The organism is Hyphomonas sp. BRH_c22 (assembly GCF_000961795.1).
Taxonomy (GTDB): domain Bacteria; phylum Pseudomonadota; class Alphaproteobacteria; order Caulobacterales; family Hyphomonadaceae; genus Hyphomonas.
The window spans coordinates 1-51,514 of the sequence record NZ_LADU01000086.1 but is presented as its reverse complement, the minus strand read 5'-3'; the positions used below and the strand labels follow the sequence as shown (position 1 = coordinate 51,514).

Here is a 51,514-nt window from a genome sequence, read left to right as displayed (position 1 = left end):
TGTTTAGGTTTCCACGACGCCCGCCTTGCACAGCCGGTTGCACCACGCATGATGGCGGGCGTCGTGGAAGGCTCAATGCCTGACGCGCGGACGGTGTGGACTGCTATGGGGATTTAAAGACTGCGCTTGCTTCTCGTCTTCAGAGCGCGAGTGCGTTCGATCGTCGGGATCGATGTCGAACAAGGCGGATGTCGCGTGTCTGGCCCTGTTTTGGCGGGCCAGGTTGGGCGATGTTGCCAGGATGGGTTCGGCCAGAGCGCAGTTGACCGTCGCCGCCAATGGTGGCGAACGCAAGCTGGCAAAGATGAGCGCGTGAGGCGGCGTTCATGAGGTGTCGATCCTTTCTGGCGGTGATCGTCGTCGCAGGCGGGACGCCGGGGTGATCAGTTCGATCAGGATCATCCGTCCACCACAACAGGCACACTTTTCCGGTTCGGGTGTTTGAGGTGCAGGCTCCGGCGTTGGCCCGGATTCCGGGTCCTGCGAGGGCAGCATGCGCTCTGCGAGCAGGTCCCTGATGCGATCAATGGCGTCTCGGCGCTGTGTGTTGGCGAGGAACCCGACATGGCGGATGCGATGGAAGCCATCCGGCAGGACGTGTTGCAGGAACCGCCGGGTAAACTCGGTGGCGTCAAGCGTCATGACCCCATATCTCGCCTCGTCCTGCTTGCGATAATCCTTGACCCGGAACGTCACACGCTGGCCGTCATAGGCGGTGATCCGGCTGTTCGAGATGGCGATCCTGTGGGTGTATCGGGCCAGGTATGAGAGCACCTGGTCCGGGCCTGCAAAGGGACGCTTGGCATAGACGACCCAGTCGCAGCGGCGCTGGCTCTTCAGGAGTGCTGCGAACGCTTCCCTGTCGGCCAGATGGACGAGATCGCCGTGGAAGCCCAGCCTGCCGGCGGCATGGAGGCTGGCGAGCCGCTCGCACATTAGCCGACGGAACAGGCGCGACAACACCCGGACGGGCAGGAAGAAGCCCCGGCGGCAGTCGATCCAGCGCTTGTCATCCGGCGCGAGCCCTCCGCCGGGCACGACGCCATGGATATGCGGATGGTGGGTCATCGCCGAGCCCCATGTGTGCAGGACCAGGGTTGCGCCGAGCTTTGCGCCGAGGTGCTTCGGGTCGGCGCCGATCGTCATCAGCGTCTCGGACACGGCCTTGAACAGGGCGTCGTAGACGGGCTTCTTGTTCTGGAAGGCCACTCTTGCCAGCGGCGCGGGCAGCGTGAACACGACATGGTAATAGGCCACAGGAAGCAGGTCCCGCCTGCGAGCCTCCAGCCAGTCATGGGACGACGCCGCCTGGCACCTCGGACAATGCCGGTTGCGGCAGGAGTTGTATGCAACGTCCATGGCCGCGCAGTCTTCGCAACGGGTCACATGGCCGCCCAGTGCGGCGGTGCGGCATGAGAGGATGGCACTCACCGCCTTGTGCTGGTCGCGGGAAAGACCCTCACGCAAGGCGGGGCCAAGGCCGCGGAGGATGTCCGCGACCTCGACGGCCGGTCGGGGCATGTCGGATCAGTCCGTCGGTTCGATGACGGGCAGGCTGTCGAACGGGCTTGCGACGTCCTGGAGCAACTTCGGCGAGACATGGGTATAGATAGAAGTTGTCTCGAGCTTGGCGTGCCCCAGCATCACCTGGATGACGCGGATATCGACACCGGCCTCCAGAAGGTGCGTGGCAAAGGAGTGCCTGAGCGTGTGCAGGGTGATGCGTCCATCCTTGCGGATCTCGGCGGCGTCGACGGCGTGCTGGAACTGGCGCGAGAGCTGGCGTGTACTGATCGGGCACATCACGCCGCTCCGGCTCGGAAACAGCCAGACCTGCGGCCGGGCGACCTGCCACCATCTGCGCAGGACATCGATCAGATGAGGCGACAGCTTGGCCTTGCGATCCTTGCGGCCCTTGCCCTGTTCGATCCGCAAGGTCATCGACTTGTTGTCGATGTCGGAGACTTTGAGGTTGGCTGTCTCCGACGCCCGCAGGCCCGCGCCATAAGTGATGCTGAGCGCCGTCCTGTACTTGAGACCCGGCGCCGCCGCGATGATGCGGGCCACCTCCTCGCGGGTCAGCACAACCGGCAGCCTGCGTTGCTCGCGCAGGACCGGCACACGCTCGACATCGCTGCTGCAGCCGAGCGTGAAGCGCAGGAAGAAGCGCAGCGCCGTGGCATGGGCGTTGATCGTTCCCACACCGAGCCCCTGCGACTGCAAGTGAAGCAGGAAAGACCGGGCGTGGTCCACGGTGATATCTCCGGGCCTGACGTTCATGTGCGTGCAACAGGCGCGCACGGCGCGGACATAGGTCTTCTGGCTTGCGGGAGACAGGCCCCGCAGGGTCATGTCCTCGATCATGCGCTGGCGAAGAGGATGAATGGGTTGAGTGTCGTTGCTCATGGCTGAAGCCTCCGTAAGGGCGCTCCCAGACCATCCGGGTGCTACCCGCAGGCATCAGACGGTTATGTTCATCCCCGACGCAGCAACGCTCAACTCGCGCGCGAGCGCGTTAGTGCTTTGGCCGTTTGTCGCCCTTCGCACCACTATTTTCAAACGACCGCATTGAAGAAAACCGGTCACTGCCAGAGTCAGAGTTTCTGTCCTCCCACCGAGCCATCTTAGCGCTGATTCAGGACTGAAAATTCAAGGTTTCAAGTCTGTCGTTTGGGATCAGGCACCGCCAAGCAAGTATCAAGCGAGCAACGACAAGGCCAAAAACACCGCGAGCCCAACAGCAGATGTGATCAAGACTTTTCGGCGATAGGATTGAGCCAGAAGACCGACAGCCAGCCCGCCCAGCACGACACCCAACAACGCCAAGGCAACAAGCATCTGATATAGCTTGAAAAGCTTCGGGCCATGGCCCTTGTGAAGCTCCATCATGGCGTATTGGAGGCTTGGTTTGTTGACCTTGGCTTGAAGGCCCTGACCAGACTGCGAAAACTCAATATGTGTTCTGGACGTTGGGCGTGTTTCCGCCTGTTGACCCTTCGCTTTTACGTACTCGAATTTATGATCGACGCCAGCCGATTCCAGTAGCGCTCTTATATCCGACTCCAGTGTCTCGCTTTGAAAATTCAAAGCTGAACCTGCCGGGAGCATGAGTTGTTCACTTTGAACACTGCCTTTGTTTCCCAGCAGATAGAGCCCGCCCGATAGGGCGACAAGTAGAAAAGCGGGCGCCATGAATGCAGCAAAATACATATGGACGAGGACGAGTGTTCTTCTGACTTTTGGATTGATCACGTCGATACCTTTTTCAATTCGGAGCGACTGTTTCGCCCGCCACCGGGATGGATACGGTTTCGCCAAATTTTTCGGCCACAACATCTTCTAAGACATTGTCCAAGGAACCAAATCGGATTGTATGTCTTTGCCCTGTCATCTGAAGTCAGGACGAAAAAGCCCGTAGCAGCGACTGCCAGACGAAGATTGATAGGCAATCCAGCGCACAAGCAGAGTGCCTAATCCGCGTCCTTTGACAATACCTTAGAACCGATCGAGGTTCATTACCTTGGCCCAGGCAGAGACGAAGTCGTTCACGAACAACTCATTCGCATCATCCGAGGCATAGGCTTCGGAAACCGCCCGAAGTTCCGAATTCGATCCAAAGACCAGATCAACCGGAGTGGCAGTCCATTTCAGCTTGCCGCTGGCCCGGTCGTAGCCTTCATAAAGACCGTCGGTCTTCGCGGACTTCTCCCACTTCGTGGACATGTCGAGCAGGTTGACGAAGAAGTCGTTGCTTAGCGTGCCCGGACGACTGGTGAAGACACCATTTGGCGAGTGCCCGGTATTTGCATCGAGTGCGCGCATGCCACCAACCAGCACCGTCATCTCCGGAACTGTCAGCTCCAGCATACTGGCCTTGTCTACCAGCATCTGCGCTGGTGCGAGGTCGCTATCCATGCCGTAATAGTTACGGAATCCGTCAGCATGGGGCCGCAGGTACTCAAAAGATTTGACATCGGTCTGCGACTGCGCCGCATCCACGCGGCCTGGGGTAAATGGCACAGTCACGTTGTGACCAGCCTTCTTCGCTGCCTGTTCGATGGCCGCATTGCCGCCCAGCACGATAAGATCCGCTATCGATACCTTCTTATTGCCGGTGGCTGAGCGGTTGAATTTCTTCTGAACACCTTCGAGCTTGCTGAGTACCTTCGTCAGTTCGGCCGGGTCATTGACGGCCCAACCCTTGGCCGGTTCCAGCCGGACGCGGGCGCCATTGGCACCGCCGCGCATGTCAGTCCCGCGGAAGGTCGATGCGGAGGCCCATGCCGCCTTGATCAGTTCCGGGCCGGTCAGGCCAGTCGCAAGAATACTCGCCTTGAGCTGGCTCACGTCTGATGCATCAATCACCGCGTAATCCGCAGTGGGAAGCGGGTCTTGCCATGAGAAGGCTTCCTTCGGTACTTCGTTGCCGAGGTAAAGGGCACTTGGCCCCATATCGCGATGGGTGAGCTTGAACCAGGCACGCGCAAAGGCGGCGGCGAACTCATCAGGATTGTCGCGGAAGCGCTCGGAGATCGCGCGGAAACCGGGATCTTCTTTCAGCGCTATGTCGGTGGTGAACATGATCGGCGCGTGCCGCTTGCCCTCGACATGGGCGTCAGGGACCAGACTGGCGGCAAAGGGGGTGGAGGGAATCCACTGTGTCGCGCCCGCCGGGCTTTTCGTCTTGACCCATTCGAATCCGAACAAATTGTCAAAGAATTGCGTTGTGAAGGCGATCGGGTTGGCCGACCATGCGCCCTCCAGACCGCTGGAGACGGTGTCCTCGGCATTGCCCTTGCCGCACTTGTTTTCCCAGCCAAGCCCCTGTTGTTCCAAGCCTGCGCTCGTGGGATCGGGGCCGACGCATTCGTCCGGCTTGTGGGCTCCGTGCGCCTTGCCAAACGTGTGGCCGCCAGCGATCAGCGCGATAGTCTCTTCATCGTTCATCGCCATGTTGCCGAAAGCGATGCGAATGGCTTTTGCGGCCGCAAGCGGATCGGGATTGCCGCCCGGCCCTTCCGGATTGACATAAATCAGGCCCATCTGGGTCGCCGCGAGCGGACCAATGAGATTCCCATCCTTGTCGAAGCGGTCAGCGGCGAGGAACTTCGTTTCCGGCCCCCAAAACACCAGGTCCGGTTCCCAGGTGTCAACACGGCCACCGGCAAAACCTATGGTTTCAAAGCCCATGTTCTCCAGCGCGACATTACCCGTAAGAACCATCAGGTCCCCCCAGGACAGCTTACGTCCGTATTTCTGCTTGATCGGCCAGACGAGACGGCGCGCCTTGTCGAGACTGACATTGTCGGGCCAAGAGTTGAGCGGTTCGAAACGCTGTTCGCCTCCGCCAGCTCCGCCGCGTCCGTCACCGACGCGGTAGGTGCCCGCACTGTGCCAGGCCATGCGGATGAAAAACGGGCCGTAATTGCCGTAATCGGCCGGCCACCAGGGCTGTGATGTGGTTAGGACGCTTTCGATATCTTTCTTGACGGTGTCGAGGTCGAGCGTGGCAAACTCGGCAGCATAGTCGAAGTTAGCGCCATAGGGATTGGCCCCTGCGTCGTCCTGGCGCAGCGCACTCAGGTCCAGCCGGTTCGGCCACCAGTCCTGATTGGACATGACCTTTTCTCCAGCCTGCACTTCTTCGGCCTGGGCCGGACTTGCCAGCAAGACCGGAGTGGCGGGAACCATGGTCGCGGCGATTATGGCGAAAAGTGATACCGAAGTTTTGCGCATTTCATCCTCCTGATTGGCTTGTAGGGATCGCTCAGAGCACGAACGGTTCGCTCAGTTGACAGGATCGTAGCGCCTTCCAGACGACGCCAACAATATGTATTTCCCCCTAACAAATATAGGAAATGGAGATCGTTTAGTGAGGTTAGGCGAAGGCGAACCATTCTCCGTCGTTCGCAAGGCGCAGGATCCGATGTAATCCTCCAGAGAATTCTGCGACCTGCATTTTCGAACCTCGTCACTCGCCAACGTCTCGAGCTTGCACGTAAGTACTCATTCGCCCAGCGGCGACCGATGACTGCTTTCGGCGATCCAGGTCCTTTCACCGAGAACGATAATCACCGGCACCGCATCCTGAGTGCATTGTTCAAGGCGATAGAGCTTCAAGGCGGTCGGGTCGAAGAAGGAGTCAAAGGACAGCTCCTCATTTGCGAAGACCGCGATCAACTGGAAATCTCGCTTCGGGAAAAGAAAAAGCGCGTGCGGGTTCCGCTGACCGATCAGCAGCGCTCGTGGAGACCATACTCTGACGAGACGCACAAATGGGACATGCAGCCGACGGGGTTCTTGATATTCGAGATTAAGAGCTACGTGAGTTCCCCTGTTCAAAAGAACTGGGTCGAGAATCAATCGGCACGCATGGAACAAGAATTGGAACACGTCGTCCCAATCCTGTTTGCCGCGCTCCAGCTCATGCGCGAAAGCAGATTACTCAGATAAGAAGAGAGTAGACGCTACCAGCAGAGGCAGCTCAAAGCTGCCGTCGCACGTCAACGGTCGGCTGACGAACAAAAGCGGTGGCATTCCCTCGCTCAGATCGCCCACGACTGGAAGGACCGGCAGCTTGTCCTGGAGTTTCTTCGTTCTCAAATGAACGAGCCAAACGGCATCACTGCTTTGACCGGAGAGATGACCGAGTGTGACTGGATCGATTGGGTTCAAACCCGGCTTGGGCAGGCCCTGACCAGCACCTTAACCGATCAATTCAGCCATGCGCTCCGCCCTGAGTCGCCCTGAACCTAAAAAGGCTAAGCGCGATCGCATTCAATTTTCATCACGCTGCGAGAAAGGCGTTGACGTTGGATCACCTGCTTCGTAGATACGCGCCTTCCTACCCCGTGCCCAGATGGCGGAATTGGTAGACGCGCTACGTTCAGGTCGTAGTGATCGCAAGGTCGTGGAGGTTCGAGTCCTCTTCTGGGCACCAACAAAATATCAATAATAACAATAAGTTATATCCCGCGTCTCGCGCTTCTGACCGCTCACTTCACCGAGCGTCAGTCGACGTGACCGGCCTGAACGGTATTGTTGCCGTGACGGCGCAGCTCACTGAGGTTGCCTGCCTTGTTGAGCGGGATGCAATACTGGACTGTGCTCATCGCGAAATGCTTCACTGTGCGACAAGTACTTCGCCACAGGATGGGATGGAACCGCGATAAGCGGTGATCCATCCTGTAGGGAGAGCCCAAGTCCTAGAGAGAAGGACTTATGGAGCCTTACGGAGCCGACCCGCAATCCGCAGGGCATTCTCCTCGACAAGGCCGGCAGTCTCCTCGACATAGCCGCGACTGCTGCCAGGAAGGGCCGCGATGGCCTGGCTCACAGCAACACGGTTGGCCAAGAGTGCGTCAACGAGTTCCTGGACCCGTTTGCGGACATCGGCCGGGCGGTAGTTGACCGCCTTGGCAATGGCGTCCCAGTGGCGCGCCTCGACATCGCCGGGTTTGCGCTTCCTGCCTGCAATGTTCTGCGCGAAATACTGAACGACACGGGGCCAGGCAAGAACGGTAGAAACATCGTAAAGGGGGGCGAGGCGAAGGCCGCCGCCCACCGGCAGGAGTAGCGAATAGTTTTTCGCGTGGGCATCGGTGTTCGCAACGAGGATATTGAAGATGAGCTGGTCGAGCAGGGAGAGCGCATCGGTCGGCGGCAGGTCGCGCCCCGTCCCAAGCAGGGTGACCAGATCAGGTCCGGCAAGCGTACCGCGTTCATACTTTCGCCCCGGCGGGACACCATTTGCCTGCGCGAAGTCTTCCTGATGGATCCGTTGCAGCGCGCCCGTCCGGCTGACGCGCCGGTCATAGCGGAGCACGTAAATGATGTTGCGAGTGCCTGCGGGAAGGACTGTTACCTGGGCAGCAGCAATGCCGATCGCCTGCGCCAGGCTCAGGCAATATGACTCATTCCCGACAATGCCGGGCAGGATCGGATTGTCAGGCTTCACAATCACGGTCGATGGCGCGCCGTGCCGCGGGACCGCGAGAACGTCGCCGTCCTGCGGCAGCCGCAGGACCGGGACGCCGTTCGCATCAAGGACCGCGAGGGCCGACTTCTTCTGTCCACCCGCAAGGGATAGGCGAACGCCTTCCTCGCCAACAAGGAAGGGGCGCTGCTGCAGGTCCTCGAAATGGCGCTCCAGCGCAACCTCTGGATCTGCACGTCCGCACATAGCGGAGAAGGGTTAGCATTCGCCTGACACCACCTTCAGTGGCCAACACGCTCTCCTTGCGCCAGCGGGAGCAGACCTGTTCGGTCACGCCAACCGGCCGGGCCGACGAAGCAGCTGTCTCTCCACGCGCGAGACTAACCTCCACCTCCCGCAGTTTCGTAATAACCTCTTCAGGCCTGGCTCTCCTGCCCATGTCTCGGCTCCATCGCTGAAGCCGGGACCTGCTCAGATACCGGACCCCCTGTCGGGACGCAGGCCAACGCTGCAGCAATGCGTTGGCAGAGACGATCAGTGGTCTGTACAAGTCTGAAATCGTCCATCGGAAGGCGCCATGGAAGTCGATGGACACCGTCGCATATGCGACCCTCATCTGGGTCGATTGGTTCCACAGTCGCAGACTGCCGGGGCCCATCGGGCACATCCCGCCGGCTGAAGCCGAGGCCAACGCCTATGCAACGCTCTGGGAAATCGCTATCGCTGCATGAACCCAACCAAGCTGCCTCCGGGGTTGCCGGGGCGGTTCAGTGCCTAGGAACGTCTCTCGATGGACATAGATCTGAGCATACGTCTGGATGTCGACAACGAGGGCCGGTTTGGCCCCGGAAAGGCGGCACTGCTCGACGCCATAAAGACGTCCGGCTCGATTGCGGCCGGTGCCCGCGCGCTTGGTATGTCCTATCCGCGTGCTTTCAAGCTCGTCGAAAGCATGAACGTATTGTTTCGGGCGCCCCTGGTGGCGTCCAGCCATGGTGGCAAGGATGGCGGCGGCGCCGTTCTTACCGCACGGGGGCGAAGAGTGCTCGAACTGTACAACGCTCTGTGCGAACAGGCTGCCGAGTCAACCAGCACCTACCGCAGCGAGATCGCATCCCTGATCGTGTCCGCGAGGGACTAGTATCGATATAAATCGCCATTTATAATGGTGGCATGAGTCTGGTCTCACCTCTTGCAACATATGAGCACCCCCAGGACGCGCTCCGCGCAGCGCTGGACTTCATCGACGCCGGAGAGGAAGTCGCGCTCGCTATCGTTACAGCTACGCATGGCGGCGGTGTTCGGGCGCCGGGCGCAATGATGGCCATCTCGAAGTCGGGCGGTTCTGCAGGCTATGTTTCGGGCGGCTGCATCGATGCAGATGTCCGCCTCAATGCCATCCGCAGCCTGCAAACGGGCCACGTCCAGCGCCTGCGATACGGATCAGGATCACCTTTTGTCGACATCCGGCTTCCCTGCGGAGGCGCAATCGAGGTACTGATCGTGCCCGTGACGAACGCGCAAACAGTTTCCATGGCGCTCGCATCGCTGGAAGCACGAAGGCCCGTATCATTCGCCGTGCAGCCTTCAGGCGAGATTGCGCTCTCCGAAGATCCGGATATCTGTGCTGCTTTTCGAATTAGATACCGGCCGAAACTATCGCTGCGCATTGCCGGTCGAGGGTCTGACTGCCTGGCACTCGCCCGCCTTGCCGGCGCAAGCGGGTTCAATATCCGGCTGCAGCTACCCGATCAGGACGATTTCAATGCAGCACGTTCGGCGGCCATCGCAAAGGTCGAGCGCCTGACCACACCATCAAGTCTTCCGGCAGTCGACGACGACCCAGAGACAGCCTTCGTTCTGATGTTTCACGACGCGCACTGGGAAACGGCCTTGTTGCGCCAGGCGCTTGGTGGACCGGCATTCTATATCGGCGCCGTGGGCAGCGTCAGGACGCACGCTGCCAGGTGCGGCCTGATGACGGCAGCCGGCGTACCGGTCGCCGACATCGCGCGAATTCGCGGACCAATCGGTCTTGTGCCGTCCATGCGCGACGCTTCGATGCTGGCAATTTCAGTTCTCGCCGAAATTGTCGACGCCTTTCACAACGTGGAGTCGGCCCATGTTTGACCAGGCGTCCATCCTGCTGCTCGCAAGCGGCATCTCATCCCGCTTCGGTGTGGAGGACAAACTCTTGGCAGACCTTAATGGCCGCCCGGTTTTAGGCTATCCGGCCAGTGTGCTCGGGGCCGAACCAGGAGTCGGTCGCTTTGCTGTTGTCGGCGCCCGCCAGGAGGCTCGCAAGGCCTGGCTGGAAGCACACGGCTTTCATGTTGTAACAAACCCCGTCCCGGAAAATGGCCAGGGGCGGTCCCTGGCAATCGGCATTGCGCACATTCGCGACACGACCAGTTCTGACAAGGTATTGATCCTTCTCGGCGACATGCCGTTTGTGACGGACGCGCACGTCACCCGCCTGGCAGCGACTCTGGCGCGAGACGCAAGCGCAGTCATGTCAGAAGCAAACGGCGTCCTGTCGCCTCCGGCCATGTTCCGCCGCTCAGCTTTTGATCGCCTCGCCTCACTTGAGGGCGACCGGGGTGCGCGCAGCGTATTTGATCAATTGCCTGAAACAAGGGTCGTGGCCACCGATGCAGGCATGCTGACCGACATTGACGACAGAAACGATCTTGAGCGAGCAGAGGAGCGAATGCATGGCTGATGGCGAATTCCTGCCCGGCAAGAGTCCGCTGGTCGATCGCTACGGTCGGCAGATCACCTATCTGCGCCTCTCGGTCACCGATCGCTGTGACTTACGTTGTACCTATTGCATGTCTGAAAGAATGTCGTTCCTTCCAAGAGCTGAACTGCTGACACTGGAGGAACTTGACCGGGTCGCAACTGCATTCGTCAGCCGCGGTGTACGCAAGATCCGGATCACCGGTGGAGAACCGCTCGTGCGCAAGGACATCGGCTCCTTGTTTCACAGCCTGGGGCGCCTTGTTGGGCAGGGACTTGACGAGCTGACCCTGACGACGAACGGGACACTGCTGGCTGAACACGTGGATGGGCTATTGCAAGCAGGCGTGCGGCGCGTGAACGTATCTCTCGACGCGCTGGACCCGGAAAAGTTTTCGCAGATCACCCGACGCGGCGACGTCTCGAAGGTGCTGAATGGCATTGAGGCGGCACTGTCTGCGGGCTTGAACGTAAAGATCAATACGGTTGCGCTGAAACACCAGAATGCTTCCGATATAGCAGGCATGGTCGAATGGGCGCACGCCAAAGGGATGGACATGACGCTTATCGAAGTCATGCCGCTGGGCGACACAGGCGAAGACCGCATGGACCAGTACATTCCGCTACCAATGGTCCGGGATGTCCTCGAGACACGTTGGACCCTGTCCGACGAGACAGACGCCCAGCCCGGCGCCGGTCCCTCGCGATATACGCGCGTTCGCGAAACCGGCGGCCGATTGGGTTTCATTACGCCGCTCACAAACAATTTTTGCGCAGGCTGCAACCGGGTTCGGGTCACATGCACGGGACGAATCTACATGTGCCTGGGGCAGGATGATCATATCGATTTGCGCGCGGCCCTGCGCGAGGCGCCTGACCCGGATCTTGCGCTCGACGCTGCGCTCAACCGGGCCATGTTCGCGAAACCGGAAAAGCACGATTTCGAGATCAAAAGGCGCGGGGACGTCCCCAGACTGCCCCGCCACATGTCGACTACGGGAGGCTGAAATTTGGCCAGGCTGCGTTATTTCGGGCGCCTCATGGACCTGCTCGGCGCGAGTTCGGAAACCCTCGCCCTGCCCGCTGGCGTGACGGATACCCGCGCCCTGCGACGATGGCTGGACAATGACCGCCATCTTGGAGGGGCTCTGTTGGAGAAGTCGGTGCGCATGGTCGTAAATGACGAAATCGTCAACGACCCATGGGCAATATCGGACGCGGACGAAATCGCATTCCTTCCACCCGTCGGCGGGGGCTGAGCGGTCAAGTGATTTCCCTGATCGACCATCCCTTTGACGCCGCAGACGCGTTGCGCGATTTCGAAACGCGCGCCGCGGGGGCTGGAGCAATTGCCAGCTTCACGGGGCTCGTGCGCGGAACCGGAAAGATGGGAATTGTGAAGACGTTGCATCTGCAAGCCTTTGACCCGTTGACCGAACGCGGCATAATCGCTGCAATAGGCGAAGCGAAGATGCGATGGCCGCTATCGGATCAGACTGTCATCCACAGGACTGGCGACCTGGTGCCCGGAGAACCGATCGTGTTCGTGGCTACAGCATCTGCGCACCGTCGCGCAGCACTCGAAGCCGTCGACTACCTCATGGATTACCTGAAGACAGAGGCCGTCTTCTGGAAAAAGGAAACTACCGCCACTGGCGCGCACTGGATCGAGCCGCGACCGGAAGACTACACTGACCGGAACCGCTGGTCGAAGACGGGAGAGTAAACCTTGCACGGCATAAATGAAAAACTTGAATTTTTTCCTGTGCGCATAGCCGTACTGATCGTCAGCGATACACGAACGACCGAAACCGACACGTCCGGTGCAGTGCTTGTACAGCGCATAGAGGCGGCCGGACATGTCGTGGTGGAGAGGCTCATCGTGCCAGATGATGTGACGGCCATCCGGAATATTGTCTCAACCTGGATCGCTGACCCGGATGTCGACGTGGTCATTTCCAGCGGCGGCACCGGCCTGACCGGAAGGGATGTGACGCCGGAAGCCGTCACACCCCTATTCGAGAAGACGATCGACGGGTTTTCCGTGATCTTTCACCAGGTCAGCTTCCAGAGTGTCGGCCTCTCGACTCTCCAGTCGCGCGCCGTCGCGGGACTGGCCGGCGGCACATTCATTTTCTGCCTTCCAGGCTCGAATGGTGCCGTGAAGGATGGCTGGGACAAGGTCATCTCCTACCAGCTGGACAGCCGCCACAAGCCCTGCAACCTTGTCGAACTCATGCCGCGCCTACAGGAGCGATGAGCACGATGAACGATCTCACGCATATCGGGCCGGATGGTCGCGCCCGCATGGTGGATATCGGCTCCAAGGCCGAGACAGACCGAACCGCCGTGGCGACGGGACGGGTGCGTATGGCGCCCGCCACTTTGCAGCGCGCACTGAGCCGGGACACCCGAAAGGGTGACCCTGTCACCGTTGCAGAACTCGCAGGTATCATGGGCGCCAAGCGCACTTCGGATCTTGTCCCCCTGTGCCACCCCCTGCCCCTTACAAGCGTGACAGTCGCAATCGAACAGGATCGCGACGCCAGCGCCCTGCGCGTGACCGCGACGGCCAAGACGACCGGCAAGACCGGCGTCGAAATGGAGGCACTGACAGCCGTGTCCGTCGCCTGCCTCACGCTCTACGACATGCTGAAAGCCATCGACAGATCAATGGTGATTGAAGGGATCGAGCTGATCTCGAAGTCTGGCGGAACGTCTGGCACCTACAAGAAGCCGGCGTCATGAGCGGGCTGATCAGCGTGGATGAAGCACTGGTTCTGCTCGCGCAAAATGCCCTTGCTCACTCCTCTGAAACTGTCTCGCTAGAGGCCGCGCTTGGCACCCGGCTCGCTGCACCCGTGATCGCGCGTGTTTCGCGGCCACAGGTCGCTGTGTCGGCCATGGATGGTTATGCGGTCCGGCTTGCTGATGTTGCCGCCGCTGGCGCAAGACTGCGCGTCATAGGGGAGGCGCCAGCTGGTCATCCTTTCGCCGGAAGCATCCGCGAGGGCGAGGCGGTGCGCATGTTCACCGGGTCTGTCATTCCGGGCGGCGCTGACCATGTCGTGATCCAGGAAGAAACAGACACGGATGGCGCCACAATTGTCTGTCTCAACACTTATGCCGCACCTGAACATGTCCGCCACGCCGGGATCGACTTTGCCGAGGGTGACACGTTGCTCGAGGAAGGTGCATTGATCACGCCAGCGGGATTGTCAGTCGCGGCAGCGGCCAATCACGGCAGCCTTTCGGTCTGGAAGCGACTACGCATTGGCATCCTGGCAAATGGCGACGAGCTGCGCCAGCCCGGCTCCGCGCTGGACGTCGGGCAGATCGTCAATTCCAATCCGGCGGGATTGAGCGCACTGGTCCGGGAATGGGGCGGCGAGCCTGTCGACCTTGGTATTGCGGGCGATTCACTGAGCTCCATTCATTCAAAAATTGAAGGTGCGCGAGACATAGACATTTTCCTGCCGGTCGGAGGTGCGTCAGTAGGAGACCATGACCTGATGCGGCCCGCCTTTGCAGGCGCCGGCTTTATGCCAGTGTTCGAAAGGGTTGCGGTCAAACCGGGTAAACCGACCTGGTTTTCCAGGCGCGGTCAGCAACGCGTTGTCGGCCTGCCGGGCAATCCCGCGTCCGCCTTCGTATGTGCCCACCTGTTCCTGAAACCGCTTCTCGCGGGCCGAACTGGTCATGCATTCATCAAGGCGCGGTCCGTCAGTGCGCTGCCTGCTCCCGGGCGTAGGGAGACGTTCCTGCGCGCTTCAATCCACGCTGGCCCAGGCGGTGTCCTCGAAGCGGAAGCAGCGCCCGATCAGGACAGCTCGCTCATCTCCCCGTTTCTGAAGGCGAATGGGTTGATCAGACGGCTTTCCGGCTCCCCGGCGGTCGCAGTCGGTGACATCGTGGACGTATTGATGATCGGACATGTCAGGCCGGGCAAATAGCCCGTGCCCCTCCTGCTGGCTGCCCTCTTTTTTATCACCGCCACGCTATATGCAGCGGTCGGGTTCGGGGGCGGGTCGACCTATAACGCCCTGCTTGTCCTTTACGGCACGGATTACAGGATCCTTCCGTCGATTGCGCTCGCCTGCAATATCGTCGTGGTCACTGGAGGGGTGATCAGGTTCTGGAGGGCGGGACTGCTTTCTGTCAGGCGACTTCTTCCATTCCTGCTGGCATCCGTTCCGGCCGCCTGGATCGGTGGTCGATTACCCGTGTCCGAGATCGTCTTCGTCGGCCTGCTCGGAGCAGCGCTGATGCTTTCCGCACTGCATCTCGCCTTCCAGCCATCACCCGCATTGGATGACGAATCCCGCGCGCAGGCATCTTCGCTGCCGATTGGTCTGGGCGTTGGCGCAGGCATCGGACTATTATCAGGACTCGTGGGCATCGGAGGAGGGATTTTCCTCGCGCCCGTGCTGTATGTCCTGAGGTGGGGCGGCCCCCGCGAGATCGCTGCGGCATGCAGCTTTTTCATCCTCTCAAATTCCCTGTCCGGCCTCGCCGGACAGGTTATGAAATTGCAGGATGCAAATGTGCTGGCACTTGCGGTGCCCTTTTGGCCCGTATTGCCATGCGTCTTGGTCGGTGGGCAGATCGGGTCGTGGCTGGCCAGCGAGCGCATGCCGGCGACGCTGATCAAACGCATGACCGCAATCCTTGTCTTCTATGTGGCAGCGCGTCTCCTGTTTCGCTGGGCCGCGCTGCTTTGATCGGCCGGATGACGCCTGGAAGCTGACCATCCGTTTTCCCGAATTCCCTCGAAATCGACGACCGCGTCTTGGCAATCAGCTGAAATGAACGCATCCTGTCCATTGAGCGAGCCGGGAGACCTGGGTCATTGTTTGAATCCTGCTTTTGTTCGCCCGGATAAAACGACTGCCTGATCGCCGGCCAAGACCGAAGGAAACCGACAATGACAACACTTAAAGTCAACGGACAAACGCTAACAGTCGACGTGGATGATGACACGCCACTCCTTTGGGTCTTGAGAGAGCAGCTTGGCCTGACCGGCGCCAAATACGGATGCGGCATTGCCCAATGTGGCAGCTGCACGGTTCATGTTGATGGCGCACCAGTCCGCTCCTGCGTCTATCCGGTCGCCGCGCTGTCGGGGACAGAAGAAATTACCACGATCGAAGGCCTTTCGAAGGCAGGCGATCATCCCGTTCAGAAGGCTTGGGCGGAACTGGACGTCCCGCAGTGTGGCTATTGCCAGCCGGGGATGATCATGGCCGTCGCAGCCTTGCTGAAAAGCAACCCGAACCCGACCGACGAAGACATCGACGCCGAGATCACCAATATTTGCCGGTGCGGCACATTTGTTCGCGTCCGTGAGGGCATTCATCTCGCCAAGACGAAGAAAGCCTGAGGAGACGATCATGACCAACGTGCTCAATCTATCACGCCGCACTTTCATTGTCGGAACAGGCGCTGCAGGCCTGACCATTGGCGTCCTTGCCGCATGTTCGAAGCCGCGCGAACCCGACGTATCAGGTCTCGAGCCCAATCCTGAAGTGAACGCATGGGTTCATATTGGACATGACGACATCGTTACCGTACGCATCGCACGGTCCGAAATGGGACAGGGCACGTTGACAGGACTCGCCCAGCTTGTCGCCGAAGAGCTCGAATGCGACTGGGACAAGGTCGTTACCGAATACCCGACGCCGGGTCAGAACCTCGCCCGCGAACGGGTCTGGGGCGATTTCTCGACCGGCGGAAGCCAGGGCCTGCGCGGATCCCATCAATACGTCCGCGAAGGCGCAGCTGCTGCCCGGATCATGTTGATCGAAGCTGCCGCCAATGAATGGGGCGTGCCGGTCAGCGAGTGCACCGTGTCCAAAGGTGTGATTTCGCACACCGGCTCGCGCAAGAAGACCACGTATGGAAAAGTCGCAAGCGCAGCGGCGCTACTCGCGCCACCTCTCGATGTGGAATTGAAGGACCCCAGGGACTGGACCATCATAGGTCAACCCAAATTGCGCCTGGACACCGCCGACAAGCTGACGGGCGCACAGGTCTATGGCGCAGACCTCAAACTGGACGGCCTGTTGAATGCCTCCATCAAGGCGTCACCCCGGCTTGGAGGAAAGGTGAAGAGCTTTGACGCCGCCGCCGTGGATTCCATGCCGGGCGTCAGGAAGGTCGTGCAGGTTGGAGACGACGCCGTGGCCGTCGTCGCCGATACATGGTGGCGAGCAAACAAGGCGGTGCTGGCCCTCCCGGTGGAGTGGACCGAAGGCATCGACTATTCAAGCGCGGCTTTCGAATCGGAACTGGATGACGGCCTGACCTCCGACGACGCGTTCCTTGGCAACAAGGTCGGCGACACCGCAGCAGCCTTTGATGACGCCGCAAAGGTCATCGAAGCAACCTATCGCGTGCCGCACCAGAACCATGCACCGATGGAAACCATGAACGCGACAGCCGTCTGGACGCCGGACAGATGCGAAGTCTGGTGTCCGACGCAAAACGGCGAAGCCGCCCTCGCCGCGGCCGCGACCGCAGCAGACCTGCCGATCGAGCAATGTGAAGTCTACAAGTTGCACCTGGGGGGTGGCTTCGGTCGTCGTGGCATGTCCGACTATGTCGTCCAGGCCGTGCAGATCGCCAAACAGATGCCCGGTACGCCGGTCAAGTTGCTCTGGTCCCGTGAAGAAGACATGCAGCATGGATTCCTTCACCCGACGACCAAGGCCAGACTGCGTGGCGCGCTCGACGCCAACGGTAATCTCACCGCGCTCCATGTGCGCATTTCCGGCCAATCGATCCTGGCCGCCCTGATGCCGCAAGCCCTGCAGGATGGCGCCGACTACGCCACATTCCAAGGCCTGCTGCCTTCGGGGCTCGACCCGCGCGTAGAGGACCAGACACTCAAGTACACATTCCCGAACCTCCTGGTCGACCACGCGATGCGCAACCCGCCTGTCCGGCCCGGCTTCTGGCGCGGGGTCAACGCAAACCAGAACGCGATCTACCTGGAATGCTTCATGGACGAACTTGCCCATGCAGCCGGGCGCGATCCCCTGGAATTCCGGCTCGCGCACCTGAAGGACAGCCCGAAGTCTGCGACCGTCCTGAAGGCCGTTGCCGAGAAATCCGGCTGGGGGTCAAATGACGGCAAGGCCCGTGGCCTTTGCAACTTCTATTCCTTCGGTTCCTACACGGCAGCATGCGCAGAGGTCACGGTCGACGATGATGGCTACCTCAAGATTGACCGTATCGTTGCCGCCACCGATCCCGGAAACGCCGTCAATCCGCAGCAAATCGAAGCGCAGGTACAAGGTTCGTTCGTCTACGGTCTGTCGGCCATGCTCTTCGGCGAGATCACCTTCGAGAACGGTGAAGTCCAGGAACGGAACTTCGACACGTTCAATTCCATGCGGATGGCCGACATGCCAAAGGTTGAAACACTGGTCATGCCGTCCGGCGGCTTCTGGGGTGGGGTTGGCGAACCGACAATTGCCGTTGCTGCGCCAGCCGTACTGAACGCCATCCATGCTGCAACCGGCAATCGGGTGCGTCAGCTGCCGCTCAAGGACCAGAGGCTGAGGGACGCTTGACCCTTGCGATGCCTGAGAGCCCTTCTGCCGGCCGCCGCTTTGCTGACAGCCGCGGCGTGCCAGCAGGCATCCGTCCTTCCGGTTACTGCCCCTCCCTTGCTGGCCCCGACCAGCCTGTCGGCATCGGCAGCGCTCTCGTCTTCCTGCTCCGGCTGTCACGGCGCAATCGGCCCCGCCCCGCCTGGGTTCGGACATCTCGATGCTGAGGCGCTGAGCGAGCGTCTGGCCACCTACAAATACGATCCGACCGGAACGACCGTCATGCATCGCCTTGCTCGAGGTTACTCGGATGAGCAGATCGAGATGATCAGCGCCTATCTCGCGATGGGACAAACCAATGACTGAGCGCCTGTCCGGCACGAACCGGCGCCATGTCCTCGCTGGCCTCGGTGCCCTGGCCGTTCCACTGGCGAATCCGGGTTACCGCGCATTCGCCCAGGCCCGCGCAAGAATCGCTATCGTCGGCGGGGGCTTTGGCGGTGCGACGGCTGCGTGGAGCCTGCGTCGCCTCCTGCCAGATGCTGACATCACCCTTGTCGAACCAAACCCCATCTATACCGCTTGCCCGTTCAGCAATCTTGTCATCGGGGGCACGCGCGCCCTCGACGCTCAGTCCTTCAGTTATGCGGCGCTCGCGCAATCGGGTGTCCGTGTCATCCATGCCCGCGCCATCGCGATCGATGCGAGCCTGAAACAGGTCAGGCTCGAAGACGGCGCCCTGCTCACCTATGACCGGTTGATCCTGTCACCCGGCATAGACTTTCGATGGGGGGCGATTGAGGGATATGACAGGGCCGCCGCACAGAGCGCGCCCCACGCCTGGAAAGCGGGCGCCCAAACCGCACGCCTGCGAGACCAGCTGGCTGCGATGGATGATGGCGGCCTGGTCGTCATGTCCGTGCCCGCGCCTCCCTTCCGGTGTCCTCCCGGACCCTACGAACGCGCCAGCCTGATTGCCAACTACCTGAAGACCCGCAAACCCCGTTCAAAGCTGCTGATCCTCGATCATCAGGACAGTTTCTCTAAAATGCCGCTCTTCAGGGAAGCCTGGGCTGAGTATTATCCCGATCACCTTGAATGGCGCGGCGCATCGGACGACGGCCGGGTGTCCCGCTTCGATGCCGGCAGCCTGACCCTTTCAACCGACTTTGAAGAGATCGGCGCGGATGTCGCCAATATCATTCCGCCGCAAAAAGCTGGCGAGATCGCGCACAGCGCAGGCGTCGCCGATGCGACGGGCTGGTGTCCGATCAATGCCACAAGCTTTGAGTCCACGATCCAGGACGGCATTCATGTCATCGGCGACGCCACCATTGCCGCGCCTATGCCAAAATCGGCTTTCTCCGCTAACCTCCAGGCAAAGATCTGCGCCATTTCTGTGGCCCGCCTAGTGTCCGGCATGGAACCTGAATCCACTGTCCTGGCAAACACCTGCTACTCTTTCGTCGCGCCTGATCAAGCCGTGTCGATCTCAGGTGTGTATTCAAATGACCGCGGTCAATTCACCGCGATTGATGGTGCCGGTGGCCTGACTCCCGTCGGCTCGGCATCCGGCATCCGCTCAGCGGAAGCAAGCCAGGCCGAAACCTGGTTCGCGTCGATTACAGGCGAGGCATTCGGCTGATGCGTGAGCTATGTTGTAGCGCAAGTTTCATATTGCTGCTGGTTGCCGGCTGCAATGATGCGCAGGCGCGGTTGGTGCCCCGGGACCAGATTGCAGGCGATGCCATCCCGAAGCCCCTTACAGGCACTCCAGGCGATGCCGAGGCAGGCGCGAATGTGTTTGCCTCGCGTGGCGGCGGACACTGCGTTCTGTGTCATCAGGTAGACGGACTTGATGCCCCCTTCCAGGGTAATGTCGGCCCGGTGCTCACGGGCGTCGGCTCACGCTTGTCTCCTGGCCAGATTCGGTTGCGGATTGTCGACTATGAACTCATCCGGCCAGGTGTCCTGATGCCTTCTTATTATCGTACACATAACCTATATCAGGTTTCCGAGGCTGAAGCGGGCCGGCCGGCGCTTCCGGCGCAATCCGTTGAGGACCTCGTTGCCTATCTGTCCACCCTGAAAGACTGAGATGTACTCCCGTTCCGTCCAGAAAGCTCTCAATCGTCGCATCCTGATACGCATGGGCGTGGGCGGAATCCTGATTGCGGCGACACACCTTCCAGCCCTGGCAGGACCAGATGACCTGATACAGGCGCAGAAAATCCTGTTCGGCGATCGCCCGATCAGGGAGGGGCGCGTGACACTGAAACTTCCTGCCATCGCAGAGAACGGTTATTCGGTGCCTCTGTCGGTCGACGTCGATAGCCCCATGACGGACAAGGACCATGTCAGGCAGATCGCCATCTTCTCGCCTCGCAACCCGATTGCAGAAATTGTCCGGTTCAAACTTGGCCCCCGCGCTGGACGCGCTGCGGTTTCAACACGCATACGACTTGGCGGTACGCAGACGGTCCAGGCTGTTGCCGAATTAAGCGATGGCTCTCTCTGGTCGGGCTCCGCGACGACCGTGGTCACGCTCGCCGCCTGCGTCGTGCTTTAGGAGAGGCTCATGGCCAGTATACGACTCTCTGTTCCCCCGACCGCAAAACGCGGTGATGTGATCGAGCTCAAGGCCCTGATCCAGCATCCCATGGAGAGCGGCTACCGGCGAGGCTCCCGAGGCGAAGCGATACCGCGCAACATTATCACGCGCTTCGAATGCCTGTATGATGGTGAACGCGTATTCGCGGCCGACTTCCAACCTGGTATCGCCGCAGATCCATTCCTCACATTCCACACGCGCGCGACCCAAAGCGGCATGCTGGTGTTTCGGTGGACAGACGAGCATGGCGAGTCGTGGCAGGAGACAGCCATGCTGATGGTGACGTGACCAACAAGATTGCCTGGGTTCTCGCGATGGTCCTCGTGTCGGCATGTACGCCCGCCGATCATAGAGAGAACAACCTGGATGCGCCGTTTGAACGCCTGCAATCGGGATATGACTTGCTGACCCCGGAAACACAGGCATTGCAGGACGATACATTCAGCAATCCGGGATATCTCTGGGTCGATCGCGGCGCAGCCCTGTTCGGAGCTGGCCACGGGTACACACCGTCCTGCGCATCCTGTCACGCGTCTGGCCTCATTGGCGCCGCCGCGTCCTACCCAGCCATCGATACAGCAACCGGTCAACTTCTCAATCTTGAAGGTCGTATAAACACATGCCGCGAGAGGCATCAGAATTTGCCGGCTTTGGAACATGAAAGCGACGACCTGCTCGCCCTCACCGTCTATGTCGCCAACCAGTCGCGCGGCGTCCCCCTGTCGGTCGATACAGGAGGCGCCGCTGCGGCACATTATGCCAATGGGCGCGATTACTTCTTCACGCGTCGCGGACAATTCAATCTGTCCTGCCATCAGTGCCACGATCAGAATGCCGGAATGCGGTTGCGCGGCGACACGATCAGCCAGGGTCACGGAAACGGGTTTCCCGCCTATCGCCTCGAATGGCAAACGCTCGGTTCGCTTCAGAGGCGGATACGTGACTGCGACACAGGCGTCCGCGCTGAGCCTCTGTCTCTGGGAAACCAGACCTATGTCGATCTGGAACTCTACCTGAATGCCAGGGCGAATGGTCTGGAAATCGAAAGCCCGGCAATCCGACGTTAACGCCCGTCCCCCAACTGTCCAGGATCTGGGACCACTCTTGTCGAGACAGACCAGTAGGCTCTACGGCATTGTCAGCGGAACCGACATTGAGGTGACTGATTCTAGCGTTTAGCCTCTGAAAATGGCCAAGAACCCGTTCCGCTGCTTCAAGACGTCACCCGAAATCATCCAACTTGGCGTACTGATGCATGTCCGATTTCCGCTCTCGCTTCGCAACGTAGAGGACCTCCTGCACAAGCGTGGGATCGACATTTGCCACGAAAGCGTCCGTCACTGGGTCGATCGGTTCGGTACTTACTTCGCTCACTAGATCCCGAAACGGCGGTCCGAAGCCATGCGGCGGAGCCCGCCATGGCAGTGGCACCTGGACGAGGTCTTCGTCAGCCGAAGGCAGGCGTAGCCAACATCAGAGGCGAGAAGCATTACCTGTGGCGCGCCGTCGACAATGAAGGCGAAGTTCTGGAATCCTGTGTCACGAAAAAGCGGGACAAGGCTGCTGCGTTGAAATTCCTCAAGAAAGCAATGAAGCGATACGGTAATCCACATGTCGTCGTGACAGACAGCTGCCCTTCTGATCGAGCAGCCATAAAGGTGATTGGGAATGAAAGGCGTCAGGGTCCGCAGGACGGTCGGCATCTGAACAATCGCGCCGAGAATTCACACCTGCCCCTTTCGACGATGAGAGCGGGCGTTGTCTCGTTTCCGGCGCATGCGAAGTCTGCAGAATTTCGTCTCAATCCATTCGTCAGTGCACAATCACTTCAACTTCAAAAGTCACATCAACACCCGGATAAGGGTCAAACTGAAACGTGACGTCGCCCTTCGCGAATGGCGCGACCTTCTCGTCGCCTAGCACCTGCAGCCCCGCGAATACCGGAGCCTGGTTCGCATAAGACTGACACCACCCACACCGAGGCAAAACTCATCGGGTGGCAAGTACAAGCTCGGGCGTATCTCGAAGACAGGCGATGGCTATCTGCGACACCCCTTTGTGATCGGGGCCACATCTGTCATCCGAAGGGCCGATACAAATCCGTCAGCGACCGGCGCATGGGTAAGGTCGCTCCTGACAAGCAAGTCAAAGCGACTGACGACCGTTGCCATGGCCAACAAGACGGCCCGGATCACCTGGGCGGTGATGGCACGCGGTGAAACCTATCGGGCGCCGGTCATGGCATAGGAAACACGAACTACGACGGCAGGGCGCCGTCGCTCCAGACTGTAAGGGCATAATGCAAGTAATGATAATCAGTATAGGACCGTTACCGGGATACTCCGCGGTGCTGTCAGGGTGTCAAGAGCCCGATAGCCTGAAAGGAACCCGGAGGCGGACTTCATCAGGGCCAGCGGTCACATGCCGCGCAAACAGGCCGGATACATGACCGTATCCCTCAGATCATCTCTCGCTCAAAGTTTGTGCTTGCAGAACCGGGGCTGTCCACACATGACAGCACCGCTCCATCCAAAGGAAATGAGGCCGCACTCGATCGGCTTGCGTGTTTCCAAGGTATCGTTGACCCACGTTGCCATTACCCTTCCACAAGCCGGGCGATTGTGCTTTCGTATGCAAATGGTAAGTGGGAGATGGAATATGCGTTGGCTCTTGGTAACATTCCTGTTCATTGCCGCCGCTTCGAGTGCTATTGCGGAAACGCGGATGGCACTTGTCATCAGTCAGACCGAATATCGAAGTGCAACGCTTTCACGTGTCAATTCGGCTGAGTCGGAAGCCAATGCCATTGCCGATTCTCTGACGGCCACGGGTTTCGATGTCATACGAGTTCGAAATCTGTACAAGACCCAATTGAATGGAGAACTGGATTCATTCCGCAAGAAGGTAGACAGAGCAGGCCCAGATGCGATCGGCTTTGTCTACTATACCGGACACGGCGTTCAAAATCCCGAGACCAAGGAGAGTTTTTTACTCGGTATTGATTCAGAGATCGAGGTTCCGTCAGATCTGGTCCGCTATGGCGTCAACTTGGAGATCGAACGAGACATGTTTGCCGCAACGGGTGCGAAGGCCGTCTTTATGGTGTTCGATGCCTGCCGTAATGTGCCGTCCCTGCCAGGCTTCAAGTCCGGAACAAAAGGACTGTCTGTCACGAGCGCTCAGACGAACATGCTGATCGCCTATGCAACTGATGCCGGCGACGTCGCCCAGGAAGGCCTTTATGCGCCGGTCTTGGCCAACGAAATTCGTCGTCCGATGATGAATTCCGGCATGGCGTTCTTGAATACGCAATTGCTCGTTGCCCAACAGAGCGGCGAAAAGCAGCGCCCTTGGACCGACAACAAGATATACAAACCGATTTGCTTTGCCGGATGCGGCGACGAGGCCAGCGCAACGGCCGTCTCAATGTCTGGGGCACCCAAGCAGATACAATCTGCATCGCCAGATGTCTTGTCCGCCTACGAGGCGATTGGAAAAGCCTACTTTCAGTCCATAACAGGCGGTAGCGGCTCGCATGCGGCAGGTGATGTCGATTTTTCATCTATGGGGTGCAACCCGTCTACCGTTTGGGATGAGAATAGCTGCCAGGCGATCATCGCGGACAACGAAGATGGAAAGACACATCTGATGAATGCGCTGTCAGCGGACAACATCGATGAGCTTATCCCGCTGAGTGATCTCAAACGGATTTATGCCGATCTTGCAGACCCGACCTTTGAGCCGACCCGCCAGATGCTTGGTTATCTCAGCACACCTGGCAATGGCTGGTACAGCTGGCTTGAAGGCGAAGGGCAGGCCAAGCAATTGCTGCGTGAACGTTTGAAGCTCGGCGATCCCTGGGAAATTGCGAAGGCCTACGCTCAGGCGATCACAGGTGGCACCGGCCCGAAGGCCAGCGGCATTGTTGATTTCAACGAGCTTGGCTGTGGTCCTTCGAGCGTCTGGGACGAAGCGCGATGCCAGAAGATCGTACTAGATGGAAAAGACGGCAAGTCCTTCCTGATGAACGCGATCCGGCTTGACACTATTGATCAGCTTCTCCCCCGCCGGGACCTTGTCCGGATTAGTTCCGATCCGGCATATAAGGACACTTGGTTCATGCTGAAGAATCTGAGCACGGCCGGGAATGGCTGGTATCAGCAATTCGAAGGAGACGGCAACGCCAAACAATTGCTACGAGACCATCTGACCCTGTGGGATCCCGTATTGGTCGGGCGGGCGTATTTCCAGGCAATTTCGGGCGGCTATGGCCCAACATCCGTTGAAGAACTCGATTTTTCGCTTATGGGCTGCAACCAGGCGACAGTGTGGGACGAATCGAGTTGTCAGGCCTTCGTTTCAGCCGGCAAGGACGGCAAGACTTTCATGATGGAGTCGCTCAATGAGAACACGATCGATGACCTCTTGCCGATGAGTGACCTGAGACGCGTATATTCGCAGGACGGCTATCAGGCCACCCGAGATATGCTCTTCAACTTGAGCGCAGCGGGCAACGGCTGGTATGATTACCTGGAAGGCCAGGGCGGTCCAAAGGAGCTTCTCAGGCGGCGTATCATCGAGGCACAGAACTGAAACGGCGTCTGCGGCCAGCCGAAGTGGCTTAGACGGGGACTAGATCGGACTAAGCCACCTCGTTCTACTTGATGATCTCGTATTGCGCGCGGCCGGACGCCCAATTTTCCAGGTCGGAACTCGTGCGAGACGCCGATGTAATTTGCTTCTGAAGTCTCAAGGCATAGTCCGTCGATTGAGCTCTGACGCCGATTGTCTTGTTCATTTCCGGCATGGAGTCGCCGATTAGCTCAACCGAAGGCGGCAATACAATTGCGAAGATCTCGTTCTTCTCGGACGAGACGGACGGGTTCGACAGGTTTGCCGTGAACCGGAACTTGTTTTGATAGGATTCATCCGGAATCAGAACAGTTTGCCCAGGTGAGACCAATGTGTCGCGTGCATCAATGAATCGGTTTGGATAGATGGGCGTTATCGTTCCATCCGCGCCTTTGTCCAGCACCCAGAGGCGCCCGCCAATTTTTGAGGTGACAAAAATCCGCATTTCCTGACCGACACTTATCGTCCCGGCTGGAATCGTGGTGATCTGAATGTTGTCCTTCGATTGATCGAAGAGACTGTAGATTGCCAGCAGTGAGTCCTTGCTTACAGAAATCGCTGTTTCCGGCTTCGCACTGACAAATTTTGCGTCCGGAACGTGAGACAGGACCCAAGCTACATGGTTTGAGATGCGCGTGTACACGCCCGGCCATCCGGCCTCGGCGCAACCGAACCCGAAGCTCACTACACCGACCTGATAAGCGCGTCCTTTTTCATCGAGGGCTGCCATCGGACCCCCGGAATCGCCCTGACATGAATCGATTCCGCCATCATCAAATCCGGCACAGATCTGGTCGGATGGGTCATATGCCATCCCTGAGAAGGTAGCCGAACATGCATCGGGCGATTTCATCGGAACCATCGCATGTTGCATGTATTGGGATCCGGCATACCCATCTCGCCCGGAGCGTGTGTAAATGAATGGCACGATCGATGAGGAGGCGTACTCCAGCCCAAAACCAGCGACAAATCCACGACCAAAATACTGGTCAGGATCTGAGCCGGCGCCGTTTGACAGGCGTGCAACCGGACCGTTCCATGTCCCTTCGAACCGGACAAGTGCGATGTCGGATTTCGGGCCACGGAAATTGCTGAGGGTTGGGGCATCATTGGATGCCCGATAGTCAGGCGGCACAACGACTTCGACTATCTTAAATATATTCTTTGTGTCGGTCTCTGAAAGGTCCGAGACGCCCATAACCAAGTCAAGGCGGCCAAATGTGGGACGGGAGATATCGCCATTGGCGTCCTTGTAGAGATCCGGTACGCAGTGAGCTGCCGTAAGCGCCCAATGCGGGCTGATCATTGTTGCGCCGCAGAAATGAGTGGTCTGTCGACTGGTCGTCCCGCGGATCGTGCCCAGATATGGCCATTCGCCGGAACGTGCGCGCGTTCCACCAACCATTTTCTCGTTCGCGCGTGACACAGGTGTGAGGGTCTCCGTCCAGTCGGATTCTGCCAGGCCCGGTTCTGTGACGGTGTCGCTTATGTCTTGATCGCCTGTTTGCGCGCTGGACGAACAACCTACGATGAGCAGGATGGTACACAGCGCTTGTAGGCGTACAAAATTTAAAAGAGTCATATCATCCCCTCTTCATTTCAGATCAACAGCCATGAGTACGGATGGCCGGCTGTCAAGGCGGTCTTAGTGTGCACCTGCGAACGGCTTGGGAGGAGAAATCGACGAAGTTCGGAATTCATTCGTTTCAAGAATAATCTGGTGCCTATACTGTTGGCGGGTGCACAGGCGCAGCCGGATGGGGGTAAGCGTGTTTCGTATTTGGGTGCTGATGGCCGTTTTGTCATTTTCGGGGGCCTGCCGATCAGCGCCGCTGTCTCAGGATGCAAGCAATGTTTCTCTGAGATTGGCGCCGAGTGGCATCGAGACCGTAACCCCCAATGCCTCAGATGCAGAGATTGATGCGGAGAGGACGAGTGAAAGTTGGCGGCGCGAAAAAGAATGTGCTGCCCACCCTGAGCGACCTTGTCCAAGCCGGGGTATCAACGCTCGAATTGTACCGATTTTTGCCGCACCATTTCAAGCGCAGATTTATTATGGCGGTCCGTTCAGCCAGCGTGACATATCGCTGCTGGCTTCGAAAAACAGGGCCGGTTGGGAGGCGCGACATTATTGCGGGGGATCTCTCATTGCGCGCAACTGGGTTCTGACAGCGGCTCACTGTATCGATGATGATCTCGTTCGCCGCGGCTATGGCATACGGCTCGGAGCTGGCGATATTTCAACGGCTGAAGGCGAGTTCTTCAAGATTGCAGAAGTCAGATATTTCCCCGATTTCGTTCGCCCCGCACCAGGCAAGATCATCTACCAGCACGACATTGCATTGATCCGGCTTGCCAACGACGTCGATACGGAGCGCACGCAGCAAAGCGCATCGTGGACACAAATTGCCCGCTCGCGTTACGCAACCATGGTCCGCGGTGCCGAGCTTTCGCGAGATAGTGGGAAATTGATGACATGGAGCCTGGATGGCACAATTCGCATCTGGGATACAAAGACTGGCCGCCTGAAGTCTACCATCGATCACGGCTGGTACATCCAGGGCGCGGCCTTGGCGCCCGACGGCGACCATATTGTCAGTTGGGGGATGGGGTCCAAATTATGGGAAGCGGACAGCGGAACTCTCGTGAGTAAAATTTCTGACGATTCAGATTCAGTCGCCGGGGCACAATTTAATCGGGGTAGTTCTCGGGTTCTCGTCTGGGGCAGCAAGCCCGGTATGCTGAAAATGGTCTCCACCCTTCCCGGAGGCGTTTCGAAGACCCTGTTCATCGGCCGCTCGATCGATGACCTCAAAGTTTCCTCGGACGGGTCCACGGCGACGGTCCTCAGCGCAACTGGCGGCTCGCACTGGCTCAGCCAGGTAGATCTCATAAAAATGAGCGAAACATCGCCTGCTATCGAAGTATCATCGGGCTTGCCTGCAGGACCGCTCAGTCTCAAGCTGGTTGGGAACGGCCTTGATGGCTCTTACCAGCTTTCAATGATTGATGGCCCGGTCTTTGAACTCAGGTCAGTCAACGGGACCTCCGTATTGAAAGTGGACCATGGGGCCTTTCTGGTCGGCGCATCCATGTTTGACGATAACTCGCAGCTTGTCAGCTGGGGCATGGATCAAGCGGTCCGTCTCTGGGACGTCCGCAACGGAAAACAGCTTCATGCCCTCGATCAGGGCGCCTTCGTGGCTGGGGCCGAAGTCATGAAGGATGCCAAGACTGTATTGACATGGAGTCCCAGCGGGCTCGGGCGCACATGGAACCTGAACACAGGAAAGCAAGTCAAAAGTTTCGATCTTGGAAAGTACCTTCAGGGCGTGAGCTTTGCGCGCGACAGTAAACGTCTCCTTGCGTGGAATGCGGATGGCAAGGTCACGCTCCGCAATGCCAGCAATGGCAAACCCATCCAGTCATTCGATCATGCATCGCCGACGGGCGTGAGCATTGGCTACATCCGTTACAACCTCCCAGAAAGCGAACTGTTCGCTGGTGACCGCGTCACAGCATTTGGTTGGGGAAAGGCGGCCAACATTCCCGGTGAGAAGCCGAGCGCCGTATTGCAGGTTGTTGATTTGACCGTAATCGATACGGAATCATGTCGGTCTGAAGGAGGGTGGGACGAAAACCAGATCACCGACACCGTGTTTTGTGCACGGAATGCCAGTTCGAAAACTTGCCGCGGAGACAGCGGCGGTCCCGTCGTGAAGGACGATAGGCTTGTGGGAATCGTCAGCTGGGGCAAGAAGACCTGCGCCACCGATGGAATGCCCAGTATCTATACCGATGTGGCTCAATATGCCGACTGGATAGCAAAAGTTATATCTGAATCAGTCGCGCCATCTGAGTAGAATCTATAGCCTGCGGGTTGCCTGCCAGCGTTCGTCTTCTCCGGATGCCCGGCATGCAGTCAATCAGCAAGTCTGCTCCAAACAGGCTCGCTGACTAGAGCATCGGGCGCTTACTCTGCAACATAGTTTGCAGCCTTGAAGAAGTTCCAGCATTCGGTGGGCGTGAAGAGCGCGCAGATGTCGCCGATAGCCTTGGTGAGGTCCTCAAACGTTCGGGCACTTGCAGCTCGCAGGTGAGCCTTGAGCTTTGAGAAAGCCATCTCGATCGGGTTCAGGTCGGGGGAGTATTTCGGAAGGAAGAGGAACCAGGCGCCGCGCGCGGCGAGAACGTCTGCAGCTCGCTGGCTCTGGTGGACACTGAGATTATCAAGGATGACGACATCGCCTGGTGACAGGGTCGGCGCAAGCTGGGTTTCGACATAGATGTCGAAGGCCGCACGGTTCATGGCGCCCTCGACGATCCAGGGCGCGGTGAGTGCCCCGCAGCGCAGCCCGGCGATGAAGGTTTGTGTCCCCCACTTTCCGAAGGGAGCGGTGGCCTTGAGGCGCGTGCCGCGGAGGGACCTGCCGCGCAGCCGGCACATGTTGGTCTTCACCGCAGTTTCGTCGATGAACACCAGCCGCCCCGGCTGAGCCTGCATCGCCGGCTGGCGATAATGCTTCCAGTCGGCCCGGGCCGCTTTCACATCAGCGCGTTCTTGTTCCGCCGCCAGAAGCGTTTTTTTTATAGGTGAACCCTTCTGCGCAGAGCAGTTTGGAGATGTTCGACGGATCGACCTTCACCCCATGCGCCTCCTGCAGGATCTCCACCAGCTGAGGCATCGTGATGTCAGGTTTCTCGAGGACATGCTCGATCAGGAAATCCTTGTACGGTCCGAGTTTCCCATAGCCCTTCGGCCGTCCAGGCGGGCGTGGTTCGATCGAACCGGTCGCGGCGACATGCTTCTTCAGCCGAGACGCTGTGGACGGTGCAACCTCGAACTGCCGGGCAACTTCTCGCGCAGACTTACCCGCCTTCATGCCTCGCAGCATCCGGGTCCGCAGATCCTTTGAAATCAAAAACGCCATGGCTTTGATCCTCCCAGAACTGTGAATCACAGTTCGGCAAGATGGGGAATCATTTTTGATTCACGAAAGCCGCCCGGCGCTCTAAGATTGGATTTTCAGTTGCCGACTCGCTCGCCGCCGCCCTGGCCTTCATCTTCTTCTGTTGCCGCAGCGGCGTCAGTTGCAGCTGCAGGCTCAACGGAGGCTGACGTTTCATCGTCAGCCGGCGCAAGTGTTGCGCAGGCCGACAGAACGGCACCCGCCATCAGGATAGACAGTACACTTCGTTTCATTATGAAGCCCCTTTGTTATCATTTTTGCGGCACTATTTGAAGCCGATCTGCACCTGCAATTTTGAAAAATCGGATCGCTGGCGCAGCGGGGAAAGCATTGGGTCGATGTAGAGGTAAGTCAACCCAGAATCGCCTGCCAACCAGGCCTTGCCGAGTGCGGATATCGCTTCGTCGGCTTTGCCGCTCTGCGCGAGGATCTGAGCCTGCTGATAGAGGCTACCATCACCGTATTCGTTGATGAGCGCATCCATGGCGTCATTTGCTTCTTCTTGGTGGCCAAGTTTCCAGTGTGCTGCCGCAAGGCACGGATAGCGTGATAGGCCGTAAGACTCCTTGGAACAGACCGCGAGCGCTTCTTCGGGGCGTCCGAGATACAATAGTGCCCGCCCTATTCTGGCATGGGAGTCGCTCAGTTGCGGGTTCAGGGTCAGAGCCTGCTCGACAGCCGCAATCGAACGCTCGTACCGACCGGCTGCATAATGAACGAACCCGACAGCTCTGTGGATGGTCGGGTTCAGCGGATCAAGATCGCGCGCGCGTTCAATAGCAGTCAAAGCCAGTTCGTCTTGTCCGGTAGCGGATGCGTAGCCTGCGAACCGCGCAAGCACTGGAGCTTCACCATTTCCAAGCTGGCGCGACTTTTCATAGGGCTTGCGCGCGGCTCTTATCTCAAGTTGTGCCTGGAACAGCACGAAACCGAGTGTGGAATGTGCGTCAGCCAGAGACGGCGCAAGCTCCGCACCCCGATCGGCGGCCACACGTGCCGCTTCGTAGAACAGTTTGGATTTTGCTGGGCTGTCGCTGGAATTTCCAAGGACCGTCAATGTGCGCGCTCGCGCGGAATGGGCTGCAGCGAATTTTGAGTCTAGCCGCAGGGCTGCATCGAAATGCGCCAGCGCCCGGACGTCGGTTTCGTTGCTGATCGCCGCCGTATAGAGATCATTTCCCTTAAGGTATTCGTTGAAGGCTTGTGCATTTCTGGTCGCGCCGATCTGCGAATCTCGTGGCTCCTGAGAAACCTCTGAAGACAGGGCAGCGGTCACCGCATTGGAAATTTCGCTTTTTACGAGAAGTAGGTCTTCCATGGATTGATCAAATGTCTTGGACCAGAGACTGAACCCCGTCGCTCCGTCAATCAGTTCGGAGTAGACGCGAATCGACTCGCCAGCCTGCTTCATAGTCCCGTCGAGAATGAATGAAACGCCGAGCTCCCTGGCTATTGAAACGGCGTCCAGTGCCTTCTTTTTAAGCGCTTCCGACGATGACTGGGCGACGACTCTCAGGGCGGAATTGCGTGCAAGCGTGGCCCGGACTTCTGCAGCAAACCCAGCGGAGAGATAATCCTGATCGGCCTGTCCACTGACATTGTCGAACGGGAAGACCACAAGGCCATTTTCTGTCAATTTGCGTGTCTGTGATGGCAAGGTTCGTGAAACCGCATAACCACCAATCAGGACAGCCGCCGCTGCTGCTCCACCAAACAAAAGTCGACGCCTGCGGATAGCAAGGAAGACGGGCTCCTTGGAAGGAGGTCGGTCGGGCAGCTGACGCCCGTGCAGTGCAGCAGTCGCGCGGATTAGGTTGATGACTTCGGGGTCATTGGAGCGCCCATATGAACCCGATATGTCGATCACCTGAAACTGGCGGAACCCCAAGGGTGGTTCGGCACCATCAATCGACAAGGGAATGAGGCACCCCCGCTCACGCCCGTGCATCGCCTCATCCTGGACCCAATGCGAATTGACAGAAGTATGTGACCACAGAACGATAACGGCCACGGCGCTCTGCAAGGCCTCCTCGGTTGTCTCAATATAGCGTGTGCCGCCCTCCAGAACACCGTCCCACCAAACAGTGAATCCGACGTCCTCAAGGGCCTTGATAAAAGGCAAAGCACGGTACTTGTCTTCTCGGGAATAGCTAAAAAAGACAGTCGTTACCCGACCGGAATCACCATCAGGTAAGTCAGCTTGATTCAATGTTACACCCCCTGACCTGGTTAGGATACTAAGCCTGTTGAGGATGATAGCGCAATTTCGGTCAGCTGACACCCAATCTGGAGGCGATCGTCGCGAGTGGCGAAAACAGTCTCGCTGTCCAAGAGACAGCTGTCCTGCGAATTATCGAGACCACTTCGAATTTGACTGACCGCACCGCCAGCCCACTTCCCATTCGCGAGATTGAGTCGAGGCTTCAATGTGGGCTTTTTTCTATCTATTTCAAAGTAGTTTAGCGAAAGTATCCCTCCGTCGAAGACTGGTCGCTGCTCCGAAATCTGTCTCTGCACGCCCCGCGCGTCGCCTTTTACCGCCTTTCACCCAAATCGAGACGGATAAAAAGCTACGTTTTTACAGATGCTTGATGCAAAAGAGCTGCGCCGCAATAGAAGCGGTACGACCGCTGCTGATGCAAAGAGAGACACCCTACGGTGGCCTGTTTCTGCGAAACGGTGCGAATGACCGCGAGGGTATTGTCAGCGGAACCGACATTGAGGTGACTGATCCTAGCGTTTAGCCTCTGAAAATGGCCAAGAACCCATCTCGCTACTTTAAAAACTCGCCCGAAATCATCCAACTTGGCGTGATCATGTATGTCAGATTCCCGCTGTCTCGGCACAATGTTGAAGACCTCCTGCACAAGCGTGGCATCGATATCTGCCACGAAAGCGTCCGTCTCTGGGTCGATCGGTTCGGTACTTACTTCGCTCACTAGATCCCGAAACGGCGGTCCGAAGCCATGCGGCGGAGCCCGCCATGGCAGTGGCACCTGGACAAGGTCTTCGTCAGCCGAAGGCAGGCGTGCTGACATTCTGCTGCTGAACGAAGACCCCGCGGCCGATCTTGGCGCCTTGACGCGGTGGCGTTTCGTCGCGGCGGGCGGGCGGCTCTACTCGCGCGAGGAGATTGACGCTGCGGTGCGCCGCTATCAGCGTCACTTCCACGGACGGTTCTACTCATGGATAATGAACTGGATCGTGTCGATTGTCGCCAGTGACGCCGAGCATGCGAAGACCTGACCAGATTGTCTGCAGGTCAGTGACAGCGTGCCAGCCTGGAATCGAACTTCAAAGCGGGCGTCGACGCGGCGCAACCCGTCACTTTTGCGGCATATCCCAATCGGCAGAACTCCACTTTTCGATTGGCTGACAGCTGTTCAAACGACTCGAGCCACCTCTCAAACGTGCACGCTCCGCCGCTGCGCTTCAAGCACGCCTCAGCTGGCAGTACAGATCGCCTGACCTGGCGTGTTGACAAATCCGTCCCATGCCCTGCCCATTCCGGAAACACTGAGTTAGGAGACCATCCCATGAACACTGATGTTCCCGTCACAGGGCTACTGACGGCACTGGGTATCGGTCTGCTTATCGGTCTGGAACGCGGCTGGAAAGACCGGGCCGATACGGATGGCTCGAGAGTGGCCGGATTCCGCACCATCGGCCTGATCGGCTTCTCGGGCGGCCTGTTTGCATTCATCGACGGTGGAAGCGGCATGGTCATCGCAGCAGGCTTTATCGGCCTCGCCTTGCTCCTGCGGGAAGGGTTCGGAGCGCAGATCGATATCACGAGGGAAGTCAGCGTAACCACGATGGTCGCCGCATTGAATGCCTATGCGCTGGGTGCTCTGGCCGTCATGGGCCATTCACAGATCGCGGCAGCGGGCGCGGTTATCGTCGCTTTCCTCCTCTGGCTGAGGCGGCCCTTTCATGCCTTGCTGGACCGGATCGAGGAAAAGGAACTGAGTGCGTTCCTGCGCCTCCTTCTCATTTCCGTGGTTGTCCTTCCAGTCCTGCCAGACGAGTCTTTCGGGCCCTATGAGGCATTAAACCCCCGCGAAATCTGGTGGATGGTCGTCCTGATCAGCGCCTTGCAGTTTATCGGCTATCTTGGCGTTAAGTGGCTGGGCAGCAGGCGTGGGATCGGCCTGCTCGCCATCGCTGGCAGCCTGGCTTCCTCGACGGCCGTGACGCTGTCCTTTGCCCGTTTCAGCCGCGAGGATGTCGGCGACACGTCTGCACTCGTCGGCGGAACAGCTCTTGCCTGGGCAGGCATGGCGGTGCGAACCATGATTATTGTCGGTGGCTTGGCTCCCTCGCTTCTGGCTCCGCTCGCGCTGCCATTTGGTTTCATGCTGGGCGTTGCGCTTGCGACGTCGGGCCTCTTCCTGATGCGCAGAGACACCCAGGCCAGGCCGGAAATGGTCCTGTCCAATCCGCTCGCCTTGCGGTCCGCATTTTTCTTTGCAGCCCTCCTGGCGACCGCGCTCCTCCTGTCCAGGGCGGCAGCCGAACTCCTCGGACCAACAGGGCTCTATGGCGTTGCCTTTGTGGCGGGCGCTGCAGATGTTGATGCCATCAGCCTGTCTGTGATCCAGATGAGCGCGAGTGGACTGAACGCGGGTACCGCGTCCGTTGCTGTCGCGATCGCAGCGATTGCCAACACCTTGCTGAAAGGCGCGATTGCAATTGTTGCCGGCAAAGCTGTCTACGGGCGCCAATGCATGCTCGTCGCTCTGCTCATGGCCTTGGCAGGCGCTGCCGGCCTGGGTGTAGCTGCCTCAATCGGATTGATCTGAGCCCGCTTGCCAAACTGCCCTGCTAATACAGAGAGCAAGCAACTTTTCGTCGCCTAGCCCTTGCCGGCGCGTGCGCATTCGCTGCCTGCATCGGTCTTATGCGTATCTGACCCTTCCAGTATGCCTTGAAGCTCGTGGATCCGCTTTGCCAGAATCGTCATGCCCTTCGCAGTTGCCGCGCCACGCAGCGCCAGGGCGTAGCCAAGTGCTGCCGACGGCAGGAGCCTGTCAGTTGCAAGCGTTCCCATCGACCAGGACAGCATCACGCCATTGGCAAAAAATGACAGCGTTCGTTCCAGCATGTCGGCCGGGAAGGCAGGATCCAGCAAGCCATCATCCTGGGCATCATGGATGAGCGCCTCCCACGCCCGGCTGTTCCGCGCGAGCCGCTCCGGCGTTGCGAGCCCTGTATCGTTTGCGCCCTGAACGTCCAGAAGCGCCTTCCAGAGCGGGCGGTAGAAATCCGGGTCTTCAGTGAAATAGCTCGTCGCCAGCGCATGCGCATCAAACAGGCGGTCGATGGCATTATCCGCCTTGAGCCTGCCAAAGCGTTCGGCAAAATCGCGCTCGTCCTCGAACACGGCCAGCACAACCGCATGCTTCGATCCAAACAGGTTGTAGGGCGTGGCCAGGCTGACGTCTGCCCGCCTCGCGATCATGCGCATGGAAAGGTTTGTATCACCCGTCTCCCGGATAAGGTCTCGCGCAGCCTGCACGATGCGGGATCGGCGCTCGGCCTTTGCCTGCTCGCGCTTGCCGGGCTCGTCAACCAGCATTGTCCGTGTGTCCGCCATCCTGCCTCACGCCCCCTGCGCGATGCGGTCAATGTCGGACTGGAAGTTCAATGACAGCGCCTTCAGCATTTCAGTCCGCTCAGGCCCTGGCTTGGGCGGATAGGCTGAAGCGTTACGCTTCTTTCCGCGAGCCCAATAGTAAAACACCTTGGCGAGATTACGAGGCCGCCCCAGCCACTTGTTGGGATGCTCGAGCATGTGGAAGCCCCGCATTGCATCTCGCAGCAGGTCCACATCATTGCGTACCGCAATCGCGACTCCATCCTCAAAAAAGCTCTCGATAATCCTTGCACGGACGCTCTTGCTGAAACCGGGCGTCAGCGCCTGGCGGGCGCGCCTGATCGCCGAGCGGTCCTGTGTGCGCTGGTTGATATAGTAGGGCCGCAATTCGTCATGCAACCGCTTGTGATAGGCCAGAGCGCGAGCTGTCGGGTCTGCCGACTCTTCCAGGGTTGCCAGAAGGAGCTGGGCGCTTGCCGCCGCAAAGGAACAACCGCGCCCGTATAGCGGGTTCGCCCGGACCAGCGTGTCGCCCAAGGCAAAGTATCCGCGCGCCGCAGGCTTGCCGTCGACAACGACATCCCGCCAGCGGCTGATAAGGTCGCCCATGCCATGGACGCGGCCGACAGGCGCTGACCGGTCGGCATTCGTCCACGGAACCAGCCCCGGCAATAGCAGGGTCAGATTGTGGAAGAAGTCCGGATCCAGGATGGCCTTGCGAAGCTCCATTTCCACTTCCGGAACCGCGATAGTGATGGAGAAGCAGCCATTGTCGCCGGGAAATGCACCGAACTTCAGGAAGCCGAGATCGCCCGTCGCCGGTGGGTTGCCGAGCCGCGGCGGTTCGTCCATGCCGGGCCTGAGGCGATAGTGCAGGGTGAAGTAAAGAATTCCCGAGGATTCCTGTTCTTCAGCATAATGGGCCGATTCTTCCTTGATCTGATCGATCAGGAAACCGCTCTTGCCGGAAGAGTCTATGATGATGTCTGCTTCCAGTGTTTCGGTCTTGCCGCCGCACTCACCAGACACTCCGCGGACATCGACAACACCATCCTCCGCCGCCGCAGTCATCAGGCGGCGCACAAGAAAATCCGATCGAATCGTCACGTTCGCCAGCGTTTCGACATAACGGCGCATCACCAGTTCAAGCGTGGTTCGCCTGCTTGTAATGATGGTCAGTTCGGCATCACCGGGCTCTGGCCGATAGGATCCGAGTTGCGCTTGCGTCAGCATGGATTGAAATGGCAGTTCCCGCACACCTGAAGCGAGCAGGTCTTCAAGCAATCGCGGGTGGTCCCGCTTGAACATCTTCCTCATCCGGGCGAGGAAGGCATGGCTCTGGCGCAACTGCCCGACGCCTGTATGGCGCCATTCCTGAAAGACGAGATCCGGGTCGTCGCCCGGCGGCGGTGCATCGCGCTCCAGAATCGTGATCGAACGCCCCGTTGGCGCCAATGTCAGCGCCGTACAAAGTCCGCCAATCCCCGCACCAACGATGATCGCCGTTTCGCTCATCCGTCGATCCCTTCAAGGAAGGCAAGAATGAACGCGTTGACTGCCTCTGGTGCCTCCTGCTGGGTCCAGTGACCTATGTTCGGAATCAGCTCGTTCATGCGCAGGTCGGCAACAAAATGCGGCATCATCCTGATCGCTTCCTGGGCCATCATGACGACGCCGTCATTGCCGCCGGCGACATAGAACGCAGGCTGCGAAATCGTTTGCGGCGCATCCTTGGTCAGCTCCCAGGTCAGGTCATGGTTGCGATAATAGTTCAGCGGGCCGCGCATCCCGGAGCGCTTGAACTCCGCCTCATAGAAATCGAGGTCCGCCTCGGTCACCCATGCCGGAAGGTGTTCCGGATCGGGCAAGGAGGAGAACATGTCATCCCCTTCCTGCTTGGTCGGAAGCGCAGCCAGATCGGTCTCTCCACCCGCCATGACGAGGAACTTCTTCAAGGCGAGGCGAATATCGGCTTCGAACTCTGCCTCGGCCACGCCAGGCTCGAAAAAGTATAGCTGGTAGAAGAACTGCCCTTTGAACATCTCGCGCAGGAGCGCCATGGGCGGCACGGGCGAGCGTGGCATGAAGGGAACCGACAAGGCCCCAACGGCGCGCACGACATCCGGATGATTCAGGGCACAGGCCCAGGCGGTAGGCGCGCCCCAGTCATGCCCGATCACAACGGCCGTTTCCTTTCCAAGTGCCGGTATCAGCCCGATGATATCATTGACGACCTCGACCTGGTTATAGGCTTCGATCGCGGCCGGCTTGTCGCTCTTTCCATAGCCGCGCATGTCGGGCGCAACGACATGATACCCGGCATCCGTCAGCGGCTTGAACTGATGCCGCCAGGAATACCAGGACTCCGGAAACCCGTGGAGCAGCAAGACGAGCGGACCCTCTCCGGCTTCGGCAATGTTCAGCTCAATCCCATTGGTCGCAATACGCCGTTCGGTGACACCCGGCCAACTCATGCGGCAACCTTCCGGGCTTCGGCACCGGGAAGGACTTCGCCGCAGGTTGCCTTGTATCCGTCCACCGCTGTCCAGGCCACGCCGCCGCCAACGATGACTGTCTCTACGCCGTGGGAATCGCGAACGTAGCGGTATCCTTCACCCGGAACATCGTTGACGAACTTCTCCTCGCCGCGCTTCACGGTCGCGGGATCGAATACCGTGATGTCGGCCACGTAGCCAGTCTGAAGCAATCCGCGCTCGGGGATTCCCCAGATGGCGGCCGTGTCAGACGTTATCTTCTTCACGGCCGCTTCAAGGCTCATCGCCTCCAGGTCGCGGACGAAGTGGGAGAAGAGGTATCCCGTATCCCCATAGGTGGAGAAGGACAGGATGTGCGCCCCGCCATCGCTCGCGCCGATATGGACATGCGGATGATTGAGAAGACCGCCGACAGCGGCAGAGTCATTATGCCCCATGCCGGATGCCAGGAAATGCGCGTCCAGTTCCTCTTCAAGTGACAGGTCGATCATCACCTCGACGGGTGTTGTCCCGCGTTGCTTCGCGATTTCTGCGAGCGTCTGGCCGATGTATTTCTGGTTCGCGGCCGTCTTCGCGTGACGGAAAACAAGGTTTGGCCAGAGCGGCGCAAGCGCTGCCGCTTCTTGAATCAGCTTCTTGCGGTTTTCCGTGTCGGCGAAGGCCGCCATGATTTCCTTCGGCGTGCCGAAACGCATGATGTGATACCAGGACGGGAAGCGAATAAACAACAGGCTCGGAACGGCAAAGCTGAAGCTGATGTCGATCGGCCGGGTCTGGACCTGCGGCCACACGCGGGCGCCCCGGGCAAACTGTTCATCGACCCGCTTCATCACCCGGGCGACAGCATCGACATTGTCTGCGTTCAGGAACAGGGGCGAGAAAGTCGTCGGAATATTGTGCTTCAGCGAGGTTTCCGCCAGCTGGTCGAGGCGGGCAATCGTCAGGTCGGCATCGTAGAATTCAGGAACGATCTGCAACACACGGCCATACTCGCCGAGAACGCTTGCAAGCGCATCCACTTCCCTGGCATCCGCAAAACGGCTCGGCACCGGCTGCAGGCGTTCATCCATGTCGACATAGCTTGTCGACAGGCCGACCGCACCCGCTTCGAGGCATTCACGCAGCACGCCCTGCATTTCGGCAATCTCTGCGTCCGTCGCGGTGCGCTCCATTGCGGCGTCATTCATGACCCAGAGGCGGATTACGCTGTGGCCGACAAGCGGCGCCACATTGATGGCCAGGCCCTTGCGGATGCGCGTGATATATTCGCTGAACGTCTCCCAGTCCCACACGACGCCTTCCTTGAAGGCCTTCAGGGGCATCTCCTCGATCTGGTTGAACATCCCGACCAGTTTCATGCGGTGCTTGGCCTTGAGCGGCGCGAGCGACAGGGAACAGTTTCCCGAAACGATCGTCGTGACCCCATGCGACAGGGCCGGCTTGGCACATCCATCCCACAGCAGCTGCGCGTCGAAATGCGTATGCGGATCGATGAAACCCGGCGCAACCACCTTGCCCGCCGCGTCGATCTCTTCCCGCGCGGCGCCGGTGACCGTACCGATTTCGACAATCCGGTTTCCCTTCACGGCCACATCGGCCTTGTACGCTGGTGCTCCCGAACCATCGACAATATTTCCGTTTCTGATGACAAGATCATACATTGTCATGTCCTTCTCTCACTGATCGGTTGAATTGGAATTCATGAATCTGTTCGAGGACGCTTCGAGCGCATCGCGCACGTGTCCCCACCCTTTCCCGACCAGTTGGTCGGGGTGTTCCACGCCGCACGATTCCATCAGGACCCGCACCGCATGTTCGTCCAGCGAAACGGGCGACTCGCCGCCATTCTCGAAACGCAGCATCACCATGAGTTCAGCTTCGCCATCATGGGCTGCGGCAAGCTGAACACGACTGATGACGGCGCCGCTCATCTGTTGGCGAGCGGCGGCTCGACGAAGATCACATCGCTGGGAAGGATTGGATTGGCCGAGCCAGCCCGTCCCATTCCCGCCGCTGCGCGCATGAAGACATGCAGGTTCCAGCTTTGCAGCTGTGACACCGCCTGATCCTCGGCAACTCCGGGCAGCTCCCGGCCCGCAATTTCGGCCCAGGTGTCCCCCTCGAATGGGAGTATCGATTTTCGAACCCGTGAAAGGCCTTCGACCGCCATGACTGTTCCTCCAGATTATTGTTCTTATCTATCAAATTAGAACGCGTTCTAATTTTGTTGCAAGGCGTTCCCTTGGGGAACGGCCCGAAAATTCGGGACCATCCCGATCCGAGCATCGCCAGCTGCCTTTGGCGAATGGGGTGCGGCGGATGAGGGACACACCCTGCCAGACCGTTGACGCAACAGGCCAGCCCATGTCCACTGGCACACGTTGCTCACCACCTATCCCTGCCGCTGATGGACCCGCTCATGACCCGACACCCTTCGCTTCCAGGCCTTCCCGCCCAACCGGAATCAACACCCTGGCCAACAGTGGACTGGCCCGTCGCGCCTCTTGCGGACACGGTCGACGCAGCTCGCCTCAACGGCCTGCTCGATCTCGCCTTCAGCGATCCGGCCCCGGACATCATGGGCGAAACCCACGCCTTCCTTGCCGCCCACAAGGGCCGCATCGTCAGCGAACGCTATTGGCGCGGCCTCTCGGCCGACAGCACCTTCCCGTCATGGTCAGAGGCCAAGAGCATCACGCACGCACTGATCGGCATCCTCGTGCGCGACGGCCGGATCGACGTCCACGCGCCCGCCAATGTGCCCGAATGGCAGGGCGAAGACGATCCCCGCCGCCACATCACGCTCGACCAGCTTCTGCGCATGTCGAGCGGCCTGAAATTCGCGGAAGACTATGTCAACGCCGGCGTCTCCGATGTCATCGAGATGCTGTTCGGCGCGGGCAAGGACGACGTCGCCGGCTTCGCCGCAAACTTTCCGCTCGCGCACGCGCCCGGCACCGCCTGGAGCTATGCAAGCGGCACCTCGAACATTGTCGCCCGTTGCGCGGCCATCGCACTCGGCGCAACCGGCGATGCGTTCCGGTCCTGGATGTTCGACGAATTGTTCCACCCCATCGGCATCCAGTCGGCCCAACCGAAATTCGACGCGCAGGGCACCTTCATCGGCTCATCTTTCTGCTACGCGACGGCGCGCGACTTCGCCCGCTTCGGCCTGCTCTACATGCGTGATGGTGCGTGGGAAGGGCAGCGCATCCTGCCCGAAGGCTGGGTCGACTATGCCCGCACGCCAACCGCAACACCGCCCGGAGAACCACTTGGCTACGGCGCACACTGGTGGCTCGGCATGTGCGGCCTCGGCAGTTTCTCGGCCAATGGCTATCAGGGCCAGTACACGGTTCTCGTTCCTGAACTGGACCTGATCCTCGTGCGCCATGGCAATTCGATGGATGAGCAAGGCGACGAAGTCAGGCGCTGGCTGGCACGGGTCGCGGACTGCTTCCGCTAGTCGCTGGTCACGAACGCCCGCGCGCCATCTCGCGCGACACCTTGTCGGCAATCATGATGGTTGGCGTATTCGTATTACCGGACACAATCGTCGGCATCACCGACGCATCAATGACCCGCAAGCCGTCAACCCCGTGCACTTTCAGATTCCCGTCAACCACAGCCAACGTATCATCCGCCTTGCCCATCCGCGCCGTCCCGACCGGGTGAAAAATCGTTGTGCCGATATCGCCCGCAGCTTTCGCCAGCGCGGCATCGTCATCGCCGACTGCGGGGCCGGGCAGAAACTCCTCAGGATGGAAGCGCGCCACCGCAGGCTGTGACATCAGCCTGCGCGTCAGACGTATCGCATCCGCCGCGACGGACCGGTCCTGCTCCGTTGCCAGGTAATTCGGATTGATCCGGGGCTTCGCGTCCACTTCAGGCGAGACAATCACGACTTCCCCGCGTGACGTTGGCCGCAAATTGCAGGCGCTTGCCGTTATCGCCGCAAAGCGGTGCAGCGGGTCGCCGAACCTGTCCAGCGAAAGGGGCTGGATGTGGAATTCCAGATTGGCCCTGTCCTGCCCGCTATCCGAACGCGCGAAAATGCCAAGCTGAGATGGCGCCATGGTCAGCGCGCCACGCCGCCGCGCAATATAGTCCAGCCCCATGCCAGCACGTCCGATCACGGAATGATAACTCTCATTGAGCGTTCTGGATCCGGTCACGCGAAACACTGCGCGCTGCTGCAAATGGTCCTGCAGGTTCCTGCCTACGCCTTGCCTGTCTATCACCGGCGCCACGCCTGCAGCTGCCAGCCATTCTGATGGCCCGATGCCAGAGCGATGCAGAATCTGCACCGATCCGATTGCCCCCGCGCAAAGGATCACCTCGCCCTTGGCCATCGCGCGCTGCGGGGCGCCGTTGCGCAAATAGTCGATGCCTCTTGCGCGCCCATTCGCCATGACCAGACGATCCGCAAGGCACCCGGTTTCGATACGCAGGTTCGGCCTGCGCGCCACCGGCTTCAGGAAGCCGCGCGCCGCTGACCATCGCAGGCCGCGCTTCTGGTTGACGTGGAAATACCCCGCCCCCTCATTGTCGCCTGTGTTGAAATCATCCGTTGCCGGAACGCCCATCTGCGCGGCCGCCTCGCGCACAGCGTCCAGTATGTCCCATCGCACACGCGGATACTCGACACGCCACTCGCCGCCCGCGCCGTGATGGTCCGTCTCGCCCAGAAAATGATCCTCAATCCGCCTGAACACCGGCAGCACGTCAGACCAGCCCCATCCGGGCATGCCCAGATCACGCCAGTGATCATAATCCGCAGCCTGTCCCCGCATCGAGATCATCGCATTGATCGCCGACGATCCGCCAAGCACCTTGCCGCGCGGATAGGACAGTTTGCGGCCGTTAAGGCCCGGCTCCTCGACGGTCTCGAACATCCAGTCGGCGCGCGGATTACCGATCGCGAACAGGTATCCGACCGGGATGTGGAACCAGATCCAGTTGTCTTTACCGCCAGCTTCCAGCAGCAGGACACGCTTGCGCGGGTCGGCCGACAGCCGGTTGGCGACAACACATCCAGCAGATCCCGCCCCGATGACGATATAGTCGTATTCGCCGTCAATCAGATCGGGAGCAGGCAAGGTTTGGATCCTCAGTGTGGGTGATCTGCCTACATCACGCGCCCGCCTGGCGCCAGACGCACAGCGAGGTCAGCTCGCAATCCGTCCCGCCAGCCGCGCATCGGCGCGAATCCGGTTCAGCACGACGCCAATCACGCGCCCGCCCCGGCTCTCGATGGCAAATTGCGCCTCCGCAACCTCCTCCGCCCCCGTCACTTCGGCCTGCACGACCAGAACAATGCCGTCGACTTCGCTTGCCACATCAAGCGCCACGTCTGACCGGTCGAGTGCAGGTGAGTCCACGACAATCCAGTCGGTCGACCGCCGCAAGGCCTTCCACCAGCCGGGTTCAGAGCGTAGATGCGCGCGCTGGCCCGCCGCGAGGCGCTCAGTCCGGAACCTAGTGACCAGAAGGCGCGTCCCGGTCACAGGACACGCCGTCAGCAATTTGCTGCTGCCGCCCGTGCCCGCTGGCTGCAGCGCATAGATGGGCGCACATCCGAGCGACGCATCATAGGCCCGTCCCGGCCGCGCCAGTTTGCCCACAAAGCCCCTGTCAAAGGCTTGGTGCGCGGCGTTGTGCATCAGATCGAGGTCCACCAGCCAGGCCGTTCGCGTCGCGTGCTCTGCGGCCATCAGTGCAAAGGAGGCCGCCATGCTGCTCGTGCCTTCTCCCGTGCGCGCGGCAACGAACATGATGCTGCGGGCGCCCTGCGCCGGCCGCAACCGCGTCGCAACACTCCACAGCGTAGCCAGATCCGCTCGCAAATCACGCATCCCGCGTCAAACCTCCCGAACCGTCGCAAGCACGGGAAGATCGAGCGTGCGCTCAACCGACCGCCGCGTCGCGAAACCTGTTTGCGTCAGCGCCTTCAACAGCCCGGCGATCAGCCCCGCAAGGCAGGCCAGCACGAAGGCCAGCCCCGCCATGATCGACTGTGTCGGCACAGGCTCGACCGGAAGGCTCGCCGGCTCCAGAACCTTGATGCCGTCAAGGCGCGCGCGCCCTGGCACTTCGCCCCGCCCGGCAGCGGCCAGCAGTTCGCCTTCCAGTATGTCGCGCTTGCGAATTAGCTCGCCATAGCGCGGTGCGAGAGTGGCCAGTTCGGCCTGACGCGCCTCAAGGCCCGCAACCTGCTCCGCCAGTCCGGCCTGCCTGTCACTCAGCGCCGCCGCTTGCGCCCGCAGCGCGTCAGTCATCGACAGCATCTGCTCGTAACGCGGGTTGGGTCCTGTCCGCACGGTCCCGACGGGGCCGTCCAGCGTCGCGATGAAGGCCTGAATGCGTGCGATGCGCCGGTCCATGTCCAGCACTTCCTGCGATCCCGGAAAATGATCCACCAGCAGGGCTTCACGCTGCAGTTTCAGATCGAGCAGCCTCTGCGCGGTTGAATCCTCCACGAACAATTCCTGCTGTGGCCGGATTGATTTCAATTGCGTGCGATAGGCCGCCAGCTGGCTCTCGGCCTGCTGCAACTGCGACCCGGTTTCCTGCAAGTCCTGGCGCGCCGCCTGGTACAGCGCATTCACGGCATTGCGCTCGGATTCAAGGTTTCCGATCTGCTGCGTCTCGAGGAAGCTGCCGAGGGCCGTTTCGGCTTCCAACAACCGCGTTTCCATATCCGTACGGTCAATACCTGGCGCGGACGCCTCCGGTGTCGCGAGCAGTTGCGTGCGATAGGCAAGATAGGCGCCGATCAGCGCGTTCAGCACTTCGGCCGATGTCTCCGCATCCTCGTTGCGATACCGTACAGCAATGACCGGCGCGCGCGACGCGGCCGAGACATGAAAATCACGCCTCATGGCCTCGATGCACAGCTGGCGGCACTCCGCCGCGAGCCGCCGGAGTCCCTCGGCATCACCGCGCACGGTACGGCTGCGCGTTTCACACGTCTCATTTATCTCTGGATACAGCCGCGACATCGGAAACCGGTCGAGAACGCGCTCAATAACCACCGGGCTGCGCAGGAATGCCAGTTCAGGCTGCACGAGCATGTCATGGTTGGCCGCCCCTGCGGGCGCAACCATCAGGCGGGCGCGCGATTCAAACTGGACTGGACGCGACAGGGCGGCGGCGAGGCCCAGCGCAAGCACCGGCACGAATACCAGCAGCATCAGCCACTTCGCCCGCCAGAACTGCACAATCAGGTCCGCAGGCCCCAGGCGCGGCCGCGACGCGGATACCCGCATCATGCCACGTCCCGCCGGTTCTCGGTTGGGGGCCTCGGAAACGGGCATGTCGATTGCGGCTCCTCACAGCGCGTGAGGAATCAGGATCGCATACCGGCGTTTGACAATTCATTAAGCTTAATCGCCAGCCGGAACCGACGCATCCGCCCCCGGTCCGGCCGCAAAAGCCTAGTTCATCAGCTTGAGCCATTCGCGCGCCGACTGGAGCGCCTGCTTGACTTCATCCGAGCTCATCATGCCGGCCAGTTCAGCGCGCTGAATCTTGGCGTCTTCCGAACCGCGCAGAGCGGCCAGGTTGAACCATTTGTGCGCGGCAATCAGGTCCACATCCACGTTCAGTCCGGTCGCATAGACCAGTCCTGCCTGGTAAAGTTCCTCCGGGGCCGAATCCGGTCCCAGCATGGCTGCGAGGTCGATAGCGTAATCTGCAAAGGGCATTGTCTTGTTCCTGTTTCACCTTGCCGTCGCATCGCCGGGATCATTCCCGTGTCCTGCTCTGGCAACCACCACCCGCCTTGTCCGGCGATGGATGCAGAGTGCCGTCAGAGATTTGCGTTATGGTTAACACCAGCCCCTCCCAAGAGGCAGTGCGTTAACGCGCGGCCGCACCTGGTTAACCTGCGGTGGAAAGCCGGGCCGGAATGCCAATCAATCCCTAAATCGCCACCCGGGACACTGAAGCGCAGCGGGGTTCAGCGGAAAGGCCTTTTCGCTCCGGCCGCAATCTGGCAAACCAGTTCCATGACCGAGTATTTCAAACCGATCCCCTATGCGCTCTGGCGCGATGACAAGGCCGCCTTTGCCGAGGCGCTGGGACAATCCTTCCGCGAGACAGGCTTCGCCGTGATCTCCGGCCACCCGGTTGACCAGCGCGTCATTGACGAAAACCTGCGCGTTACCAAGGCCTTCTTCGCCATGCCTGACCTGGCGAAACTGGCCTATGACGGCCGTGAAGGCGGCGGACAGCGCGGCTACACCGCCTTCGCCACCGAGAATGCCAAGGGCGCCGCCAAGGCCGACCTCAAGGAATTCTGGCACACCGGCCGCCTCCTGCCGCCGGGCTCGCCCTATCGCGAAACCATGGCCGACACGCCAAGCGTCAAGGAAATCCCGGAATTCGATCACGCCACCCGCGCGCTTTACGACGCCTTGGACGAAATGGGCCGGAATCTCCTGCGCGCCATCGCCCTTCACCTCGGCCTTGACGAGATGTGGTTCGAAGACCGCGTCGAGATGGGCAATTCCATCCTCCGCCTCCTCCACTACCCGCCACAGGAAAACCCGCCGCCGGAAGGCACCGTCCGCGCCGGCGCGCATGAAGACATCAATGTCATCACCCTCCTGCTTGGCGCCGAGGAGGCTGGCCTTGAGGTCAAGCACCGCTCCGGCGAATGGCTCGCCGTGAACCCGCCGCCCGATGCCCTGGTCATTAATTGCGGCGACATGCTGCAGCGTCTCACTGCCGGCGTGCTGCCCTCGACCACGCACCGCGTCGTCAACCCGTCGCCCGAGCGCGCCAAGTTCCCGCGCTACTCGACGCCCTTTTTCCTGCACTTCAACCAGGATGTCGTGATCGAGGCCCTGCCCCAGTGTGTGGCCGAAGGCGGCAAGGCCGAACCGCCGATCACCGCGCAGGACTATCTCATGGAACGCCTCCGCGAGATTGGCCTCGTGAAGGCCTGACCCCGCGCCACCCCTTGCCTCGCCGCCGCATTGCGCATGAATAGGCGCCACAGCTCACCAGAAGCTGGCGGCAAGGCAGGAGGAACGCATGTTCAACAACACGGAATGGCTCGCGCAGGTCCGCGAGGACATTATCGACCCCGATCGCGAGATCGTTGATCCCCACCATCACCTCTGGCCAAAGCCCCACCTCAGCTACGACCTTGAGGAACTCTGGTCCGACACCGAAGACGGCCACAATGTCGCCCAGACCGTGTTCATGGAGTGCGGCTCCGCCTATCGCCATGACGGGCCCGACCGCCTGAAACCCATTGGTGAAACGGAATTCGTGGCGGCCGCGGCCGCCCGCTCTGCCGCCGCTCCGGACAAGGCCACGATTGCCGGCATTGTCGGCCATGCCGACCTGCGCGGCGCCAGCCTCGACGAAGTGCTAGACGCCCATGTCGCGGCTGGCAATGGGCTGTTCCGCGGCATCCGTCACGCAGGTTCCTTTGATCCCCACAAGGACATCTTCTCGATCCCCGGCCGCGCGCCGGAAGGCCTCTACCGCGACACGGATTTCCGCCGCGGCGTCGCGCGCCTTGGCCAGCGCAACTTCACCTATGATACCTGGAACTACCACCACCAGATCCTCGACTTCGCCGATCTCGCCCGCGCCGTGCCGGAGACGACCATGGTGCTCGACCATTTCGGCACGCCCATCGGCGTCGGCCCCTATGCCGGCAAGCGCGAAGAGATTTTCGCCCAGTGGAAAGACGACATCGCCGTTGTTGCCGAGAACAAGAATGTCTTCGCCAAGCTCGGCGGCCTGGCCATGCCCGACAATGGCTTTGGCTGGAACACGCGCGCCACGCCGCCGACATCCGACGAATTCGTCGCGGCGCAGGCCCGCTATTATCACCACGCCATCAAATGTTTCGGTCCGGAGCGCTGCATGTTCGAAAGCAACTTCCCGGTCGACCGCCTGTCGATCAGCTATCATGTCCTCTGGAACGGCCTGAAGAAGATCGCGGCTGATTATTCTGAGGCCGACCAGATCGCCATGTTCAGCGGAACCGCCCGCAAGGTCTACCGGCTGGACGCCTGAAGCCAGTCCGCCGCGCCCTCGCCCGCAGCCTTGCCCGTGGCGAGGCAGGCGGTGATGAGATAGCCGCCCGTGGGCGCGTCCCAGTCAATCATCTCACCGGCGCAGAACACGCCAGGCAGGCCGCGCAGCATCAGCGCATCATCCAGCGCCGCCCACGCCACGCCGCCCGTGGTCGAGATCGCCTCGTCCAGCGGCGCCGTTCCGGTAATCCGGATCGGCACGGCCTTAATAAGGCGCGCCAGCGCCCCCGTCTCGCCCGGCAGTGCCCCGCCGGCCGCCTCATGCAGCAGCGCCAGCTTCACGCCAGACAGGCCGAGGCTCTTGCGCAAATGATTGGCCATGGATTGCTTGCCCCTTGGCCGCGCAAGTTTGCCGGCAATCACTGGCAAGTCCGTATCCGGCAACAGGTCCACGAACAGCGTCGCTGCGCCTGCCCGCTGCAGCTCATCCACCAGCGCCGCTGACAGCGTGTAGATACCGCCGCTCTCAACCCCGCGCTGCGTAATCACGAATTCCGACCGGGTCTCCACCCCATCCGCCGACAAACGAACCGCCTTCACCGGCGCACCGGCAAACTTCTTCCGCATGTGATCCGACCAGTCGACAAGGAACCCACAATTCGATGGCCCGAACGGCGCAAGCGCAATCCCCTTCGCGTCCAGCAGCGGCGCCCACGCACCATCCGACCCCAGACGTTTCCAGCTCGCCCCGCCCAGCGCCAGCACCGTCACATCCGGCCTCGCCGTCACTTCCCCCTCCGGCGTCCCGAACAAAAGCGCCCCGCTCCCGTCCCATCCCTGCCATCGATGGCGCGCATGCAACGCCGCCCCGGCCGCCTGCAACCGCACCAGCCACGCGCGCAGCAGCGGCGAAGCTTTCATCGTTTCCGGAAACACCCGCCCCGTCGGCCCGGTATGCGCGGCAATGCCCAGCGCCGCCATCCAGTCTGTGATCTCGCCCGGCCCGAACGCCCGCACCATATCCTGCAGCCGCGCATCGCCCCGATAGCGCGACAGGAAAGCCTCACGGTCTTCTGCATGGCTGATATTCAGCCCGCTCTTGCCCGCCATCAGGAACTTGCGCCCGAAACTCGGCATCGAGTCATAAATATCGGCAGCCACGCCCCGCGCCACCAAGGCCTCGGCCGCCATCAGCCCGGCCGGTCCGGCGCCAATGACGGCAGCGCGCAACTATATCAGTCCGGCGAGAGGGCTGCTCGGATCGGCATACATCTTCTTCGGCATGCGCCCCGCAAGATATCCCTCGCGCCCGGCAATCACGGCATGTTTCATCGCGCTCGCCATCAGGATCGGATCCCTCGCCGCCGCGATCGCGGTGTTCATCAGCACACCGTCACAGCCAAGCTCCATCGCGATGGCCGCATCCGAGGGCGTTCCCACACCTGCATCGACAATGACAGGCACACGCGTCTGCTCGACAATCAGGCGGATATTTACCGGGTTCATGATGCCAAGGCCCGATCCGATCAGGCTGCCCAGCGGCATGATCGCGCAGCACCCGGCCTCCTCCAGCATTTTCGCGTAAACCGGATCGTCCGAGCAATAGACCATCACCTCGAACCCGTCCGCGATCAGTGCCTTCGCCGCGATCAGCGTCTCGGGCATGTTCGGGTAGAGCGTCTTCTGGTCGGCCAGCACTTCCAGCTTCACCAGGTTCCAGCCGCCAGCTTCCCGCGCCAGGCGCAGCGTCCGCACCGCCTCATCGGCCGTGTAGCAGCCGGCCGTGTTCGGCAGGTAAGTGAACTCGTCCGGCTTGACGAAATCCGTAAGTATCTCCTTGCCGGGGTCCGACAGGTTCACCCGGCGCAGTGCCACGGTGACAATCTCTGCCCCCGCCGCCCGTGCCGCATCTGCATTCTGCTGGTAATTCGCATATTTGCCGGTCCCGACAATGAGACGGGAGGAATAGGATTTTCCGGCAATCGTCAAAGGTGTGTCAGTCATGTCCGCTGATCTGGCCGCCTTGCTCCCGCCCGTCAACTCCCCACCGCCTGTCACCCGCCCCCCACAAACTGCACAAGTTCCAGCCGGTCGCCCTCTTCCAGCACGGTAAAGGCATGTTCGGACTTCGGTACGATCTCCAGATTGCGCTCCACGGCGATCCCGCGCGGGTCACGCCCGGTGGCCTCTGACAGCTCTTCCAGCAGCATTGACAGGGTCGTGCCCTGGTTAACCTGCCGTGGCTCGCCATTCAGGATGATCTGCATGTCTGCGGCCTCCAATTCAAAGCCCCCTTGCCTTGCCGGGCGTTCCAGAGCAAGACGGGGCCCATGTCAAAACCGATATATGTTCTCGGTGGGCCAAACCTCAACCTGCTCGGTACGCGCGAGCCGGAGATCTACGGCCACGAAACACTCGAAGATATCCATGCCCGCCTGCGCACACTCTGCGGCAGCGTGCCCTTGGAGGCGCGCCAGACCAATCATGAGGGCGAACTGGTGGATTGGGTACAGGAAGCCTCCCGTGAAGGGTCGGCCGTCATTCTCAATGCTGGCGCCTATACACATACATCTGTGGCCTTGCATGACGCCCTGAGGGCCTGCAAGGTGCCGGTGATTGAAGTGCACTTGTCGAATCCGGCGGCGCGCGAGGCTTTCCGCCATGTGAATTATGTTGCACCTGTTGCAAAAGCGACGATTGCGGGCCTCGGCGCGTATGGTTATGAGCTTGCGCTTCTGGCAGCCAAGTCCCTGACGGGCCAAGGAGATATTTAGCGTCCCATGAGCACTGCGAAGACGAAACTCGATACCGGCCTCGTCCGGGAACTGGCCGCCATCCTGCGGGAAGCCGATCTCGGCGAAGTCGAAATCGAACATGAAGGCCTGCGTATCCGCGTAAGCAAGCCTGCAGCGCCCGTGATGCAGACGGCCCACTACGCCGCCGCGCCTGCCCCAGCCGCGCCAGCAGCGCCTTCGGCCGCCCCC

The 51,514-nt window shown here is 60.1% G+C and carries 49 protein-coding genes, 1 tRNA gene and 6 pseudogenes; 33 read left to right on the top strand and 23 right to left on the bottom strand.

Annotated elements, in window-relative coordinates; all coding sequences use genetic code 11:
* Positions 1-324: 324 nt before the first annotated feature.
* The 4 genes from VR74_RS11295 to katG form a co-directional block, all read right to left on the bottom strand.
* Positions 325-1,521 carry an IS91 family transposase gene (locus VR74_RS11295; RefSeq protein WP_045696258.1) on the bottom strand — a complete coding sequence of 399 codons (1,197 nt, stop codon included), beginning with the start codon at positions 1,519-1,521 and terminating at the stop codon, positions 325-327.
* A 6-nt stretch (positions 1,522-1,527) separates the two neighbouring features.
* The gene (locus VR74_RS11290) at positions 1,528-2,406 is read right to left on the bottom strand and encodes a site-specific integrase (protein ID WP_045696256.1); all 879 of its coding nucleotides are present in this window, start codon (positions 2,404-2,406) and stop codon (positions 1,528-1,530) included.
* Positions 2,407-2,697: 291 nt separating this feature from the next.
* On the bottom strand, positions 2,698-3,336 hold the full coding sequence (locus VR74_RS11285; protein WP_299950242.1) for a hypothetical protein: 639 nt from the start codon (positions 3,334-3,336) through the stop codon (positions 2,698-2,700).
* Between the two features lie 159 nt (positions 3,337-3,495).
* Complete coding sequence (katG, locus tag VR74_RS11280; protein WP_045696836.1) at positions 3,496-5,736, bottom strand: catalase/peroxidase HPI; 2,241 nt, start codon at positions 5,734-5,736, stop codon at positions 3,496-3,498.
* A gap of 291 nt (positions 5,737-6,027) precedes the next feature.
* On the opposite strand from katG, the gene VR74_RS11275 reads away from it, so the two are divergent.
* Positions 6,028-6,453 (top strand): hypothetical protein, encoded by a 426-nt coding sequence (locus tag VR74_RS11275; protein ID WP_045696834.1) that lies wholly within the window; start codon positions 6,028-6,030, stop codon positions 6,451-6,453.
* 400 nt (positions 6,454-6,853) lie between these two features.
* Positions 6,854-6,940: transfer RNA gene (locus VR74_RS11270), tRNA-Leu, on the top strand.
* Between the two features lie 279 nt (positions 6,941-7,219).
* Here the strand turns inward: VR74_RS11270 and VR74_RS11265 are convergent.
* Positions 7,220-8,182, bottom strand: a complete 963-nt coding sequence (locus VR74_RS11265; protein WP_299950240.1) for a HipA domain-containing protein — start codon at positions 8,180-8,182, stop codon at positions 7,220-7,222.
* Positions 8,183-8,451: 269 nt separating this feature from the next.
* Here VR74_RS11265 and VR74_RS20930 point away from each other — a divergent pair.
* The 22 genes and pseudogenes from VR74_RS20930 to VR74_RS11160 all read left to right on the top strand — a co-directional run.
* Positions 8,452-8,667: pseudogene (locus VR74_RS20930) on the top strand (IS3 family transposase); the annotation flags it as partial.
* A gap of 59 nt (positions 8,668-8,726) precedes the next feature.
* Positions 8,727-9,077, top strand: coding sequence for a LysR family transcriptional regulator (locus VR74_RS11260; protein ID WP_045696832.1), 351 nt, complete (start codon positions 8,727-8,729; stop codon positions 9,075-9,077).
* Between the two features lie 32 nt (positions 9,078-9,109).
* Positions 9,110-10,066, top strand: a complete 957-nt coding sequence (locus VR74_RS11255; RefSeq protein ID WP_045696831.1) for an XdhC family protein — start codon at positions 9,110-9,112, stop codon at positions 10,064-10,066.
* Positions 10,059-10,658 carry a nucleotidyltransferase family protein gene (locus VR74_RS11250; RefSeq protein WP_045696829.1) on the top strand — a complete coding sequence of 200 codons (600 nt, stop codon included), beginning with the start codon at positions 10,059-10,061 and terminating at the stop codon, positions 10,656-10,658. Before VR74_RS11255 ends, VR74_RS11250 begins: the two co-directional genes overlap by 8 nt.
* Complete coding sequence (moaA, locus tag VR74_RS11245; protein ID WP_045696827.1) at positions 10,651-11,682, top strand: GTP 3',8-cyclase MoaA; 1,032 nt, start codon at positions 10,651-10,653, stop codon at positions 11,680-11,682. The genes VR74_RS11250 and moaA overlap by 8 nt, the downstream gene beginning before the upstream one ends.
* A 3-nt stretch (positions 11,683-11,685) precedes the next feature.
* Positions 11,686-11,934, top strand: a complete 249-nt coding sequence (locus tag VR74_RS11240; protein WP_299950238.1) for a MoaD/ThiS family protein — start codon at positions 11,686-11,688, stop codon at positions 11,932-11,934.
* A gap of 8 nt (positions 11,935-11,942) precedes the next feature.
* Positions 11,943-12,401 (top strand): molybdenum cofactor biosynthesis protein MoaE, encoded by a 459-nt coding sequence (locus VR74_RS11235; protein ID WP_045696826.1) that lies wholly within the window; start codon positions 11,943-11,945, stop codon positions 12,399-12,401.
* 3 nt (positions 12,402-12,404) lie between these two features.
* Positions 12,405-12,935 carry a molybdenum cofactor biosynthesis protein B gene (moaB, locus tag VR74_RS11230; protein WP_045696825.1) on the top strand — a complete coding sequence of 177 codons (531 nt, stop codon included), beginning with the start codon at positions 12,405-12,407 and terminating at the stop codon, positions 12,933-12,935.
* A 5-nt stretch (positions 12,936-12,940) separates the two neighbouring features.
* The gene (gene moaC, locus VR74_RS11225) at positions 12,941-13,423 is read left to right on the top strand and encodes a cyclic pyranopterin monophosphate synthase MoaC (protein ID WP_045696856.1); all 483 of its coding nucleotides are present in this window, start codon (positions 12,941-12,943) and stop codon (positions 13,421-13,423) included.
* A complete protein-coding gene (locus tag VR74_RS11220) occupies positions 13,420-14,628 on the top strand; it encodes a molybdopterin molybdotransferase MoeA (protein WP_045696823.1) in 1,209 nt (402 codons plus the stop codon). Before moaC ends, VR74_RS11220 begins: the two co-directional genes overlap by 4 nt.
* Positions 14,629-14,631: 3 nt before the next feature.
* Complete coding sequence (locus VR74_RS11215) at positions 14,632-15,396, top strand: sulfite exporter TauE/SafE family protein (RefSeq protein ID WP_045696821.1); 765 nt, start codon at positions 14,632-14,634, stop codon at positions 15,394-15,396.
* Positions 15,397-15,599: 203 nt separating this feature from the next.
* The gene (locus tag VR74_RS11210; protein WP_045696819.1) at positions 15,600-16,055 is read left to right on the top strand and encodes a (2Fe-2S)-binding protein; all 456 of its coding nucleotides are present in this window, start codon (positions 15,600-15,602) and stop codon (positions 16,053-16,055) included.
* Positions 16,056-16,065: 10 nt separating this feature from the next.
* Positions 16,066-18,249 carry a molybdopterin cofactor-binding domain-containing protein gene (locus VR74_RS11205; protein WP_045696817.1) on the top strand — a complete coding sequence of 728 codons (2,184 nt, stop codon included), beginning with the start codon at positions 16,066-16,068 and terminating at the stop codon, positions 18,247-18,249.
* Between the two features lie 3 nt (positions 18,250-18,252).
* On the top strand, positions 18,253-18,594 hold the full coding sequence (locus VR74_RS11200; RefSeq protein ID WP_299950236.1) for a hypothetical protein: 342 nt from the start codon (positions 18,253-18,255) through the stop codon (positions 18,592-18,594).
* Positions 18,587-19,873 carry an NAD(P)/FAD-dependent oxidoreductase gene (locus VR74_RS11195; RefSeq protein ID WP_299950234.1) on the top strand — a complete coding sequence of 429 codons (1,287 nt, stop codon included), beginning with the start codon at positions 18,587-18,589 and terminating at the stop codon, positions 19,871-19,873. Before VR74_RS11200 ends, VR74_RS11195 begins: the two co-directional genes overlap by 8 nt.
* Positions 19,873-20,325, top strand: coding sequence for a sulfur oxidation c-type cytochrome SoxX (gene soxX, locus VR74_RS11190; RefSeq protein WP_299950232.1), 453 nt, complete (start codon positions 19,873-19,875; stop codon positions 20,323-20,325). The genes VR74_RS11195 and soxX overlap by 1 nt, the downstream gene beginning before the upstream one ends.
* 1 nt (position 20,326) lies before the next feature.
* Positions 20,327-20,797, top strand: a complete 471-nt coding sequence (locus VR74_RS11185) for a thiosulfate oxidation carrier protein SoxY (RefSeq protein ID WP_045696811.1) — start codon at positions 20,327-20,329, stop codon at positions 20,795-20,797.
* A gap of 9 nt (positions 20,798-20,806) precedes the next feature.
* Positions 20,807-21,127, top strand: a complete 321-nt coding sequence (gene soxZ / locus VR74_RS11180; RefSeq protein ID WP_045696809.1) for a thiosulfate oxidation carrier complex protein SoxZ — start codon at positions 20,807-20,809, stop codon at positions 21,125-21,127.
* Positions 21,124-21,906: a sulfur oxidation c-type cytochrome SoxA gene (gene soxA, locus VR74_RS11175; RefSeq protein ID WP_299950230.1), complete on the top strand. Its 783-nt coding sequence runs from the start codon at positions 21,124-21,126 to the stop codon at positions 21,904-21,906. The genes soxZ and soxA overlap by 4 nt, the downstream gene beginning before the upstream one ends.
* A 121-nt stretch (positions 21,907-22,027) precedes the next feature.
* A pseudogene (locus VR74_RS11170) lies at positions 22,028-22,759 on the top strand (IS6 family transposase).
* Positions 22,760-22,816: 57 nt separating this feature from the next.
* A pseudogene (locus VR74_RS11165) lies at positions 22,817-23,086 on the top strand (transposase); the annotation flags it as partial.
* Positions 23,087-23,497: 411 nt separating this feature from the next.
* Positions 23,498-25,432, top strand: coding sequence for a caspase family protein (locus tag VR74_RS11160; RefSeq protein WP_045696806.1), 1,935 nt, complete (start codon positions 23,498-23,500; stop codon positions 25,430-25,432).
* Positions 25,433-25,496: 64 nt separating this feature from the next.
* Here the strand turns inward: VR74_RS11160 and VR74_RS20925 are convergent, their stop codons facing one another.
* A complete protein-coding gene (locus VR74_RS20925; RefSeq protein ID WP_299950229.1) occupies positions 25,497-27,053 on the bottom strand; it encodes a trypsin-like serine protease in 1,557 nt (518 codons plus the stop codon).
* A 175-nt stretch (positions 27,054-27,228) separates the two neighbouring features.
* Here VR74_RS20925 and VR74_RS11150 point away from each other — a divergent pair, with 175 nt between their 5' ends.
* Complete coding sequence (locus tag VR74_RS11150; protein WP_299950227.1) at positions 27,229-29,334, top strand: trypsin-like serine protease; 2,106 nt, start codon at positions 27,229-27,231, stop codon at positions 29,332-29,334.
* 110 nt (positions 29,335-29,444) lie between these two features.
* Here the strand turns inward: VR74_RS11150 and VR74_RS20920 are convergent.
* The 4 genes and pseudogenes from VR74_RS20920 to VR74_RS20910 form a co-directional block, all read right to left on the bottom strand.
* Positions 29,445-30,402 (bottom strand): annotated as a pseudogene (locus VR74_RS20920) (IS630 family transposase).
* A gap of 95 nt (positions 30,403-30,497) precedes the next feature.
* Complete coding sequence (locus VR74_RS20915) at positions 30,498-30,674, bottom strand: hypothetical protein (protein ID WP_299950225.1); 177 nt, start codon at positions 30,672-30,674, stop codon at positions 30,498-30,500.
* A gap of 32 nt (positions 30,675-30,706) precedes the next feature.
* On the bottom strand, positions 30,707-32,650 hold the full coding sequence (locus VR74_RS11135) for a TIR domain-containing protein (RefSeq protein ID WP_299950224.1): 1,944 nt from the start codon (positions 32,648-32,650) through the stop codon (positions 30,707-30,709).
* Between the two features lie 361 nt (positions 32,651-33,011).
* Positions 33,012-33,332 carry a hypothetical protein gene (locus tag VR74_RS20910; protein WP_299950222.1) on the bottom strand — a complete coding sequence of 107 codons (321 nt, stop codon included), beginning with the start codon at positions 33,330-33,332 and terminating at the stop codon, positions 33,012-33,014.
* On the opposite strand from VR74_RS20910, the pseudogene VR74_RS21565 reads away from it, so the two are divergent.
* The 3 genes and pseudogenes from VR74_RS21565 to VR74_RS11125 all read left to right on the top strand — a co-directional run.
* Positions 33,258-33,455, top strand: a pseudogene (locus VR74_RS21565) (IS6 family transposase); the annotation flags it as partial. The gene VR74_RS20910 and the pseudogene VR74_RS21565 overlap by 75 nt on opposite strands.
* A gap of 64 nt (positions 33,456-33,519) precedes the next feature.
* Positions 33,520-33,687: a hypothetical protein gene (locus tag VR74_RS20905; protein ID WP_299950220.1), complete on the top strand. Its 168-nt coding sequence runs from the start codon at positions 33,520-33,522 to the stop codon at positions 33,685-33,687.
* Positions 33,688-33,977: 290 nt separating this feature from the next.
* On the top strand, positions 33,978-35,243 hold the full coding sequence (locus VR74_RS11125) for a DUF4010 domain-containing protein (RefSeq protein WP_045696797.1): 1,266 nt from the start codon (positions 33,978-33,980) through the stop codon (positions 35,241-35,243).
* A 53-nt stretch (positions 35,244-35,296) separates the two neighbouring features.
* Here the strand turns inward: VR74_RS11125 and VR74_RS11120 are convergent, their stop codons facing one another.
* Genes VR74_RS11120 through VR74_RS11095 form a run of 6 tightly spaced genes read right to left on the bottom strand, consistent with a single transcriptional unit; the run spans position 35,297 to position 40,702 of the window.
* On the bottom strand, positions 35,297-36,037 hold the full coding sequence (locus VR74_RS11120; RefSeq protein WP_299950218.1) for a TetR/AcrR family transcriptional regulator: 741 nt from the start codon (positions 36,035-36,037) through the stop codon (positions 35,297-35,299).
* 6 nt (positions 36,038-36,043) lie between these two features.
* Positions 36,044-37,552 (bottom strand): FAD-binding protein, encoded by a 1,509-nt coding sequence (locus tag VR74_RS11115; RefSeq protein WP_045696795.1) that lies wholly within the window; start codon positions 37,550-37,552, stop codon positions 36,044-36,046.
* Positions 37,549-38,511, bottom strand: coding sequence for an alpha/beta hydrolase (locus VR74_RS11110; RefSeq protein ID WP_045696793.1), 963 nt, complete (start codon positions 38,509-38,511; stop codon positions 37,549-37,551). Before VR74_RS11110 ends, VR74_RS11115 begins: the two co-directional genes overlap by 4 nt.
* Positions 38,508-40,199, bottom strand: a complete 1,692-nt coding sequence (locus tag VR74_RS11105; RefSeq protein WP_299950216.1) for an amidohydrolase family protein — start codon at positions 40,197-40,199, stop codon at positions 38,508-38,510. Before VR74_RS11105 ends, VR74_RS11110 begins: the two co-directional genes overlap by 4 nt.
* Before the next feature lie 9 nt (positions 40,200-40,208).
* A complete protein-coding gene (locus VR74_RS11100; protein ID WP_045696791.1) occupies positions 40,209-40,463 on the bottom strand; it encodes a hypothetical protein in 255 nt (84 codons plus the stop codon).
* Complete coding sequence (locus VR74_RS11095; RefSeq protein WP_045696789.1) at positions 40,460-40,702, bottom strand: hypothetical protein; 243 nt, start codon at positions 40,700-40,702, stop codon at positions 40,460-40,462. Before VR74_RS11095 ends, VR74_RS11100 begins: the two co-directional genes overlap by 4 nt.
* Positions 40,703-40,951: 249 nt before the next feature.
* On the opposite strand from VR74_RS11095, the gene VR74_RS11090 reads away from it, so the two are divergent.
* A complete protein-coding gene (locus VR74_RS11090) occupies positions 40,952-41,998 on the top strand; it encodes a serine hydrolase (protein WP_299950214.1) in 1,047 nt (348 codons plus the stop codon).
* A gap of 7 nt (positions 41,999-42,005) precedes the next feature.
* Here VR74_RS11090 and VR74_RS11085 read toward each other — a convergent pair whose 3' ends face one another.
* The 4 genes from VR74_RS11085 to VR74_RS11070 all read right to left on the bottom strand — a co-directional run bounded on the left by VR74_RS11085 (position 42,006) and on the right by VR74_RS11070 (position 46,238).
* Positions 42,006-43,631, bottom strand: a complete 1,626-nt coding sequence (locus VR74_RS11085; protein WP_299950212.1) for a GMC family oxidoreductase N-terminal domain-containing protein — start codon at positions 43,629-43,631, stop codon at positions 42,006-42,008.
* A 69-nt stretch (positions 43,632-43,700) separates the two neighbouring features.
* Positions 43,701-44,387 (bottom strand): hypothetical protein, encoded by a 687-nt coding sequence (locus VR74_RS11080; protein WP_045696788.1) that lies wholly within the window; start codon positions 44,385-44,387, stop codon positions 43,701-43,703.
* Positions 44,388-44,393: 6 nt separating this feature from the next.
* The gene (locus tag VR74_RS11075; RefSeq protein WP_045696787.1) at positions 44,394-45,848 is read right to left on the bottom strand and encodes a hypothetical protein; all 1,455 of its coding nucleotides are present in this window, start codon (positions 45,846-45,848) and stop codon (positions 44,394-44,396) included.
* Between the two features lie 120 nt (positions 45,849-45,968).
* The gene (locus VR74_RS11070) at positions 45,969-46,238 is read right to left on the bottom strand and encodes a hypothetical protein (RefSeq protein WP_045696786.1); all 270 of its coding nucleotides are present in this window, start codon (positions 46,236-46,238) and stop codon (positions 45,969-45,971) included.
* A gap of 303 nt (positions 46,239-46,541) precedes the next feature.
* Here VR74_RS11070 and VR74_RS11065 point away from each other — a divergent pair, with 303 nt between their 5' ends.
* Positions 46,542-47,483, top strand: coding sequence for a 2OG-Fe(II) oxygenase family protein (locus VR74_RS11065; RefSeq protein WP_045696784.1), 942 nt, complete (start codon positions 46,542-46,544; stop codon positions 47,481-47,483).
* Between the two features lie 88 nt (positions 47,484-47,571).
* Entirely contained in the window at positions 47,572-48,570 is a 999-nt protein-coding gene (locus VR74_RS11060) for an amidohydrolase family protein (RefSeq protein WP_045696782.1), read from the top strand.
* Here VR74_RS11060 and VR74_RS11055 read toward each other — a convergent pair.
* Genes VR74_RS11055 through thiS form a run of 3 tightly spaced genes read right to left on the bottom strand, consistent with a single transcriptional unit; the run spans position 48,552 to position 50,797 of the window.
* The gene (locus VR74_RS11055; protein WP_299950210.1) at positions 48,552-49,760 is read right to left on the bottom strand and encodes a TIGR03862 family flavoprotein; all 1,209 of its coding nucleotides are present in this window, start codon (positions 49,758-49,760) and stop codon (positions 48,552-48,554) included. The two genes, VR74_RS11060 and VR74_RS11055, sit on opposite strands and share 19 nt — an antisense overlap.
* Positions 49,761-50,534 (bottom strand): thiazole synthase, encoded by a 774-nt coding sequence (locus VR74_RS11050; RefSeq protein WP_045696780.1) that lies wholly within the window; start codon positions 50,532-50,534, stop codon positions 49,761-49,763. It abuts the gene before it with no gap.
* 50 nt (positions 50,535-50,584) lie between these two features.
* Positions 50,585-50,797: a sulfur carrier protein ThiS gene (thiS, locus tag VR74_RS11045; RefSeq protein WP_045696778.1), complete on the bottom strand. Its 213-nt coding sequence runs from the start codon at positions 50,795-50,797 to the stop codon at positions 50,585-50,587.
* Positions 50,798-50,860: 63 nt separating this feature from the next.
* On the opposite strand from thiS, the gene aroQ reads away from it, so the two are divergent.
* Positions 50,861-51,304: a type II 3-dehydroquinate dehydratase gene (aroQ, locus tag VR74_RS11040; RefSeq protein ID WP_045696776.1), complete on the top strand. Its 444-nt coding sequence runs from the start codon at positions 50,861-50,863 to the stop codon at positions 51,302-51,304.
* Positions 51,305-51,310: 6 nt separating this feature from the next.
* Positions 51,311-51,514: pseudogene (locus VR74_RS11035) on the top strand (acetyl-CoA carboxylase, biotin carboxyl carrier protein); the annotation flags it as partial.

Bases quoted from the DNA above. Each gene is read 5' to 3' on its own strand.
- VR74_RS11295 (WP_045696258.1), bottom strand. From the start codon at position 1,521: ATGCCCCGACCGGCCGTCGAGGTCGCGGACATCCTCCGCGGCCTTGGC.
- VR74_RS11290 (WP_045696256.1), bottom strand. From the start codon at position 2,406: ATGAGCAACGACACTCAACCCATTCATCCTCTTCGCCAGCGCATGATC.
- VR74_RS11285 (WP_299950242.1), bottom strand. From the start codon at position 3,336: ATGTTGTGGCCGAAAAATTTGGCGAAACCGTATCCATCCCGGTGGCGG.
- katG (WP_045696836.1), bottom strand. From the start codon at position 5,736: ATGCGCAAAACTTCGGTATCACTTTTCGCCATAATCGCCGCGACCATG.
- VR74_RS11275 (WP_045696834.1), top strand. From the start codon at position 6,028: ATGACTGCTTTCGGCGATCCAGGTCCTTTCACCGAGAACGATAATCAC.
- VR74_RS11265 (WP_299950240.1), bottom strand. From the start codon at position 8,182: ATGTGCGGACGTGCAGATCCAGAGGTTGCGCTGGAGCGCCATTTCGAG.
- VR74_RS11260 (WP_045696832.1), top strand. From the start codon at position 8,727: ATGGACATAGATCTGAGCATACGTCTGGATGTCGACAACGAGGGCCGG.
- VR74_RS11255 (WP_045696831.1), top strand. From the start codon at position 9,110: ATGAGTCTGGTCTCACCTCTTGCAACATATGAGCACCCCCAGGACGCG.
- VR74_RS11250 (WP_045696829.1), top strand. From the start codon at position 10,059: ATGTTTGACCAGGCGTCCATCCTGCTGCTCGCAAGCGGCATCTCATCC.
- moaA (WP_045696827.1), top strand. From the start codon at position 10,651: ATGGCTGATGGCGAATTCCTGCCCGGCAAGAGTCCGCTGGTCGATCGC.
- moaC (WP_045696856.1), top strand. From the start codon at position 12,941: ATGAACGATCTCACGCATATCGGGCCGGATGGTCGCGCCCGCATGGTG.
- VR74_RS11220 (WP_045696823.1), top strand. From the start codon at position 13,420: ATGAGCGGGCTGATCAGCGTGGATGAAGCACTGGTTCTGCTCGCGCAA.
- VR74_RS11210 (WP_045696819.1), top strand. From the start codon at position 15,600: ATGACAACACTTAAAGTCAACGGACAAACGCTAACAGTCGACGTGGAT.
- VR74_RS11205 (WP_045696817.1), top strand. From the start codon at position 16,066: ATGACCAACGTGCTCAATCTATCACGCCGCACTTTCATTGTCGGAACA.
- VR74_RS11195 (WP_299950234.1), top strand. From the start codon at position 18,587: ATGACTGAGCGCCTGTCCGGCACGAACCGGCGCCATGTCCTCGCTGGC.
- soxX (WP_299950232.1), top strand. From the start codon at position 19,873: ATGCGTGAGCTATGTTGTAGCGCAAGTTTCATATTGCTGCTGGTTGCC.
- VR74_RS11185 (WP_045696811.1), top strand. From the start codon at position 20,327: ATGTACTCCCGTTCCGTCCAGAAAGCTCTCAATCGTCGCATCCTGATA.
- soxZ (WP_045696809.1), top strand. From the start codon at position 20,807: ATGGCCAGTATACGACTCTCTGTTCCCCCGACCGCAAAACGCGGTGAT.
- VR74_RS11160 (WP_045696806.1), top strand. From the start codon at position 23,498: ATGCGTTGGCTCTTGGTAACATTCCTGTTCATTGCCGCCGCTTCGAGT.
- VR74_RS20925 (WP_299950229.1), bottom strand. From the start codon at position 27,053: ATGACTCTTTTAAATTTTGTACGCCTACAAGCGCTGTGTACCATCCTG.
- VR74_RS11150 (WP_299950227.1), top strand. From the start codon at position 27,229: ATGGGGGTAAGCGTGTTTCGTATTTGGGTGCTGATGGCCGTTTTGTCA.
- VR74_RS20915 (WP_299950225.1), bottom strand. From the start codon at position 30,674: ATGAAACGAAGTGTACTGTCTATCCTGATGGCGGGTGCCGTTCTGTCG.
- VR74_RS11125 (WP_045696797.1), top strand. From the start codon at position 33,978: ATGAACACTGATGTTCCCGTCACAGGGCTACTGACGGCACTGGGTATC.
- VR74_RS11120 (WP_299950218.1), bottom strand. From the start codon at position 36,037: ATGGCGGACACACGGACAATGCTGGTTGACGAGCCCGGCAAGCGCGAG.
- VR74_RS11115 (WP_045696795.1), bottom strand. From the start codon at position 37,552: ATGAGCGAAACGGCGATCATCGTTGGTGCGGGGATTGGCGGACTTTGT.
- VR74_RS11110 (WP_045696793.1), bottom strand. From the start codon at position 38,511: ATGAGTTGGCCGGGTGTCACCGAACGGCGTATTGCGACCAATGGGATT.
- VR74_RS11105 (WP_299950216.1), bottom strand. From the start codon at position 40,199: ATGACAATGTATGATCTTGTCATCAGAAACGGAAATATTGTCGATGGT.
- VR74_RS11100 (WP_045696791.1), bottom strand. From the start codon at position 40,463: ATGAGCGGCGCCGTCATCAGTCGTGTTCAGCTTGCCGCAGCCCATGAT.
- VR74_RS11095 (WP_045696789.1), bottom strand. From the start codon at position 40,702: ATGGCGGTCGAAGGCCTTTCACGGGTTCGAAAATCGATACTCCCATTC.
- VR74_RS11090 (WP_299950214.1), top strand. From the start codon at position 40,952: ATGACCCGACACCCTTCGCTTCCAGGCCTTCCCGCCCAACCGGAATCA.
- VR74_RS11080 (WP_045696788.1), bottom strand. From the start codon at position 44,387: ATGCGTGATTTGCGAGCGGATCTGGCTACGCTGTGGAGTGTTGCGACG.
- VR74_RS11075 (WP_045696787.1), bottom strand. From the start codon at position 45,848: ATGCCCGTTTCCGAGGCCCCCAACCGAGAACCGGCGGGACGTGGCATG.
- VR74_RS11070 (WP_045696786.1), bottom strand. From the start codon at position 46,238: ATGCCCTTTGCAGATTACGCTATCGACCTCGCAGCCATGCTGGGACCG.
- VR74_RS11065 (WP_045696784.1), top strand. From the start codon at position 46,542: ATGACCGAGTATTTCAAACCGATCCCCTATGCGCTCTGGCGCGATGAC.
- VR74_RS11060 (WP_045696782.1), top strand. From the start codon at position 47,572: ATGTTCAACAACACGGAATGGCTCGCGCAGGTCCGCGAGGACATTATC.
- VR74_RS11050 (WP_045696780.1), bottom strand. From the start codon at position 50,534: ATGACTGACACACCTTTGACGATTGCCGGAAAATCCTATTCCTCCCGT.
- thiS (WP_045696778.1), bottom strand. From the start codon at position 50,797: ATGCAGATCATCCTGAATGGCGAGCCACGGCAGGTTAACCAGGGCACG.
- aroQ (WP_045696776.1), top strand. From the start codon at position 50,861: ATGTCAAAACCGATATATGTTCTCGGTGGGCCAAACCTCAACCTGCTC.